The organism is Eubacterium aggregans, from assembly GCF_900107815.1.
In the GTDB taxonomy this organism is placed as follows: Bacteria; Bacillota; Clostridia; order Eubacteriales; family Eubacteriaceae; genus Eubacterium_O; species Eubacterium_O aggregans.
Genome location: NZ_FNRK01000021.1, coordinates 1 through 42,944 on the forward strand (window position 1 = coordinate 1; position 42,944 = coordinate 42,944).

General features: G+C 50.1%; 35 protein-coding genes, 4 tRNA genes and 1 pseudogene. 8 read left to right on the forward strand and 32 right to left on the reverse strand.

Features of this window, described 5'->3' with window-relative positions; all coding sequences use genetic code 11:
• The coding region (locus BLW33_RS10730; protein WP_176966703.1) for an integrase core domain-containing protein at positions 1-314 on the forward strand (314 nt) is incomplete at its 5' end.
• Between the two features lie 517 nt (positions 315-831).
• Here the strand turns inward: BLW33_RS10730 and BLW33_RS10735 are convergent.
• On the reverse strand, positions 832-4,080 hold the full coding sequence (locus BLW33_RS10735) for an FtsX-like permease family protein (protein WP_176966704.1): 3,249 nt from the start codon (positions 4,078-4,080) through the stop codon (positions 832-834).
• A gap of 141 nt (positions 4,081-4,221) precedes the next feature.
• Here BLW33_RS10735 and BLW33_RS10740 point away from each other — a divergent pair, with 141 nt between their 5' ends.
• Complete coding sequence (locus tag BLW33_RS10740; RefSeq protein ID WP_090308699.1) at positions 4,222-4,668, forward strand: RrF2 family transcriptional regulator; 447 nt, start codon at positions 4,222-4,224, stop codon at positions 4,666-4,668.
• Positions 4,669-4,859: 191 nt separating this feature from the next.
• On the opposite strand, the gene BLW33_RS10745 is transcribed toward BLW33_RS10740, so the two are convergent.
• The 27 genes and pseudogenes from BLW33_RS10745 to BLW33_RS10875 all read right to left on the reverse strand — a co-directional run.
• Positions 4,860-5,669 carry a hypothetical protein gene (locus BLW33_RS10745; RefSeq protein ID WP_090308702.1) on the reverse strand — a complete coding sequence of 270 codons (810 nt, stop codon included), beginning with the start codon at positions 5,667-5,669 and terminating at the stop codon, positions 4,860-4,862.
• The gene (locus BLW33_RS10750; protein ID WP_090308704.1) at positions 5,663-6,364 is read right to left on the reverse strand and encodes an ABC transporter ATP-binding protein; all 702 of its coding nucleotides are present in this window, start codon (positions 6,362-6,364) and stop codon (positions 5,663-5,665) included. Before BLW33_RS10750 ends, BLW33_RS10745 begins: the two co-directional genes overlap by 7 nt.
• Positions 6,361-6,729, reverse strand: coding sequence for a GntR family transcriptional regulator (locus tag BLW33_RS10755; RefSeq protein WP_090308707.1), 369 nt, complete (start codon positions 6,727-6,729; stop codon positions 6,361-6,363). The genes BLW33_RS10750 and BLW33_RS10755 overlap by 4 nt, the downstream gene beginning before the upstream one ends.
• Positions 6,730-6,836: 107 nt before the next feature.
• Entirely contained in the window at positions 6,837-7,565 is a 729-nt protein-coding gene (locus tag BLW33_RS10760; protein ID WP_090308708.1) for a hypothetical protein, read from the reverse strand.
• Positions 7,558-8,538 (reverse strand): tRNA dihydrouridine synthase DusB, encoded by a 981-nt coding sequence (gene dusB, locus BLW33_RS10765; RefSeq protein WP_090308711.1) that lies wholly within the window; start codon positions 8,536-8,538, stop codon positions 7,558-7,560. The genes BLW33_RS10760 and dusB overlap by 8 nt, the downstream gene beginning before the upstream one ends.
• Positions 8,535-9,320, reverse strand: coding sequence for a type III pantothenate kinase (locus BLW33_RS10770; RefSeq protein ID WP_090308713.1), 786 nt, complete (start codon positions 9,318-9,320; stop codon positions 8,535-8,537). Before BLW33_RS10770 ends, dusB begins: the two co-directional genes overlap by 4 nt.
• A 20-nt stretch (positions 9,321-9,340) precedes the next feature.
• Complete coding sequence (locus tag BLW33_RS10775) at positions 9,341-9,772, reverse strand: thioesterase family protein (protein ID WP_090308715.1); 432 nt, start codon at positions 9,770-9,772, stop codon at positions 9,341-9,343.
• A gap of 21 nt (positions 9,773-9,793) precedes the next feature.
• Positions 9,794-11,647, reverse strand: a complete 1,854-nt coding sequence (gene ftsH, locus BLW33_RS10780; RefSeq protein ID WP_207647829.1) for an ATP-dependent zinc metalloprotease FtsH — start codon at positions 11,645-11,647, stop codon at positions 9,794-9,796.
• Positions 11,648-11,707: 60 nt separating this feature from the next.
• Positions 11,708-12,244, reverse strand: coding sequence for a hypoxanthine phosphoribosyltransferase (gene hpt, locus BLW33_RS10785; RefSeq protein WP_090245923.1), 537 nt, complete (start codon positions 12,242-12,244; stop codon positions 11,708-11,710).
• Positions 12,244-13,638 (reverse strand): tRNA lysidine(34) synthetase TilS, encoded by a 1,395-nt coding sequence (tilS, locus tag BLW33_RS10790; RefSeq protein ID WP_176966705.1) that lies wholly within the window; start codon positions 13,636-13,638, stop codon positions 12,244-12,246. The genes hpt and tilS overlap by 1 nt, the downstream gene beginning before the upstream one ends.
• 101 nt (positions 13,639-13,739) lie before the next feature.
• Positions 13,740-13,814: transfer RNA gene (locus tag BLW33_RS10795), tRNA-Glu, on the reverse strand.
• 13 nt (positions 13,815-13,827) lie between these two features.
• Positions 13,828-13,904: transfer RNA gene (locus BLW33_RS10800), tRNA-Met, on the reverse strand.
• An 11-nt stretch (positions 13,905-13,915) separates the two neighbouring features.
• Positions 13,916-13,992 (reverse strand) — tRNA-Met (locus BLW33_RS10805).
• Between the two features lie 23 nt (positions 13,993-14,015).
• Positions 14,016-14,104: transfer RNA gene (locus BLW33_RS10810), tRNA-Leu, on the reverse strand.
• 155 nt (positions 14,105-14,259) lie between these two features.
• Complete coding sequence (locus BLW33_RS10815; RefSeq protein WP_090308720.1) at positions 14,260-15,210, reverse strand: Ppx/GppA phosphatase family protein; 951 nt, start codon at positions 15,208-15,210, stop codon at positions 14,260-14,262.
• The gene (locus tag BLW33_RS10820; protein ID WP_090308722.1) at positions 15,207-15,581 is read right to left on the reverse strand and encodes an FtsB family cell division protein; all 375 of its coding nucleotides are present in this window, start codon (positions 15,579-15,581) and stop codon (positions 15,207-15,209) included. Before BLW33_RS10820 ends, BLW33_RS10815 begins: the two co-directional genes overlap by 4 nt.
• A 3-nt stretch (positions 15,582-15,584) precedes the next feature.
• Complete coding sequence (locus BLW33_RS10825) at positions 15,585-15,824, reverse strand: RNA-binding S4 domain-containing protein (protein WP_090245915.1); 240 nt, start codon at positions 15,822-15,824, stop codon at positions 15,585-15,587.
• 72 nt (positions 15,825-15,896) lie between these two features.
• Positions 15,897-16,169 carry an HU family DNA-binding protein gene (locus BLW33_RS10830; protein WP_090245914.1) on the reverse strand — a complete coding sequence of 91 codons (273 nt, stop codon included), beginning with the start codon at positions 16,167-16,169 and terminating at the stop codon, positions 15,897-15,899.
• 106 nt (positions 16,170-16,275) lie between these two features.
• The gene (gene yabN, locus BLW33_RS10835; protein ID WP_090308725.1) at positions 16,276-17,724 is read right to left on the reverse strand and encodes a bifunctional methyltransferase/pyrophosphohydrolase YabN; all 1,449 of its coding nucleotides are present in this window, start codon (positions 17,722-17,724) and stop codon (positions 16,276-16,278) included.
• 484 nt (positions 17,725-18,208) lie between these two features.
• Positions 18,209-19,837: a putative polysaccharide biosynthesis protein gene (locus tag BLW33_RS10840; RefSeq protein ID WP_090308727.1), complete on the reverse strand. Its 1,629-nt coding sequence runs from the start codon at positions 19,835-19,837 to the stop codon at positions 18,209-18,211.
• 107 nt (positions 19,838-19,944) lie between these two features.
• Positions 19,945-21,435, reverse strand: a complete 1,491-nt coding sequence (locus BLW33_RS10845; protein WP_090308729.1) for a SurA N-terminal domain-containing protein — start codon at positions 21,433-21,435, stop codon at positions 19,945-19,947.
• A gap of 66 nt (positions 21,436-21,501) precedes the next feature.
• Entirely contained in the window at positions 21,502-24,924 is a 3,423-nt protein-coding gene (gene mfd, locus BLW33_RS10850) for a transcription-repair coupling factor (RefSeq protein ID WP_242911660.1), read from the reverse strand.
• Positions 24,914-25,543, reverse strand: coding sequence for an aminoacyl-tRNA hydrolase (pth, locus tag BLW33_RS10855; RefSeq protein ID WP_090308731.1), 630 nt, complete (start codon positions 25,541-25,543; stop codon positions 24,914-24,916). Before pth ends, mfd begins: the two co-directional genes overlap by 11 nt.
• Positions 25,543-26,505 carry a ribose-phosphate diphosphokinase gene (locus BLW33_RS10860; protein WP_090245906.1) on the reverse strand — a complete coding sequence of 321 codons (963 nt, stop codon included), beginning with the start codon at positions 26,503-26,505 and terminating at the stop codon, positions 25,543-25,545. The genes pth and BLW33_RS10860 overlap by 1 nt, the downstream gene beginning before the upstream one ends.
• Positions 26,506-26,528: 23 nt before the next feature.
• Entirely contained in the window at positions 26,529-27,914 is a 1,386-nt protein-coding gene (glmU, locus tag BLW33_RS10865; protein WP_090308734.1) for a bifunctional UDP-N-acetylglucosamine diphosphorylase/glucosamine-1-phosphate N-acetyltransferase GlmU, read from the reverse strand.
• Positions 27,915-28,063: 149 nt separating this feature from the next.
• Positions 28,064-28,384, reverse strand: coding sequence for a septation regulator SpoVG (gene spoVG / locus BLW33_RS10870; RefSeq protein WP_090308736.1), 321 nt, complete (start codon positions 28,382-28,384; stop codon positions 28,064-28,066).
• Positions 28,385-28,538: 154 nt separating this feature from the next.
• Positions 28,539-29,018 (reverse strand): annotated as a pseudogene (locus BLW33_RS10875) (helix-turn-helix transcriptional regulator); the annotation flags it as partial.
• 10 nt (positions 29,019-29,028) lie between these two features.
• On the opposite strand from BLW33_RS10875, the gene BLW33_RS14515 reads away from it, so the two are divergent.
• From BLW33_RS14515 to BLW33_RS10895, 5 genes are all read left to right on the forward strand, one after another.
• On the forward strand, positions 29,029-29,202 hold the full coding sequence (locus BLW33_RS14515; protein ID WP_176966706.1) for a type 1 glutamine amidotransferase family protein: 174 nt from the start codon (positions 29,029-29,031) through the stop codon (positions 29,200-29,202).
• 474 nt (positions 29,203-29,676) lie between these two features.
• Entirely contained in the window at positions 29,677-31,101 is a 1,425-nt protein-coding gene (gene murC, locus BLW33_RS10880; protein ID WP_090308742.1) for a UDP-N-acetylmuramate--L-alanine ligase, read from the forward strand.
• 28 nt (positions 31,102-31,129) lie between these two features.
• A complete protein-coding gene (locus BLW33_RS10885; RefSeq protein ID WP_090308744.1) occupies positions 31,130-31,615 on the forward strand; it encodes a hypothetical protein in 486 nt (161 codons plus the stop codon).
• 12 nt (positions 31,616-31,627) lie between these two features.
• Positions 31,628-32,515, forward strand: coding sequence for a hypothetical protein (locus BLW33_RS10890; RefSeq protein ID WP_090308747.1), 888 nt, complete (start codon positions 31,628-31,630; stop codon positions 32,513-32,515).
• Positions 32,516-32,526: 11 nt separating this feature from the next.
• Complete coding sequence (locus BLW33_RS10895; protein WP_090308749.1) at positions 32,527-33,867, forward strand: patatin-like phospholipase family protein; 1,341 nt, start codon at positions 32,527-32,529, stop codon at positions 33,865-33,867.
• A 13-nt stretch (positions 33,868-33,880) separates the two neighbouring features.
• Here BLW33_RS10895 and addA read toward each other — a convergent pair whose 3' ends face one another.
• The 3 genes from addA to BLW33_RS10910 form a co-directional block, all read right to left on the reverse strand.
• Positions 33,881-37,423, reverse strand: a complete 3,543-nt coding sequence (gene addA, locus BLW33_RS10900) for a helicase-exonuclease AddAB subunit AddA (protein ID WP_090308752.1) — start codon at positions 37,421-37,423, stop codon at positions 33,881-33,883.
• Positions 37,410-40,739 (reverse strand): PD-(D/E)XK nuclease family protein, encoded by a 3,330-nt coding sequence (locus BLW33_RS10905; protein ID WP_143032627.1) that lies wholly within the window; start codon positions 40,737-40,739, stop codon positions 37,410-37,412. The genes addA and BLW33_RS10905 overlap by 14 nt, the downstream gene beginning before the upstream one ends.
• Before the next feature lie 80 nt (positions 40,740-40,819).
• Positions 40,820-41,554: an HAD family hydrolase gene (locus tag BLW33_RS10910; protein ID WP_242911661.1), complete on the reverse strand. Its 735-nt coding sequence runs from the start codon at positions 41,552-41,554 to the stop codon at positions 40,820-40,822.
• Between the two features lie 211 nt (positions 41,555-41,765).
• Between BLW33_RS10910 and BLW33_RS10915 the strand changes: the two genes are divergently transcribed.
• The gene (locus BLW33_RS10915; protein WP_090308760.1) at positions 41,766-42,515 is read left to right on the forward strand and encodes an MIP/aquaporin family protein; all 750 of its coding nucleotides are present in this window, start codon (positions 41,766-41,768) and stop codon (positions 42,513-42,515) included.
• 246 nt (positions 42,516-42,761) lie between these two features.
• On the opposite strand, the gene BLW33_RS14235 is transcribed toward BLW33_RS10915, so the two are convergent.
• A partial coding sequence (locus tag BLW33_RS14235; RefSeq protein WP_341456140.1) for a hypothetical protein occupies positions 42,762-42,944 on the reverse strand: 183 nt, incomplete at its 5' end.

A 42,944-nucleotide genomic window follows, 5' to 3' on the forward strand; every position in this document is an offset into this window, starting at 1 on the left:
TGATCCTTCACTCGGATCGTGGGTCGCAATTTACAAGCACAGCCTTCCGAACCGCATTGGCTGCAAAGGGCGCAATCCAAAGTATGAGCAGTGTTGGTCGATGCTATGATAACGCCCGGATGGAGAGCTTTTTCGCAACGCTCAAGAAAGAAAAACTTTATCGTATTGATACGATGAAGATGACCCAGGAGATGGTCAAGACGATTATCTTTAGATATATCCAATACTATAATCATCGTCGGATTTACAGCACCAACGATGGTCTCCCGCCGCTCTCTAAGCGGGCACTTTACCACTGTACTGTTGCTGCATAATTCTCCTTGCCGATGGGACTAAACTTTTATTGACAATTCCAATTCGCTTCGGACCCCAGGCGCTGACGAATACAGCGTAACCCCTCAGTCGGCAGGGCGCAAACCCTACGGGTTTGATATGGTTTTGGGCGGGTTGACATAACAGCTCTCTAAGAATTGCAATGTACTGCCCGCAGGGGATCCTCCGCTCACGTATCTAAACTGCTTCCCCTCCCTTAAGTTACCAATCGGACAGCCTGAATTTTCTCGGACGAACGGGGAAGTCTGGTTACTGCCGCGGCGGTACCAACAACCAAAGGGTAGGTGGACATATCCTTTGTGTAAGTCCACATCGGGGCGGACAGGCATGTGTTCGAAAGCGCGTAGCGGTTTCGGTAACACACCCTGTCCGAATTCGCAAGTGGACGGAACAAACGGCATATGTCCGCCTGCCCGCCCCTTACTGAGAGCTTACCCTACCGCCCCCCTCCCTTACACTCAAAAGGACCGGCACTTGCCGGTCCTTTTCCTTTTCCATCTACTCAATACTCTTCAAGGACTCAACCATATCCACCCGACGAATCACCGGTCGCATGACAAAGTTTACGATGAGGGTAAAGCCCATGGTAAACAGACAGGCATAGAGATAGGAGGTGGGGTCGATGCCCCGGGGAAACATCACCACATCAGTTTCCACCGTATTTAAAATATAGCCATTGAGCACCACCCCCAGGCCTAGCCCAAAGATCATCCCAATGAGGGAAAGCACGATATTCTCCCGGAAGATATAATTATCCACCTCTCGATCATAAAAGCCCAGAACCCGAATGGTAGCAATTTCCCGTACCCGTTCGGACACATTGATATTGGTCAGATTATACAGCACCACAAAGGCCAGGGCCCCGGCGGATACCAGCATGACAATGACCACCACATTCAAACTACTCATGGTATCGTTGGAATTTTTTACAATATTCGTCGTGTTGGAAATCGTGGCCACATCCCCCCCTGACAGCCAACGGGATGCAAAGGCTTCCTCATCTGCCGCCTGAGTGGATTTTAAATTAAAGTACGCCGCATTATAGGCCGGCGCTTTCCCAGTGGCTTTTTGGTAGGCCTCTGGCGAAAGATACACATAGTTTTCAATATAATTCTCCACAATATCCGACACCGTCGTCGTATATTCCGTATCATCCGCATAAATTTGGATTTCGTCCCCAGTCTTTATTCCAAGGTCCCCAGCCATTTTTTCTGTAATGACGGCCCCCGTCTCTGGCAGGGATACCGCGGCCTGCCCCTGGCGGTGTCGGAGAACCACAAAGTCCCCTAAAGCCTTGGGATTAGAGGGTACACTCACATAGGCTCCCTTGGAGTATTTTCCTCCAACGGGTTCCATATTCATTTTAGAAACCTTAACCAGCATGGCATCCTGCATATTCGCATCTTTTTTGAGGCGATCCATAAAGGCAGCCTTATCTGCAACCGTCCCTTCCTCCTTCAGCCCAAGGGTCCCATCAAAAATGGAAATCTCCTCAAACTGCCGGGGCACAATGGAAAAGATGGAATCCTGGAGACCAAAACCCGCTAAAATCAGGGCGGTACATCCGGCAATGCCGATAACCGTCATAAGGAAACGGGCCTTATACCGAAAGATATTCCGGGCGGTCACCTTGGAGATAAAACCCATACGAGTCCAAAGGAACTTGATTCGCTCCAGTAATATCCGTTTCCCCACCCGAGGGGCCTTTGGGCGCATCAACTGGGCTGGGGCATGGCGCAGCTCCATGTTGGTCACCAGCTCCGCCGCTCCAACGGTAAAGGCAATGGCCCCCAATATGCTGGCAATAACCATCCCCCAGGGAATATCGATAATCAGATCCGGCACCTGATACAACAGGCTGTAGGCCGACACAATCAGCCGAGGCAACACATTCACCCCAAAGATTGCACCGACGACGCTCCCAATACCCGCCGCTGTAGCCGCATAAATCACGTATTTAAAGGCGATCTGGCTCCGGGAATACCCCAGTCCCTTTAGCGTTCCAATTTCAAGGCGCTGCTCCTCAACCATCCGGGTCATGGTAGTAAAGGAAACCAACACTGCAACCAGTAAGAAGAAGAGGGGGAATACGTTGGCCAGATTATCAATCCGTTTAACATCCTCCCCATAGCTGGTGTATCCCGGATTATCATTCCGGTTAAAGACATACCATTTCCCCAGGGTCAAATCATCCAGCTGTTTTTGGGCATCGTCAATCTTTGTCTGGGCATCGGCCAGCTGCTGCTCCCCTTCGGCCCGCTTGGTTTCAAGCTCAGCCTTGCCCTGGGCCAATTGCTCTTTCCCCTGGGCCAGGGCCGTTTCTCCCGCCTCCAGGGTGGCCGCACCGCTTTGGCGACCCTCCTCAAGCTGGGCCACACCCTGGTTATAAGCTGCCCATCCGGCATCCAACTGAGCACGGCTTGCCTCCAATTGCTTTAGGGCGACGGTTCCCGCATCCAGTGCCTTAATGGCTTTTTGGACATCAGCTAGTTGGGCCGCCAGGGTTTTCTGCTGTTCGCTCAACGCCGTAATCTGGGATTCCAGCTGGATATATTCCGGAGTTCCCGGCGTTAGGGTTTTCAGCTGGGCTTTGAGTCCCTCAAGGGTGGTATCCAAGGTCGTTAAACCATCGGCCAGCTGCTTTTCATTGGCTTTAAGGGACTCGTACTGGGCCATTCCCGCATCGTAGGCCTCCCGGCCGGCTTCAAAGGCCGCCAGACCCTGGGCGTATTGTTCCTCACCAGACTCCAGCTCAGCTTTACTGGCCGCCAGAGTTGCCTCCCCCTCTGCCATTTTTCTGCGATATTGCTCCCACCCCTTTGCCAGCTCCGCCTCACTATCCGCAATTTTAGCTTCTGAACCAGCAATGGTTGCCTGGGCCTTGGCAATTTCGGTATCGAAGGTCTGGCGTGCTTCGGCCAGCTCCCGCTTTCCTTTATTGATTTCCAGGGTGCCATCGTTTTTAATCTGGTCGTAATTATCCTTTAGCCGCTGATCCCCCACCTCTTTTAAGGAATCCTCCAGTGCTTCTACGGCATCGTCGTAGGCCTTGGAATATCCCAGCTCCTGGGAGGCTTTTTGAGATTTAATGTAGACATCCGTAAATCGCTCGGTTTTAAACACCTGGGGCAGCACCATCATATACATGGCAATATCCCCACTTCCAATGGAGGTGCTTCCCCGTTCAATGGAGACATAGAGGGGGCTTTGGACAAAGCCTACAATGGTATAGGTGTTGTGGGACAGGGTATCGGATGACCTTTTGCCCTCCCCTTGATCCTCGGGCATGGTAATGATATCCCCAATGGCGTAATTGGAACCGGTGTACTCACTGTGTTTGCTCTTCTCTACCACACATTCTGAATCCGTCTGGGGCATCCGTCCCTCAATGAGCAGCGGCTGATTTTGCTGCCCCTGTCCAGGGACTGCCATGACCTTGAACACCGGACGTTTTTCTCCCTTATCCACAATGACATCCGTGGAATAGGACGCCGTCACCTGGGATACCGCCGCAGTATCCTCTAACGCCTTAATATCTGCATCTGTAAAGCCCCAGGTGGACACCAGATGGATATCCATCAAGTCCTGATTTTTAAAATACGTATTCGCCGTGGTCAATTCACTGGGACTGGTGGCTTTAATCCCAGAAAAGAAGCAAACCCCCAATGCAATGATAATGGCGATGGACAAAAAGCGGCTTTTAGATTTCCAAATCTCTTTATAGGTATCTTTATATAGAGCTTTCATGACAGTGTTCCTTTTCATTAATATTTTTTAATTATACCATATTCCCAATCTCCCCGGTATCCCCTCTTGACCCTTAAGGAATCTTTCTATATAATAAGTCATAATAAAACATATAATATTACTATGAAATGGAGGATCATTATGCGTATCTCTGCCAAGGGGCGTTATGGTCTTGCTGCCATGATTACCCTCGCCCAGGAATCAACCCAAGACCTTTGTACTCCGGTTATTGTCATTGCAGAAAAGCTAGGCCTCTCTAAAATTTATCTGGAACAAGTTTTTGCCCTCCTTAAACGGGGAAAACTGGTAACCTCTATCAAGGGCGCCCAGGGCGGGTACCGTCTCAGTCGTCCGGCCCCCCAGATTAATGCCTATGAAATTTTAACGGCGGTGGAGCAGGTTCTCTTTGAGCCCACTGAGGACAGTGTTTCAGAAGCGGCTCCCCTGGTGGAAGCCACCATGCGGGAATGTGTTTTTGATTTTCTCGATGACCAATTGCGCAGCGCCCTCGAAAGTGTTACCCTGGCCCAATTGGTTAAATCCTTGGAACAACGTTCCTTAGACGGTCCTTTTATGTTTTTTATCTAAACTTTTTTGGCTGACATATGAAAAACACCATCGGAAACCGATGGTGTTTTTCATAAAATAAGGAAAAGAAATGAAAATTTTTATGGAATCACTTGAATCAAGTGAGATCTTATCAATACTTGTATTTTAACATATTCCCTTTTCCTTGTGAAGCATTTTCTTCGCAAAATCGTGCAGTTTTTACGCTGAATTTATTCCAGGTTGAGACGGTTTTTTAAAATATAATTCGACCCAAAGAAGCAACCTGCTGACAGTGCTGCGCCGATGAAGAAGAGCAACCCCAACACACCAATCATCGCCGGCATAGCATCCACCGGGCTGGAAATTTGCCAGACTAGCCCTTCAATATTAAAGGACATCACAAATACAGCAATCGTTCCAAGAATCTGCAGTACAATATTGATCAGAACATAAGCCCCAATGGCTGCTAAAATTCGATTTTTATTAAACAACTGGCCCAGGGTAATGGCAAAATATAAATGTAAAACTTCTGCTAATATATTCACCACAAAGACCAACAGGAGTTCAAAGCCAAGAAAATAACCGGCAATACCGAATTCAGAGCCTACTGCCTGGAATACCTCCCCGATGGTACTCAGCATAACCATTAGATCATTTCCATTTAAAATCATAATGAAGATGGATAGTGTGAACGCAATGGTGGATGCCACAATCCACATCATTGCAACAAGCATCTTCGATAGAATATGCTGCCAGGTTGACACTGGGAGTGTGAACATTAGATAGCCTTCATCTGTCAGTAAATTTTTATAAAAACGGTAAATAATCAAAATAAAGGTAATGACGAACACGGCGACGGCAGCGATGATGTATAACGTCATCGCCAGACCCAGGGTCAACCCCATTGCCAGGGTATTGGGATCAAGATTAATGGCAATAAATATCCGATTAAGTACAGCCAATACAACAAGCAGACCATAAAGGGGCAGCATATACCGTGCCGTATCCTTTACTTCATATTTTAGTAACTTCTTTAGCATCTGAATTCCTCCCTAAACAATGTATCCACCGAGCACCCACGTTTTTCACGGATATCATCAACGCTTTCCTGCAGCACAAAATTCCCATTGCGAATGAAGATAACTTCGTCCAGCACCTTTTCCACATCTGCAATCAGGTGTGTTGAAATGACCACCGTCGCCTCCGAATTATAATTCCCAATAATGGTATTCAAGATATAATCCCGGGCCGCTGGGTCCACACCACCAATGGGTTCATCCAGTAAATAGAGCTTCGCTCGACGGCTCATTACCATAATCAACTGCACCTTTTCCTTGGTTCCCTTGGACATATTTTTAAGGGCTGCTGTCATGTCAATGCCAAGGTCCTTAACCATTTCCATGGCTCGGGCTGCTTCAAAATCCTGATAAAAATCGGAGAAGAAGGTGATAATCTGAGGCACTGTCATAGATTCATGAAAGTAGGTGCGTTCGGGCAGGTAGGATACCTGGGCCTTTGTCTCCACTGATGGAACCTCCCCGCCGATCAGGATGGTTCCTTCGGTGGGCGTCAGCAGCCCCGTTGCCAACTTGATCAAAGTGGTTTTTCCCGATCCATTGGGCCCCAACAGCCCGACGATTCGCCCCTTTCCGATATTCAGGGTTAAATCATCCAATGCTGTCTGATTGCCGAAGCGCTTGGTCAGACCGATACAACTGAGTAGATTATCATTCATGATTGTACCCCTTCCATTTCCCCGATAAGCTGAACAACATCTTTCTTTGTGAAGCCAAGCTGCGACATCTTTTCTAAAAATTCCTCAATTTCCTTTAAAGCAACCCCGTATTTTACTTCTTTAATCATCCCAATATCCTCCGTAATGAATCGTCCACTGGTTCGCTGGGCATAAACCAGTCCCGTTCCCTCCATCTCTGCTAAAGCCCGCTGCATCGTATTAGGATTAACCGCAGCCTGTCCGGCCAACTCCCTCACTGATGGCAGCTTTTCACCCGGGGCAAATACCCCGGCAATAATGCCTATTTTAATCTGATCAATCAGCTGGCGATAAACCGGCCGATCAGAATCAATGTGCCATTCCATGGGAACCTCCTCTGTATTATTGTATTAATAACTTAATACAATAATACAGCCTTTCCCCTCCCTTGTCAATCCCTTTTTCAAAAAAAGAAAAAACCATCCGAAGATGGTTAATCCCATTGAAGCAGCGACTCAAGGACCTTTAATAAATCCCTCTCACACTGCTCTAAATCATAGGTTTTATCGCGACGCAGATAATCAAAGTACTTTTTAGACCGGGCGATGGTGATGGAGTGGGCCTCCTGGACCAGGGCTTTGAAACACTGATGGTCCCTCCCCAGCTTTAAATTATCAGCCTCCATAAAATAATCCAAATCAATATCCAGAATATAAGGCTGACCCAATACCGCTGTCTCAAAGCCGGCAGACTTAAACATGCCATCGGAAAGATCCCCCACCTTGCCCGGAGGAATCAGATAGTGATGACCGGTGGGGTAAACATGCTTCTCCATCGCGTTTAACATATGATAATCGGATAAATACCCAAGGGCCATGGCAGTGTTGATCTGCTCGTCATTATTCATCCGGGACATGACCGCCTCCAGGGATTCAAGATCCTCCCTTTGAATCCGGGCCAGCATGGCTTCTCCCATGGGGGACACCAACGCGTCCGCCCGTTCTGGATCAATGGCCACTGCTTTTTGATAGGCCATCATCCAGAAGGGTGGGTTGGTGTCGGGGTGATAGTCGATGCTGATTAAAACAAGGGGTTTCCCCAGGTCCAGGGCGGCTGTTCCCCAAAAGAGAATGGCGTATTGGTGTTCGTCCATCACCGCTATGCTTTTTCCCGAGACGTTATAAACATCGATATGCTGTGACGCTTTAATGGTTTCATTCATCACTGTAATTTTCCTGCCAATAGTTCTCTAGCAAGCGGGTAATATCTGCCTGGGATTCCGTTTTAAAGACAGCATTTCGCAGCTCGGTGGCGTGGCGTAATCCCTTGGTATAGGCCACCAGATGCTTGCGCATTTCCTTTACCCCTGCAGGCTCAAAGCCCAATATGGAGAGGCTTTTTGTGTGAGCCAGAGCGGCATTGATCTTTTCTCTTGGTGTGGGTGGCGCCGGCAGGATGCCGGTTTCCAAATACTGATTGATCTCTTTGAAAATAAAGGGATTCCCCACCGCGCCCCGGCCAATCATCAAGCCATCACAGCCCGTAGATTCCAGGGCGATCTTCGCCCCCTCTGCACTTCTGATATCTCCATTTAAAATAATGGGGATTCCCCGACTGTGGCGTTTAACGTCTGCGATGATCTCCCAATTGGCCTTCCCTTGATAAAAGGCTTCCCGAGTACGTCCGTGGATCGTGTGGGCATCGGCACCCGCGGCTTCGATAACCTCCGCCACCTCTCGGATATTGATGGAATCATCATCCCAGCCAATTCGGGTTTTGATAATGACGGGCTTGGTGCTGACCTTCTTCATCCGCTCCACAATGTCACCCAGCAGCTTAGGGTTCTTCATCAGGGCAGACCCATCCCCATTCTTCACAATTTTAGGAGCCGGACATCCGGCGTTGAAATCCAGAAAGGCAAAGGGACTGGGATTGATATACCGCTCAACCACCTCCTCCAGGATTCCGGGGTCTGATCCAAAAATCTGGACACCAGCCGGAGCCTCCTTTGGGTCCGTCGCCATTAAGGAGGCGGTCTTGGGGTCCTTGTAATACAGACCCTTGGCGCTAATCATTTCAGTGAATACCGCTGCTGCCCCATATTCACAGGCAAGCAAACGAAAAGGCAGGTTAGTATAACCTGCCAAGGGTGCTAAACATATTTGGTTTTTAAGGACGATGTCTCCAATTTTCATGACATTCTCCTATGCTTTATGTTTTTATCGTGGATAATTTTAAGTCCCTTCAGGGCCAGCTGGGGATCGAACACGTCAATCCGGCTAACCTCTTCCAAAAACATCCGGCCATAACCGCCCGTAGCGATGACCTTCATATCCGGCTCTCCGGTTTCTTGGATCATCTTACTGATAATATAATCCACCTGGCCGATATAGCCATAGACGAGTCCAGCCTGCATACTGGTCACCGTATCCTTGGCTAAAATACTACCGGGCTTCGTAATGGCAATATTGGGGAGTTGGGCGGCATTCCGAAAGAGAGCCTCCGCTGAAATCTGAATCCCCGGTGAGGTCACTTCTGCCACAAAGGCACCGTTGCGATCTACATAATCGTAGGTCGTAGCGGTTCCAAAATCCAGTATCAGGGAGGGGCCACCGTAGATGGTGTAAGCGGCCACCGCATCCACAATACGGTCAGCCCCCACCTCTGATGGATCACTGGTCAGGATGGACATACCCGTCTTAATGCCGGGGCCCACCATCATGGGGTCAATGCCAAAGACCTTTTTCAGGCCGTTGACCATAGAATACATAACATTCGGCACCACCGATGATACAATGACGCTTTTTACCCTTTTGCAGTCCAATCCATCATTTTGGAAGAACCCACGGAATACCACCGCAAATTCATCGGAGGTCCGTGGTGTCTTCGTCATAAAGCGCCAGGAGCAGAGGACCTTGTCCCCCTGAAAGGCACCGATTTCTGTGTTGGTATTCCCAACGTCAACGACTAAAATCATAGTTCCTTTTCCTTAGCTGATTATTCCTTTGCCGCCTGCTCACGTTTTTTAAGAACCTTCCCCATAAAACGGGTCGTCTCCACAACGAAGCGCTGGTGGCTTCCCTGGCAGACCTTTTGGGTGGTGTCCCAGGCCTCGACCTCGAAAGTCAGCTTTCGGCTGTCAATTTCCTTCAAAAACACCTTCACCCGGACCTTCATTCCCACCGGTGTCGCTGCAATATGATCCACATTGACATTGACGCCGACGGTGGTGGCCTCATCCGGGAGGCAGAGGGAGGCCATTTCATAGGCTGCATTTTCAACCCAGGAAACCAGGATGGGGGTCGCTAAGACCTCCAATCCTCCGCTTCCCACCGTCTTTGCAGTTTCAGAACGGGTTACCGTATAATCTTTTTTTAATTCCATACCGACCTTCAGCCGGCTCGTCACTAAATCATGTGCCTTATCCATCAAATTTATATACCCTTTTCTTTAAACTTCGGGATTGGGTGTGGCAAATGTTGCCGACCCGTCAACGACCCCTTCTAATATCTCTTCAGTTTGGTACATCGCCCGGAATTCGTCTCCGGTGATGGTGTTGACTCTCAATAATTCCTCAGAAATCTGGACAAGTTTGTCTTTTTTCTCAGTCAGGATATCACAAGCGCGATTAAAGGCCGTTTCGACAATGTTTCGGATTTCTTTATCAATGACTGCAGCGACCTCTTCGCTGTAATTACGGCTGCGTCCCAGGTCTCTGCCCAGGAATACCTCACCGCCGTCGTCATGGCCGAAGGTCATGGGTCCTAAGTGATCGCTCATGCCCCATTCAGTGACCATCTTCCTTGCAATGCCTGTGGCCCGTTCAATATCATTGGAGGCCCCAGTACAAATATCATCCAGGGCAACCTTTTCAGCAGCACGGCCGCCTAAAAGCCCTGCAATGCGGTCAAGGAGCATCCCCTTGGACATATGCTGGCTATCATCCATGGGCAAAGAAATGGTATAACCAGCAGCCATTCCCCGGGGAATAATGGAAATTTCATGGACCTCTTCCCCGTTATGGAGATACTCCATCACGATGGCGTGGCCCGCTTCATGGTAAGCCGTAATCTTTTGGTCGGATTCCACCACAACCTTGCTCTTCTTTTCCGGACCGGCAATGACCCGTTTAATGGCCTCTTCCAGCTCCGTCATGGTGATGGTATGCCCCTTCTTCCGGGCGGTCAACAGTGCGGCTTCATTCATCAGGTTTTCCAGGTCTGCCCCGGTAAAACCAGGGGTACCCTTGGCAATGACTTCCAGGTTTACCGTCGAATCCAAAGGTTTATCCTTTTTATGGACATCCAGGATTTCCTTACGGCCCTTGACATCCGGCACTCCCACCATGACCTGACGGTCAAAGCGGCCAGGCCGCAACAGGGCAGGATCTAAGATATCCGGACGATTGGTTGCCGCGATGATAATGATCCCTTCGTTCACGCCGAAGCCATCCATTTCCACCAGCAGCTGGTTCAGGGTCTGCTCCCGTTCATCGTGACCGCCACCCAGGCCGGCACCACGATGGCGGCCTACAGCGTCGATTTCATCAATGAAAATAATACAGGGCGCATTCTTCTTGGCATTTTCAAACAAATCCCGGACCCGGGACGCCCCGACACCAACGAACATTTCAACAAAGTCTGAACCCGAAATGATGAAGAAGGGAACCCCGGCTTCACCGGCGACAGCACGGGCCAGAAGCGTTTTACCGGTCCCCGGAGGGCCCACGAGTAGCACGCCCTTTGGAATACGGGCACCCAAACGGTTATAGCGCTCTGGTGCCTTGAGGAAATCGACAATTTCAGCCAATTCCTCCTTTTCCTCATCAGCCCCTGCCACATTGGCGAAGGTGACCTTCTTGTCAGCATCGGTGTGCATTCGGGCTTTGCTTTTCCCAAAACTCATCACCTTTCCGCCGCCTCCGGTCTGCTGGGACATCATAACCAGGAACACAATCAGCATGATGATGAGGATTCCCGAGGGAATCAGGGATACCCACCAGCTCTGATCTTCCGCAATTTCCACCTTCATACTGGGGTTTTCCAAAATATACTGACTAACCTCGGTATCAATGGTGTATTCCGGAACGATTGCGCTAAACTGTTCTCCAGAGGATAACTTCCCGGTGGCCTTTGAGCCATCGATCTTAATTTCAGCAACCTGTTTGCCCGCCAGCTCATTGAGCAGTTGGCTATAGGTTAAATCCTTCACTTCGGATTTCATGGGGTTCAAAAATGAAACCGCCAAAATGATGATGAGCAGGATCATCAGATAAAATCCAATCATCTTCAGATATTTATTCAATATTCACACTCCTTTCAATTTGCTGTCTTCCTCCTGGCTGCACCAGTAAGAACTCAGCCCTTATTCATACACTTCTCTTTTTAGGATGCCCACATAGGGCAAATTCCGATAGCATTGATTATAATCCAGGCCATAACCCACCACAAATTCATTGGGAATGGTAAACCCGGAATAATCAACCGCCACTGGTATCTCGCGCCGCTCCGGTTTATCGAGCAGGGTACAGATTGTCACACTGGAGGCGCCCTTTTTGTCAAAGGCATCCCGGATGCGGGCCAGAGTATGACCAGAATCCACGATATCCTCGACGATGATGACATCACGGCCATCAATGGGAATCTCCATAATCTCTGTTACCTTCACATCGCCAGAGCTCTCCGCCCCGGCACCGTAGCTGGCGGCACTGATAAAGGCGATTTGTACATCTCCCTCAATCTGACGAATCAGGTCTGAGAAGAAAACCACACTTCCCTTTAAAATACAAATGGCCAAAACGGACCGACCACAGAAGTCCCTGGAAATCTGCTGGCCCATTTCCCGAACGCGCTTGCTTAACGTTTCTTCCGTTAACAGTATTCGTTCAACATCTTTGTTCACTACACTTTCTCCATCTTCATCCATAAAATTTTTGGCAACCCACCCTCCGGGCCTAGATTTCGACTCACCGCATAACCAGGGACCCAGAGAACTTCCTCATCCATGGCTAATAACGGCAGGCGATCCCGTTCTGCCCGGGGAAGCTTTCGATCGATATAAAAGGATTTGATTTTCTTTCTTCCCTGCATTCCGGGCAATGCAATAACATCCCCAGCTTTTCGTGTTCTTAGCACAAGATTATCTTTAATTTTACCATAGTCAATGAAAATTTCACTACTAATTTTCTTTTTTTGCAACATTTTTAAGTCTTGCAAAAGCATCACATCCACTGTAAAGCGATAGCCATTCAATTCATAAACGCCGGGCCTTTCAGTCGAAATGCTCACTTCCTCCATAGAAACGATATCTTCCTGTGCTTCTGGAATCCCCACCAGCACACGTTGATAATCTTTACGAACCACGATACCCCGAGGCAATTGAATCTCACCATTTCCGATTTTCTCAGACAAAAAGGTACAGGCCTTCTGGATATGGACCCGCCCTATATCCATCAGGGTTCCGGTCGCTTCCAGGATGGCCGCCCGCAAAAGCTTGCTCCGTATAAAGGGGGGCTCCCGTAAAAAGCATTCCAGATCGTAATACAGCCAACCATCAGCGCCAATAACAAAGTGCCGGCTTCCCCATAATGCGACCTGATCCTCCACCACAGCCTCATAATCTAACGCCTCCTCCGCAAAGGCAGCCAGGTGCTTAGCCACCTGGGGATTGATGGTCTTTAACTGGGGAATGATGTCATGACGCAGTCGGTTCCGGGTCATGGCGTAGTCATCATTCGTGCAGTCATGACGATAGTCTAAACGATAAACCTTACAATAAGCTTCGATTTCTTCCCGGGTCACACATAGAAAGGGACGAATTTTTTGCCCATCCACTGCGGGAATCCCCGCGGCCCCGACCATACCGGTTCCCCGAATGAGGCGCATCAGGACGGTTTCAGCCTGATCGTCCAAGTGGTGCGCGGTGGCCAATCGGGTAAAACCTTTTTTATCCATGATTTCTCTGAAAAAAGCATACCGTGCCTGGCGCCCGGCAACTTCAACCCCCACCTTGTCCTCCCCGGCCAAGGCCGGGACATCTACAAATCCACCGTAAAAGGGTACATCCAGAGAATGGCACATAGCCTCCACAAAAGCGGCATCGCCATCTGCCACGCTTCCCCGCATACCATGGTGAAGATGGGCCACACCCAGGCGTATCCCTAAATCCTCCCGGCTCTGGGATAAAAAATGCAACAAGGCCAGTGAATCTGCCCCGCCGGAAACTCCGACCAGTACAGAATCACCAGCCTTTATCATCTGATGTTTCTTAATATAAGCGTGTACTTTTTCCTTCATCGTCATACCTTTTCCATTCCTGGTTGGATTCTGCAACGCTGAACGAACGTATAAAAAAACTGGTTGAAAGCAAGCTTCCACCAGTAATTTTAAGAATTCAATGGTGACCCCTGGGGGAATCGAACCCCCGTTACCGCCGTGAAAGGGCGGTGTCTTGACCGCTTGACCAAGGGGCCATTTTAATATTAATGGTAGCGGCGAACGGAGTCGAACCGCTGACACTACGGGTATGAACCGTATGCTCTAGCCAACTGAGCTACGCCGCCATTAAAAAAATTGGTTGCGGGGGCAGGATTTGAACCTACGGCCTCCGGGTTATGAGCCCGACGAGCTACCAAACTGCTCCACCCCGCGATGTTAAAAAGTATTAAATTAAGTGGTGCCGGAGATCGGAATCGAACCGATACGATCGAAAAGGATCGCAGGATTTTAAGTCCTGTGCGTCTGCCAGTTCCGCCACTCCGGCGTTCCGTTGCCGTCCCTCACTCAAAGGACAAGCATTAGTATACACTGTGAAACCTCATCTGTCAACACGTTTTTTAAAAAAATATCATTTTTTTTAATAAATCTATTCAAATTCGTCATTCCTTGTACATACCAACACTTGTCCGCCATACTCAACTATTCTAAAAAAGCACTGTAAGCCGCGCCCTCCAGATTATCATAATCGCATACAATAAACGCATCCTCCTGAGTTGCCGCTAAAATCTGCTCTAAGATGCAGGCCCCTGCGATAATAATATCGGCACGTTTTGCCTCAAGCCCCGCAATCTGCCGGCGCTCTTCTAAGGGTATAGAGGCTAGTCGATTGATAATTCGCCCCAGGGACTCCCGGGTGATCAAACTGCCGTGGACTTTCTGGCTATCGTACACCGTTAAACCCTGCTCGATGGTTGATAGAGTTGTTGCTGTTCCGCCAATTCCAATAAGATGCTTCGGCCGGGCCCCTTTAAAGGCACCCAGGGCATCCATGAGCTTTCCAGACGTATCCTTTTTTAGGGCATCCAGTTCCCCGTCAGTCGGCGGGTCCTGATGGATAAAGGCCTCAGTTCCACGGACACACCCCATATTAAGGCTGACCATCCGGTCCAGGGTTTTCCCTTCTCCATAGATTAACTCCGTACTCCCCCCTCCGATATCAAAGATAAGGATTGGGTCCTCAAAGCATTGGGATGCCCCGATAAATCCGTAGGCTGCCTCCTGTTCACCGGATACCACCACGACATCCAGGCCCAACTTTTCCTTTGCACTGTTGATGAATTGGCCTGTGTTGTCAGCATCCCGCATCGCGCTGGTTCCGAAGATATAATAATCCTTTACCCCATAATCCTCTGCAATAGCCTTGTACTCTGCCAAGGCATCCATATTGCGTTTCATGGCATCGGGGTGAAGACTACCAGTGGCACCGACATCCTGGCCCATTCGGGTGTATCGTACAGATTTATTGACCCGTACCAGGTTCCCCTCTTCATCCTGACGGAAAATGAGCAACCTTGTTGAATTGGTGCCAATATCGATGACCGCTCGATTTCCCCGGTTTTTTGGGGGTATTGCACTACTTCGTTCACTCATTGGGTTTCTCCTTCCTGAGTGGTATTCTCTCCCTTATTTTGCTCTTCTTGGGTATTCTGACCGTCTTTATTTTCGGGTACCGTTACGACGACCTTCTCTTCGGGGTAGTACAGGCGCAAATACTTTCTTGCAATGTACTCCACATAGGATTTGGAACCAATTTGATTATTGGCCTCGTTTAGCTCCGCTGCCCGCTCTTCTTCCTGGGTGATTTGTGACTGAAGGTCCCCCTTTTGCTTCTCTAACTGGTAGATTTTGTAGAAGTTCTGACCGAAAAGAAACAGAAGGACTGCACCAATAACAAAGATTGTCAAGAGTGTCGCCCGCTGCTTATAAATCCATCGACAGAAATGTTGAAATTTGGCTTTCATGGGTTATATCTCCCGGTACATTTCCTCTGCCTTATCCTTGGGGGCATGCTCTAAAAGCTGTAAGACCTCCACCGTCTGCTCCCCGTTGCCGTAGGCAATGGTAAGGATATCCCCCACCTTGAGCTTGCTTCCCGGCTTGGCTTCTTTTCCATTAATGGTGATTCGTCCACCATCGCAGGCTGCCTTTCCCACGGTCCGACGCTTAATGAGTCGGGCGTTTTTTAAAAACTTATCGACGCGCATTGTGTCACCTCCTTGGCTGCACTTTGCTGGTATAAATAGAAAGCCGGAGCAGATGCCCCGGCTTATGTGTTCCTAGTTTAATGAATCTTTGAATGCCTTGCCTGCTTTGAAGGCGGGTGCTTTGGAAGCTTTGATTTCAATGGGTTCTTTTGTTCTCGGATTCAAACCAGTTCTTGCTGCACGTTCCCGTACATCAAAGGTGCCAAATCCTACTAAGGCAACTTTGTCATCCTTCTTTAAGGCTTCCATTACGGAGTCCATAAATGCCGCTAAAGCTTTTTCGGAATCTTTTTTCGATAAACCGGATTTTTCTGACATTGCTGATACTAACTCTGATTTGTTCATTACTATCCCTCCAAATTATCACAGAAATATTATGCTACTAATTATAAGCCCGCCAGAACACAAAAAACAAGCTTTTTCTGGGTTTTTTGGCCATTCTCGCCCTTTTTTATTCCCTTTTTAAGGCTTTTGCCTGTTCCCATAGGGTATCCAGACCAGCCAGATCGTAATTTTCCAAATTCTGACCCTCCGCCATTGCCATTTTCTCCATGTCTTTAAAGCGTTGAATGAATTTTATTCCTGCCGCATTTAAGGCTAATTCGGGCTGAACACCGGCTAAACGGGCGACATTGACCGCAGCAAATAGAAGGTCTCCGATTTCTTCGGTGATGTGAGATTCCTCCCCTGCTGCCAAGGCTTCCTCAACCTCAGCCATCTCCTCGGCCACCTTGGGCAAGGCATCCTGGGGATTTCCCCAATCAAAACCGACTTTTCCAGCCTTAGACTGAATTTTGTAGGCTCTCAACAAGGCGGGAAAAGCCATTGGAATCCCGGACATTTCCTCGGAAAGGCTATCATACCCTTTCTCACGCTGCTTCACCGCAGCCCAAATTTTTTCCACATCTTCGCCGGTTTCTGCCTGGGCATCCCCAAAGATGTGCACATGGCGCCGCACCATCTTTTCATTGATGCCCTCAATGATATCGTTCATGGTGAAGAGTCCCTCTTCCTTCCCTAATTGGGCGTGGAAAACAATCTGGAGCAGCAGGTCCCCCAGCTCCTCTACTAAATTGTCCAAATCATCCGCTTCGATGGCATCAATCACCTCATAGGTCTCTTCTAACAAATACTGCTTGAGGGATTCATGGGTCTGCTCCCGATCCCAGGGACACCCACCAGGGGCACGTAGCGTCTCCATAATGGATAAAAGTTTGGTATAATCCCTTAGACTCTTGGGCTGAGCGGGAATATACAATGTTGTCAGATGATCCACAAACTCCCTATCCATCTGGTAAAGGGGCAGCCAACGGGTGACTTCATCGGGGGTGCCCGCCGACTGGATCAAGGCAACCTCGACATGATCTGCATAGATATCCATTAAGGCCAGCTTGGTTTCCGATGCCATATGGGGGCTGTGAACCTGGGTAATCAGGGCAGCGGAAGAAGGGCCAGGCTTTTGGGTCCCCGCCACCACGGCGTAGGCGTCCAGAATGGCCAGTCCTGCCACCGGATCGTGGACCACTGCGGCCATACAGGCATCGATAAAGCTGACCCCGCTGTACAAGCACGTCTCAACCCCCACTTTCTGGCACTCCTTAAGCAACATCATTACCGTGGACTCGCCACACAGTGGATTGCCGGGTACAGCATAGACAATATCCTCAGTTCCTGCCGCCACTAAGGCGGATACAATGGCCCCATACACAGCCTCAAAGGTCGGCAGGGTATCGTACAAGTCATCAAAGGCGGTGTATGGGATTTGCCGGGCATTGAGCCAGGCCACAGTGGGATGGATGGCCGTGCGCAGATAAACAGGACGGCCGCTGCCTAATAAGTCAATGGTTTCCTTGGTCAATTGGTCCGGATTCCCCGGGCCAAGGCCTGCTATATGTATCATGATGGGTTCCTTTCAAAAAACGCCCCTTGGTAAGGGCTGTGTAGGTGTAAGATGTTCGTCCGCTAAATATGGTGGCAATGGGGCGGCTGTTCGCAGATTGTATAACAGTCATGCTCCCGCTCGTCGTACAGGCTACGCCTGTTCGCCTCAAGGTCGCAGTGACTGGCATACAATCTACGGACACCCTTAGTATACTGGGACGAACGGGGCAGAAGAAGCTATAGCGTCGGCAACACAAACAAACAAAGGGGAGATGGACATATCTTTCACGTAAGTCTGCATCGGGGCGAACAGGTGTATGTTCGAAAGTGCGCAGCAGTTTCGGTAACATACCCTGTCCGAATCCGCAAGCAGACGGAGTGAAAGCATATGTCCAGCTCCCCGCAATTCGCCACTAGCTCCCCTGCCGACCACCATCCGCGAAAAGCCGCCCCATTGCCGCATCGCTCAAGGGACGAACACCTCAGGACGAACTACTCCACACCTACGCCCGCAGCCGTCTTTTCAGTCCCTCTACCTTCTTATAAACAGGCATGATGAATTTCTGACCAGGGAGGGCCGAGAGCTCCTCTGCTCCAATGCCTCCGGTGAGCAGCATCACAAAGGCGTAAACCAAGATAGATGCCACCATGGAAACCAGCAGGCCGGCTACATTGCCAAGGAGGGCACGGATAGCGGTGTAAGTTCCCCAGGTGACCAGCCCCATAATTGCCGAAGACACCAAGGGCTTGATGACCGTTTGTCCCCAGTGGATGCGCACACCGGTAAAACGCTTGACAAAGAGGTAATTGGCCACGGTGAGGAGCACGAAGGTAATAAGGGAGGAAAGACCGATGCCGTAGATATTGATGGCTGGAATGGCCAGGAATATCCAGCAGCTCCCAATGCGGATGACGGCGGCCAGGGCCAGGTTAATGAGGGGTACCCGCATTCGGTTAATGGACTGGAGGATGCTCTGGAAAATATTGGACAGCATCATAAAAATAGTTGCATAGGCAAAAACCTGCATCATCCCGCCACCGTACTCAGAGCCGGGAAACAGCAAATCAAAAATGCCATAGGATAATACCGATAAGCCAATGCAGCAAGGCAAGGCGACCATCACCACCAAACGGATGGCAATATCAATTTTGGCATTCATGGTTTTTTTATCCCCCAGGGCGAAGGATTCAGAAATAGCAGGAATCATGGCCACTGCCAGATTGCCGGAAATGACCAAAGGAACATTAATGAGGGTATCCACATTGGTATAATCCCCAAACATGGTGGTGGCGGTATAGCTATCAATCCCAGCCAGCAGAAGTCTCGGGATATAAATCATAGAATCCACGGTTGCAAAAAGGGATACAATGGAGCTGGTCAGGGTAACGGGAATGGAGATGTACAATAGCCGCTTTAAAATCTCCCCGGTATCCATCCGGGGTTTGACCAGCTGATGGGAGAATTTCTCCTTATTGGCAGCGGTAAAGGTCCAGAAGGTGTACCCTAGGAAGATGGCGGCAAAAAAGCCTCCAACGGTAGCCCCCATAACGGCCCCCCCCACGGCCATACCCACGCCGTAGCCATTATGGATACAGAACCAGGCTAGAAAAACCCCAAGGCCAACCCGGATGATTTGCTCGATGATCTGGGAGATGGCTGTAGGAGTCATAATCTGATACCCCTGGAAGTAGCCTCTAAAGGCTGAGCAGACGGAGATAATAAAAGGAGCCAGGGCGATGGCCATAATGGACGGGTAGCTTTCCTGGGGCCAATGGGACACCCCAATGAGGAAATCTGCCCCAATAAATAAAAACAGTGTTGATACCGCCCCTAAAAGGCAGAGGGCCAGGGTGGACACCCGAAAGATACTTCGGGCCCCCCGAAAATCGCCAATGGCCACGCTCTCAGAAATCATGATGGAGATGGCCACAGGGAGACCCACGGTGGAAACCATCAGCAGGGTATTGTAGATACTGGTAACATTGCCGTAAATCCCGTTGCCATAGCTGCCCACCAGATGATACAGCGGTACTTTATAAAACAACCCCAACATCCGGGATAGGATTCCTGCCGCAGCCAGGATGGTTGCGCCTTTTAAGTAACCGCTGGCTTTACTTTTACTATTACTCACTCAATACCTCCCGTATTAGACACGTCAATTCCCTTAAATCCGTTAAAAGGGGCTGCCGCATCGAAACACAGAATGCGGCAGCCCAATTATTTTCTTTTTTTGTGCCCTTAATCCATAACCTTTTCATTCACTTTTACATTCAGTTCTGATTTTAGGGTGTCCACATAGTCTTCGCTAATGGTTTTAATCTCACCAATATCAACCTTCAGACCATCGGTAAGCTTTTTTTTGTATTTATCAAAGGCTGCTCCACCCTTTTCATCCTTAATGGCCTGGGTGATGGCATCCTTATTGTCCTCCCAGGTGGTGGTGCCGTCCTTCTTGTCGTAAACGAAAATAACATGATAGCCATAATCGGTCTTGACCGGACCTCCCACGGTATTCACATCCATGCTAAAAGCTTTATTGGAGAAGGCCTCCACCATCTTGGCACGGTTAAAGCTGCCTAAATCCGTGTCTTCGGTGACCTCACTGTTGTTTTTATACTCATCCATCACCTTCTGGAATTCTTCCTTGGTTTTGCAGTCCTTGGCCTTCTGATAGATTTCATCGGACAGGTCCTTATTCTTTGTGAGGATATGGCAGGCGGATACCGTGCTGGTATCATAGGTGTTTTTATTCTTTTCGTAATAGCTTTTGATCTGAGCATCGGTAACGGTAATGTCGTCCACCATCTTTTGCTTAATGGCCGCTTCCGCCGCGTTGCCCTTGGCTTCCTGCTTCTGATACTCTTTATACTTAGACACCGTCAGCTCATAGTTTTTTAAGAAATCCGATAAAGAGCTTTCGTCGCTGAAAAACATATCCACCGTTGACTGCAGGGTCTTCTGGGCCGTTTTTATGGCATCGTCACTGATTTCGATGTTGTTTTCTTCACAGTATTTGATCATCCCATTGGCCGTCCCAATATTCTTGAAGATGGTCTCATTGGTTTTCTTCATGGTGGCATCATCCGTTTGCAGGGCTGCTCCGGTGGTATAATAAGCCGTCAAGGTTTGCCCAATGTAATGATAATTGTATTCACCCCGGGTGACATCCGTGCCATCCACCGTTCCCAGAGATGTTTTAAGATAATCATCGGGATTTTTTTCCACGCTGTCGGTGTAGGCGGTCAAACATTTATCTGCGTAAGCACTGGTGACGGCATTATCTTCCATATATGCCGCAAAGGATTCATCATTTGTATTATTATTACTTAAGGTACTGTTGTATTTTTTATCCACTTCTTTTTTAATGCTATCGTAGGAAGACTTCCCAGTTTTCTTCGCGGCGGCTTCATCAACCTTCAGGCCATCTTTTTTGGCCTTGGCTGCCAAAACCTGGGTCTGCACCACCCCGTCAAAGATCTGTTTCTTCATGGTCTTTAAATCCGATCCGGTGGGAAGGCTCGTCCCATTGGCTGCGTAGTACATTTCAGCATAGGCCAATGCATTATTATAATTGGATTTTGTGATATCCGTGCCGTCGATGGTCATCATCGTCTGGGCACTGTCGCGCTCAGGATTAACAGATACCAGGCTGCACCCAGAAAAAAGCATCCCCAGGCCAAGGGTAACGGTCAATCCCAGTGCCATCTTCCGTATTGTTGTTTTTTTCATATTTCTCTCCTGTCATTATCAAATATGGACTATTTTAGCATATATTATGCAAAAATGGGCTCCAATTTACAATTCCTTTAGAAAATTGATGATTTCCTGGAGCTGCTCTGGCCCTGCCTCACTCCTGAGGGTGATACTCCATACATTATCTTTATTGGGAAGTGCCTTGAATTTCACACCATAACGGCTGAATAAAAGGGGAATCCGTTCCGGGTTAGGAATGGGAACCTCCCGCTCCTCGTCAAAGTAAAAGCGGATAACCGTTCCCCTTTGGCGGATTTCCTCCATCCCCAGCCTTTTGGCCAGGTGCTTGATGATGGCGATATGCATGAGGTTTTGTACCCCCTGGGGTACTGGCCCAAAGCGATCTAAGAGCTCTTCAGTCAGATCTGAGTATTCCCTTTCACTTCTTATATAAGAAAGCTTTTTATACACCTCGTACTTCAGCTCCTCGCTGTCAATATAGCTTTCCGGCACATAGCCATCCACATCCAAGTTGATTTTCAGCGGATTTTCCAGCTTGGCCGATTCTTTTCCTTCCAGGCGGCTTTCCATGGTTTCTTCCAATATTCGGCAGTACATTTCATACCCAATATTGAATAGATGTCCGGATTGCTCCGCCCCCAAAAGGTTGCCCGCCCCCCGGATTTCCAAATCCCGCATAGCCACCTTAAAGCCTGATCCAAAGGCCGTAAAATCCTTAATGGCCTTAAGCCGTTTTTGGGCGATTTCACTGAGGACCTGTTTGTGATGGGTCACATAGCAATAGGCCTGAACATCCGATCGACCCACCCGTCCCCTTAGCTGATACAGCTGGGATAATCCGAAGGTATCGCCATTATCCACAATCATGGTGTTGGCATTGCTCACATCCATACCGGATTCTACAATAGTGGTGGTCACTAAAATATCGTACTCCTTATTTTCAAAGGCCAGCATGACATCCTCCAGCTCTGGGCCACTCATTTGCCCGTGGGCCACGATGATCCGCGCGTCCGGGACCATCTGCTGGACTTTTCCCGCCACATCCATAATATCGTGAACCCGGTTGTGGACGAAATAAACCTGTCCTCCCCGGGCCAGTTCCCGCTCCATGGCATCCCCCAGGATTACGGGGTTGTAGCGCATAACATAAGTCTGCACCGGACGTCTGCCCTGGGGCGGCTCCTCGATGACGCTCATATCCCGCACCCCAGTCATGGACATATGAAGGGTTCTGGGAATGGGGGTCGCACTCAGGGTGAGGACATCCACATTTTCCCGGAGGGTTTTGAGTTTCTCCTTGGCCCGGACCCCAAAGCGCTGTTCCTCATCCACAATGAGGAGACCCAAGTCCTTAAATTTAATATCCTTGGACAGCAGCCGGTGGGTACCGATGATGAGGTCGACCTTCCCCTCAGACACGTCCAAAAGGGTTGCTTTTTGCTGCTTTGGCGTCCGGAAACGGCTGATGATATCCACCGCTACCGGGTAATGGGAAAACCGTTTTTTAATGGTGTTATAATGCTGTTGGGCCAGGATGGTGGTGGGCACTAAAATGGCCACCTGCTTTCCCTCCATGATGGCCTTAAAGGCCGCCCGCAGGGCTACCTCGGTCTTACCATAGCCCACATCGCCGCAGAGCAGGCGGTCCATGGGGATGGCCTTTTCCATATCCCCCTTAATCTCCTCGGCACTGCGCAGCTGATCGTCCGTTTCCTCATAGGGAAAGGCATCCTCAAATTCCTGCTGCCAGGTGGTATCCGGGCTATAAGCGTAGCCCTGGATGGACCGGCGCTTGGCATACAGGGCGATGAGCTCCTCAGCCATGTCCTCCACAGCCTTACGGGCTCGGGATTTTGCCCTGGCCCACTCCGGATGCCCCAGCTTATTGAGCTTGGGTACCCGGTCTCCCCCGGTGCCAATATAGGCCTGGACCGCATCCATTTGCTCGATGGATAAATAGAACCGGGCATCGCCCTGGTACTCAATAACCATGAGGTCCTTGGTGAGCCCATCGATGGTCATCTGCTCCACCCCTCGGTAAATCCCGATGCCATGGATATCGTGGACCACATAATCCCCAACCTTCAGCTGGGCAAAGGAATCGATTTTTCGTCCCTTCAGGCGATGCCGACGCTTGGTCCGCCGCCGTTCCTTAAAGAGCTCCGACTCATTGACAAAGGCCAGTCCTGCAGCGGGCAGTTCAAAGCCTTCAATAAGCTCTCCGGTCAGGAGGGTAATACCCGGGTTGTCCCCGGCCAGCTCTCCCTCAAAGCCCTGCTCCACCAAAAAGGCTTTGACATTTTTCTTGGTCTGCTCACTTTTACAGCAGATCCCCAGGGTAAAACCTTCGCTGATCCGGCGACTCAGGTAATCCACAAAAACATCGATGCGGCCAGCAAAGCTTTCCAAATCCTTGGACCCAATGTCAATCACCTTGCCATCGGCTGTTCCATCCGTAAAAAGGGAGGCCCGGAGCTGGGGTCTGCCAGCGGCCTTGGCCATAAAAGCATCCAGGGTCAAAAAAGTGTTTTTTTCCTCTGGTAAGATTTCATTGGCTTCAATGAGTCCCTCTAAATCTGCCCAGGCTCTCCCCAGAAAGATGTCGCAGGTTTCCTGGGCCCGTTCCGGCTCATCCCAAAGGATAGCCCCTTCCCCCAGGTAATCCAATAGAGTTACCCGCTCTGGCATAAAGGCCAAAAGGGTTTCGTCAAAGGAGGACAGGTCTGCCTTCATATCCGCTAACAGATAGGTGCGACCCGCATCCTGGCCATGGACCTTTGCCAAGGTCTTCCAGGCCCCTTCCCGCTCCTCTGGGGTCAGGGTCGTTCGTCTGGCCGGCGCAATAACTGCCATCTCCAAATCCCCCTCGGAGCGCTGGGTCTCGGGATCAAAGGACCGGATGGATTCCACCTCGTCGTCAAAGAAATCCATCCGGCAGGGGGATGTTGCTGTAATGGGGTAAATATCAACAATCCCTCCCCGGAGGGCAAACTGTCCCCGGGCCTCCACGGCATCCTCCCGGACATATCCCCGGTCCACCAGCCTTCCCACTAAATCCATGGGATCCACCGTATCCCCGGGACGGATGGTCAAAAAACGCGCCGCCTGTGTGGCGGCTGGCAGCATTTCCCGCAAAAGGGCATCTGCCGAGGTCACCACCAGGGACCGCTTCCCTGAAAGAAGCCGGGCGATGGTGGTCATTTGGCTTTGGGTAATCTCCTGGCTATGGGCATCGGAAAAATAGGTGTGTACCGGCTCCACCGGGTAACCCACCACCACTTCCCCTAAAAACTGGCGCAGCACCTGCTCCTGACGGGCGGCCTCCCGCTCCGTCGCCGTCACCACCAACAGGTTCCCACTTCCGGACTGCCACATGGCCAACGCCAAAAAACCTTTCAAACCGGTTTTAACGTTTGAAAGGTTGACGATGCCTTCCTGATCCAGTGCCGTCATAGCCTCCTGGATTTGGGCAGCCTTTATCATTTTTTCATACTCATGCTTCACGGGGTGCCTCCACAACATCAGGCTCTTCCACCGGTTTTTCCACCACAAGCTTCTTCGGCTTTCGATTGATGCGGTTCATGGCCACATCAATATCCTGCTTCAGATAAAAATCGACCCCTTGGGCCACCTTGGCGCACATATCCTCCACGCTTTCCATGGCATCATCATCGATCTTTGAAAGGACGAAATCCGCCAAATCCCAATGTGCCGGCTTTTTACCGATACCCATCCGGACCCGGGGAAATCCACCGTCCCCCAGCTCTTCCAAAATGGAGCGCATCCCGTTATGGGTGCCTGCACTTCCTTTTTTCCGAATGCGCAGCTGCCCCAGCTCCAGATCGATATCATCGTAAATCACGAGAATATCCTCCAGGGGAACATCGTAATAATCCGCCAATTCCCGAACGCAGCGACCGCTTAAATTCATGTAGGTTTGGGGCTTGACCAGCATGACCTTCTGGCCATTTTCAAAAAAAGTTCCGGTGAGTCCATGATGTTCATTTTTTGTCAGCTGGACATGCTTTTCTTTTGCAATGGCATCAATGGCCAGAAACCCGACGTTATGCCGGGTTCTGGCGTACTCAATGCCAGGATTGCCAAGTCCAATAATGAGAATCATTAGTTATAAGCAGGGGTATCGAACAACTTGCTCAAGGACCGGCCGAAGTGGATGTAGTCGATGGCCCGTCCGAAGAGATAGCCCGTATTCAGAACCTTAATTTTGTCGATTTGCTTTTCCTCTGGAATCACCAAGGTATCCAAGGTGACCAGCTCGGTTAAGGCAGAATCCTGAAGGCGTTCGATGGCTGGCCCGGAGAGAACCGCATGGGTACAGCCAGCCCGCACCGATTTGGCCCCCAGCTTAATGAGTGCATCCGCACCGCTGGTAATGGTTCCCGCCGTATCAATCATATCGTCGACCATGATACAGTTTTTCCCTTCGATATTCCCAATAACATTCATCACCGCGGTTTCATTGGGACGGGGACGTTCCTTATCAATGAGGGCAAAGGGAACACCCAGGGTGCGGGCAAGCTTTCTGGTTCGTTTCACGCTGCCGGCATCTGGTGCCACGACACACATATCATCAAGCTTCAAACGGGAGAAGTAATCCGCAATGATTCCACCGCCGGTAAGGTGATCCAGAGGGATATCGAAAAAGCCCTGAATCTGGTTGGAATGTAAGTCCATACAGATGACCCGATCCGCTCCAGCCGTTGTCAGCAGATTCGCCACCAGCTTCGCGGTAATGGGATCCCGGGATTTCGCCTTGCGATCCTGACGGGCATAACCATAATAGGGGATGACGGCATTAATCCGCCCCGCCGATGCCCGCTTCATGGCATCGATGATGATGAGCAATTCCATCAGATTATCGTTGCAGGGATAACCCGTGGACTGAATGACATAGACATCCGCACCACGGACTGATTCATACACATTCAAGGCGATTTCACCATCGCTGAAATGTACCACCTCGGCGTTGGCCAAGGGGACCTCTAAATAATCTGCGATATCCTGGGCCAGCTTCCGGTTTGAATTCCCGGCAATAAGCTTGATTCCTCCGAATTTTCCATCCATTTGTGTTGTGAGCCTCCTAAAATCTATTTCTCTTTTTTGCCATGCATCTGCGACATTTTTTCCGCATAACCGACTTTATTGACTTGACGGGCCCTGGCAATGGCCAGGCTATCCTCAGGCACTTCCTGGGTAATGGTGGAGCCGGCTGCCACATAGGAGCCCTCCCGCACCGTCACAGGTGAAATCAAATTGCTGTTACATCCGATAAAGCAATTATCTTCAACCACTGTTTTAAACTTATTGACCCCATCGTAATTGACAAATACCGTGCCGCAGCCCAAATTAACATTGCGGCCAACCTCGGCATCCCCAATATAGGTCAGGTGTGAGGCCTTAGCCCCATCCTTCATGACCGCATTCTTTACCTCGACAAAATCCCCAACCTTCACATCCTTTCCGATGCGGCTGTTGGGCCGCAGGTAAGCGTAGGGCCCAATATGGGAACCGCTATCCACCGTACTGTTTAATATGGTTGAAATCTGAACCTCGACACCATCTGCAATGGTGGAATCCACAATCCGGGAATTCTGGCCGATGATGCAGTCCGCACCAATATCCACACGCCCCTCGGTAATCACCCCGGGGTATACCACGGTATCCTGACCAATGGTGGTATCCGCGCTGATATAGGTGGATGTGGGATCGATGAGAATGACCCCTTCCGCCATCAAGCGCGCGTTGATCCGTCTTCGCATAATGGCTTCAACTTGGGCCAGCTGGCCCTTGGAATTCACTGCAGCAATATCCTCCACATCCGGGGTGGCATATGTTCCCACCTTTTTACCCATGGTACGCAGAATTTCAATGGTATCCGTCAGGTAGTATTCACCCTGGACGTTCTCAGGCACAATCTTTGCCAGGGCTTCCCGCAGACAGGCGGCATCAAAGCAGTACATCCCGGAGTTAATCTCCCGGATGGCTCGTTCCTCTGCCGTGGCATCCTTATGCTCCACAATCTTAATGAGGGCATCCCCCTCTTTGACCATGCGCCCGTACCCCGTGGGATCGTCAAACACCGCTGTGAGCACGGTTGCCGCATAGCTACCGGCTTCGTGGGCGGCAATCATCTCCGTTAAGGTTTCTGGCCGGATCAAGGGAGCATCCCCCACCAGGACCAGTACATTGCCCTCAAAGTCCTCTAAAAAAGCGGACGCCTGCATGACGGCATGACCAGTTCCCAGCTGTTCGGCCTGGAGAAAAGTTTGAACCCCTCCAGGCAGGCTTTTTTTCACTGCCTCCGCCTGGAAACCCACAATAACGGCGATATCCGATACCCCCGCGGCCTGGTTGGCTCGAATGACATGCCCCAGCAGGGTTTCGCCACAGGCCCGATGGAGGACCTTCGGATTCTTAGAAACCATCCGGGTGCCCTGTCCGGCTGCCAGGATGATGGTTTTTGTTGCTTTCATACTGCCTCTTTTCCCAATGGTTTATAAATATTTTTGATTTTTTTCAATCAATATTGATAATACCTTTAATTCGCTCCCCTGTCCATGACAAATTCATTCCTGTAAACGAAAAAAAGGAGAACGCCGTCTCCTTTTTGTAATCTGTATCCTCATTCTTCTTCGAAATCTTCGACGAGTTCGATATGCTGATTTCCCTGGTCTTCCTCTCCTTTTTCAAAAACCGCCTTGTCGTAGGCTTCCAGCACCACCGACTGCATTTCCTTGCGCATGCTGGAGGTTATGGGGTGGCAGATGTCCTTAAACTCGCCGTCCGGCGTCTTCCGGCTGGGCATGGCGATAAAGAATCCGCTTTGCCCCTCGATGACTTTAATATCGTGGATTACGAAGGTGTCATCAAAGGTCACAGAAACAATCCCCCTCATTTTACCGGTCGGGTACAATTTCCTCACTCTTACGTCTGTAATTTCCATGGTTCAGGTCTTCCCCCTTTTGAAAAATAATTATGTAAGCCTGGTTGTTGTATATGTTATCATATTTCCATCAAAAATGAAATACTTTTCAGTGATTTTTTAGGAGTTGACAATTTTTTACTCTCGGTGACTCGATCGCTGTCCAAATCTTGATTTAATTTTCATATAGCGTTGCAAGCGCCTGAATTCGCCCCTTCATTTCTGTACGGATTTCCAGGGGCTCTAAGCACTCACATTTATTACCAAAACTCAACAATATATCGTAGTAGTAGTCATTTTCTATAAAGGGAAATGGCACAATGTACCCCCCATCCCCATCTGGCGTAAAGTCTTCATAAGGGCAAAATTCCAAGACCCTGTCCATCACCGATTGATGTACTCGGAGCTTAATTTTAGTTTGCATGGTTGCCCGGGGTTTGGCAAAGTCCAGGATGGGCTTTTGATAATCCCGGGGGACAAAGACCTCCTCCTGGATTTGTAAGTGCAATACCCGGGATAGTCTGAATAAACGATAATCCTGTCTTTTCTGGCAATACCCCTGTAAATACCAACGACTGCTTTTGAGTACAAGCTGATAGGGCTCCACGGTTCGTTCGGTTTTATTGCCGTGGTGGGCGATGTATTCAAAGGAGAGGTCCTATACAATGGGTGGGCTAACCATTCTGCCGGATTCCTTAATCGATGCAATGGTTGTGAATGCAAAAATCTTATTGCTCTTACCAGCCGCCAACACATGGGAAAACCTCAAGCATGGGGCCATCCTCAAAAAAGCAAGGGAATTTCTTGCTTTGGGGCACCGAGGTGGAGGTTCGCTCTAGGCAAAAAAATTATTGAGCACCTCGGTGTGTTTCAACGGGACACCCTGGGATCCTGGTACGCCTATTTTAGTACCGGTAAACCGGAGCATTTCTTTGCGCTCACGGAAACCTTACTCCCTGGCCATAAAGGCTGATCCATCCTTGTCATCAATCGTACAAAAATGTAAAAAAAATCAGTCTCCCCTGCGAACCATCGGTCACCGGCTGTTATTCGCTCACGCTCATATATCAGCAGCCTACAGCTTTGCCGCGCTGCGCTTGCAAAGCTGGACGCGACATTCGGATGCACAAGTTCAACAGGTTTTCTTATTTTTCCTTCGGAAAAAACCTGTTTCACTTGCGAACCATCGGTCACCGGCTGCTATTCGCTTACGCTCATATATCAGCAGCCTACAGCTTTGCCGCGCTGCGCTTGCAAAGCTGGACGCGATGGCTTATAATTATAGCAATGCTAGAGTAGCAAGGAGTAAGATTTTGAAAAAAGAACTCGAAAAAACATTTCATAAACCCATTAATAAGCTCTTTTTCATCGGAATCGGTGGGAGCAGCATGAGCGGATTGGCGGGCATGGCTTTAGACCAGGGCCTGTCTGTCGAAGGCTCGGATATGGTGGAATCCTCATATACTGGTAAGCTGAAGGAACGGGATGTCATCATTCATATTGGCCATAATTATCAAAACATTCCCGAGGATACAGATTTGGTAGTGTATTCTGCGGCCATCCATGACGATAACCCGGATATGGTGAGAGCCACCGACTTGGGCTTACCAAAGGTGGAGCGTTCAGATTATCTGGGCCTTCTCTCCCACGTCTTTCCCAAGACCATCGGTGTTGCCGGTACCCATGGGAAAACCACAACCTCCTCAATGATGGCCGCCCTGCTCCATTACGATGGACGGGACCCCAGTGTGAGCATCGGCGGGAAGCTGGACGAAATTGGCGGGAACGCCTGTCTGGGCCACAGTGATTATTTAGTCATTGAATCCTGTGAGTATGTGGATTCCTTTTTAAAAACCCAGCATTACCTGGGAATCATCACCAATATTGAGGAGGACCATCTGGATTATTTTAAAGGTGGTTTGTCTCAGATCAAGGAATCCTTTCACCAATTTGGAGCGATTCTGCCAGAGGATGGGCTTATGGTGGCCTACGGGGATTCCCAGGATGTCCTCGACGCCGTAGCAGACCTGCGCTGCCCGGTGGTGACCTATGGCCTTTCCGAGAATAACGACTGGGTAGCAAAGAACATTACCTATAATGAACAGGGAAATCCGTCCTTCGATGCCACCCATCACGGTACCTTTATTGGACATTTTTCCTTAAAGATTCCTGGTGAGCACAATGTTTTAAACGCCATGTCCTGCATTGCTGCTGCCCATTTTCTTGATATTGAAAAGGATGTCCTGACCCGTACCCTTAAAAACTTCGGTGGGGCGAAGCGCCGTTTTGAATTCCGGGGTGAAGTGGAAGGGATTAATGTCTACGAGGACTACGCCCATCATCCCACAGAGCTGAAGGTGGTGGTCCAGGCCTGTTTAAATCATGCCCACAAGCGGTTATGGGTTATTTTCCAGCCCCACACTTATTCCCGCACCTATTATTTGTTTGACGATTTTGTGGATGCCTTCGAGGGTGCGGACAAAATTATCCTCAACGATATCTATTCTGACCGGGAGGACAATGATTGGGATATTTATTCCGAGGATTTAGCCAAGATTATTAAATTAAAACATCAAACCCCGACGGTCGTTATGACTGATTTTGAGGATATTGTCAAATATCTCACGGATAATCTGGAATCCGGTGATTTGGTGCTGGTAGCCGGTTCCCAGACTATTAACAAGGTGGCTTATCTGCTGGTGGATGCCCTGAAAGAGAAATATCCCCAGGGCCAATAAGGCCAATAAAGAACAGGAGGAATACCCCGTGTTCCCATTTTTATCCCCTTCCATCTTTTGGGGAAACCTCGGATTTTTGGGGCTTTCCTTCATTATTTTAGTGGGTATCCTGCCCATGGTATTCTATATTTTTTCATCCATCGGCTACCAGACCATGGCGAAGGCCAGGGGAATTGAATATCCCTGGCTCGCCTGGCTGCCGGTGCTGCGGCTCTATCTTTTGGGTGAAATCGTTGGTGAAAAGATGGTCTTTATCCGGTGGACCATCCATTATGTTCAGGTTATTGCACCCGTTTTGGCGGTGGTCTCATTCCTCTTTCTCGGCCTTTCGTGGATCGGACCGATCCTGGCCGTACTCTATCTTCTGGTATCCTACACCCTAGCTTATCGCCTGCTTCGGCTGTACGATGATGCCCACGCCACTACGTTGCTGCTGCTTTCTATTGTCCTCCCATTCCTGTTGAGCCTGTACCCTTTTATCCTGCGTCATCGGGTATGGACCGAGTATTTATAAGGAGGTCCTTCTATGTATCCTGATTATTTCTTTTCCTCGGGCTATGATCTACTGCCATTCTTCATGATCCTGAGTATTCTAGCCATCTTTTTCTTGTTCTTTTTGCTGTCATTGGCCATACTGTCCTATATTTTTTCCAGCCTTGCCCTTTATACCATGGCCAAGAACCGCCACTTCAAGCATTCCTGGCTGGCCTGGGTCCCAGGGGCAAGCCGCTATATCCACGGTGGCTTGATTGGGGATGGCGTCCTCATCGGCTCCTGGTATATTCCATGGGCCAGTCTATTCCTGCCCCTTTCAGGGTTCGCCCTTATTTTCCTGAATTCTGCTTTAGGAGCCATTCCTTTTATGGGCTGGTTTTTACTTATTCTGGTAAATATCGCGGTGCTGGTATACGGCTATTGCGGGCTGTACCGTTTGTATAAAATCTACGCAGGGCACAATGCCGTACTCTATACCGTTTTGTCCATCGTTCCGGTCACGGCCATTGCTGCCCCCTTCTTCCTCTTTGCCATCCGGAGCAATCCGGCGGATTTTTCCCAGGTGCGTATCGACCCGCCCAAGGCAAAGCTCTGGGGCAGCTACGATATTCTGGCCCTGGCCAGCGGTATTCTCACCTTGTTTACCGCCCCCTATGGCAATGCATTTTGGACTGGTGTCCTAGCCATTCTTTTCGCCATTCTGGCCTTTCAGGAGCTTCGAGTGACCCATCGTTCTTATACCCTGGCACTCCTTGGTTTAATCTTTGGAATCCTGGGTATTCTGCTGAATTTTATTCTTCCAGCACTGATTTCGACTTTTATGGACAGCACTGTTTTTTCACCTTTTTTGAATCAATACGATGATTACACTCCCCATCACCCCGATTTATTCGACATCATGGATGGGCATTATATTTAGGAGGTATCCTTATGGATGAAAAAAAAGAATACGGATTAGTCCTCAGTGGCGGCGGTACTAAGGGTGCCTTTGAAATTGGGGTTTGGAAGGCCCTTCAGGAGATGGATACTCCCATATCCTGTGTTATTGGAACCTCCATCGGGGCCCTGAATGCTGCCCTGATCGCCCAGAATGATTTTGATGCGGCCTACGACTTTTGGACGAATTTAACCATTAACCAGGTGCTGAAACTCAATACCACCATGGTCAATAAATATCTCAATCACTGGTCCGGCGCTAGCTTTGATTTTTTTCGCCTTGCTTTTATTAATGATTTGTTTCGAGGGGGACTGGATATCAGCCCCCTGCGGGAAAATTTGTCTCGACTGATTGATGAAGATAAGATACGAAAATCGCCCATTCGTCTGGGGCTTGTCACGGTGGAATTAAACACACTCAGTCCCACCCAGCTCATGATTGAAGAAATCCCACAGGGAAAGCTTTTGGATTATTTATTAGCCAGTGCTGCTCTCCCGGTTTTTCAACGCCAGGAAATTGACGGAAAAACCTATTTAGATGGGGGGTTTTATGATAATGTCCCCATTAATTTTATGGCCAGCAGCGGCTACAAAAATATTATTTCTGTGGAGTTCCCCGCCATTGGCTTTAAACAACGGGTGGAACACAATGATATCCATTTAACGGTGGTTGAAAATTCTGAATACCTGGGGATGACCCTGGAATTTGACCAGGAAACCATCCGCAATAATATTGAGATGGGGGATTTGGATTGTAAAAAAACCTTCGGACAGCTTTTGGGGAAATACTATTATTTCAATACGGCTTCTGGCACGCAGTTTTACGAAAAGCTGGCGGAGTTTATGGGTTCTCCCTTGGAGGATGTCAATGCCCGCCAGGAGGTCGCCATGCTTCTCGGTATTCCGGAGAATTCTAAAAAGGATACCATCGTGATGGCCATTGCGAATGTTCTGCGGCGGACAAACTACCCCAAGGATGAACCGCCCTTGCTGGTCCTTTTGGAGATGGCTGGCCGCAGCCTTGGGGTGGAGCGGATGGCAGCTTACACCCCGGACCGGTTTTTACTGGCGATTCTTACTGCTCTGGAGACCCTTACCCGGAGCAACCTCGCCTTTATCAAACGGGATGATACCATCAAAAAGGCCTTCGATGCCGATAATAATTATCGCCCCGGAAGCCTCTTCGATTTTATTTCTTTTTATGTCCTGTTTGTGGGTTCCTCCAAAGACTTGCCCATTCCCACCATAAGGACCCTGATTAAAAAGTTTACTCCGGAGTTTACACTCTCCATTTTGCTCCTAATTTATCTGCACCAGTTGTTGCGCAAAAAGTGAGCAGCCACCGGCCTTACACATTTTCCATTAAAAAGCATAGCCGTTGTTCCTTCACAGGAATGCCGGTAAGGGCGGCCAGTGCCTCGGCGTACAGACCCAGTTGGGTCTGGTACCGGGCCACTAGCCGCTCTTTTTCTTTGGCACCAAAGAAACGGTCGGTTTTATAATCTAACAGAACCCAGGCACCATCCTCTAAAAAGCAGCAGTCAATCATCCCTTGGATGGTGATGGTTTGTCGTTGCCCGGCCCACTCGGGCCGGATGCGGGCGGCCTCCACCTGATAGTTAAAGGGCAATTCCCGCTGGAGGGTTTTTGCAGCCAGGAGGCGCCGTCCTGTTTCTGTTGTGAAAAAACGCTGGATGGGCTCTAAGTTGAGGGCCGCCAAAAGCTCCGGGGCAATGCGTTCCTGGGCGGCCATATTGGCGGCCTGCTTTTCAATGGTATCCGCCAGGTCATCCGGGTCTTGTCCGCAGTCTCGAATTTTCTGGAGGTCCAACCCCTGGAGGATGGTGTGGATGCCGGTACCCAACTCTGCCGGAGCGAAGCCTGCTGCGCTTTGTTGTAAAAAGGCTGGCCGTATCACCAACTCTGGCGCCTCCACTCCGTTTTCCAGGTTTCCCGCTCGGACCTTTGCAATTTCGGTAACGGTCATTTTCTCGGGAGGCTCTCTCTCCCCTGGGGAGGGGTAACGCCAGGCCAGACGCCGGCGGACCTCTTCCGCCAGTCCAATATCCCCCAAATTTTCCAAGGTCAGGGGTGCTGTCGCTTTCCCCAGGACGGCACTTTCCCCACTTCCCTGGGAATGAAGGGTAATATCATAACAGCCCATGGGTGTTATGGCCTTCCCCCCATCCTCTGGCAGAGCAGGCATCACCGAGCCGCCATCCACAGCAGACAGCATGACCCAATCTAAAAAGCATTGGGCTTTCTTTAAATAAAATAGGCTGGCAGGACGCTGCCACCGGACCATGCTCCCTTTAAGATCCTTCACGCCCCCTACCAAAATCAGAGACTCCATGGCCCGGGTCATGGCCACATAAAGAAGCCGCATTTCCTCAGATAAGGACTCCACCCGTACCCGTTCCCCACAGAGGGCCTTGGCAATGGTGGGCTCAACGAGCCGGCTTTCCGGGTCCACCTTGTCCGGGCAAATCCCCAGATCCTTGTGAAAGAGAACCCGTCCACTATTACTTTTGGTGTTAAAGCGCCGGCCCATCCCCGCCACAAAAACGACAGGGAATTCCAGTCCCTTGCTTTTATGGATGCTCATAATCCGCACCACATCGGCGTTTTCCCCCAGGGTAACTGGCGGGGATGTATCAAATTTATGCTTCTTCATCTGTTCAATAAAGGCAATGAAGTGAAAAACCCCCTTGAGGGTCGAGCGCTTATAATCCCCGGCTCGCTTTAACAGTACCCGCAGGTTACTCTGGCGCTGGGCCCCTCCGGGTAAGGCTCCCACAAAAGCGTAATAGCCAGTGTCCTGGTAGAGCTTCCACAAAAAATCCTCTACGCTGAGGGTCTGGGCATCCAGGGCCCATTCCCGCAGCTTCTCCAGGAAGGCCCCTGCCTTACGGGCCAGATCATCCTCCTGGTTTTGGACATAGGCCCTGAGGCTCTGATGAAACCAGGGCATCTCTGCCCCCAGGCGGATTTTGGTGCATTCCTCCACGGTAAAGCCCCCCATGGGGGAAAGCATCACCGATACCAGGGGAATGTCCTGATCCCCATTGTCGATGATTTTAAGGAGGTTGAGAATCAGAATAATTTCCAGGGATTCGTAATAGGTCCGTCCCCCTTCAAAATAAACGGGGATGCCGGCTTCTGAAAAAATCCTGGCATAGGTATCCCCGGTGGCTGCCACCGCCCGCATCAGCACCCCAATATCCCGGTAGCGCAGGGTCCGGGTCTCTCCGGACTTGGTGATGTAAATGGGCTTTCCCACCATGCCCTGGATTTCCCGGGCAATAAAGGCGGCCTCACATTCCACCGGTGAGCTGTTAGTGCTGGCGTCTTCCTCATCCCGTCCCGTTTCCAGAATATGGACCACAGTGCGGGTATAGGGCCCGTCTCCGGGCATGCCTTTATACAGCCTGGCCCGGTCATCGTAGTCCACCTCCCCCAGCTCCGGTGTCATAATTTTCTCAAAGACCCCGTTGACACCATCCACCACCCCTTGGCAGCTTCTAAAATTCTGACTCAGGGTGATGAGGGTTTCCTCTGGGGTATCCGACCCTTTAAATCGGTTGTACTTTTCTATAAAAATCCCCGGATCTGCCAACCGAAAGCGATAAATGCTCTGCTTGACATCCCCCACCATAAAATAGTTGTCCCGTCTTAAGATGCACTGGATGATGGCCTCCTGCATACCGTTGGTATCCTGGTATTCATCCAAAAAAACATGCTGATATTTGGCCTGGAGCTCAGCGGCAATGGAGGGGTTTTCCAGGACCTTTAAGGTATACTGCTCCAAATCATTAAAATCCAGCATGGCTTTTTCTTCCTTTCGCTTTCTAAAGGCGCCCCAGAAATCCATGGTCAGGGCCACCAGGGCTTCTATGGGGCCTTTCATTTGGGACAGCGCCTCCAGGGAGGCCTCCAGACCCCCCGCCATTTTTTTCTGAATGGCCTTCACGACCTCCTTGGACATATTGCGCTGATCCTTAATGGCATCGCTGGTCTCTTTGTCCTCCCGGCTGCCCTTGTATCTTGGAAAGGTAATGGCCTTAAGGGCGACACTGTACGCCTCGGGCCCTTCCTCTAAGGCTTCCAGGGCCCGGGTCACACCCTGGGCATCCCCGGCTAGCTGTTCCTGGGTTTTGGCGAAGATTTCGCTGTCCTCCACCATCACCAGGCATTCCTCTAAAATCTCTTGGGCTGCCCCTAAACCCACGGCCATATCCTGGCGCATGGTCTTACCCCAAGGGCTTTCCCAAAAATCCTGGGGGTTCATGTCAAAATTCTGAAGGGCACCTTCACACCAGGCCTGGGCATTGGGGAGGGTCATGAGGAAATTATAGAATTTTTCCACCAGCTCCTTTAATCCCTGGTCATCCCGGTTGCCGGTGTACATTTCCACCAGCTGGGCAAAGGCATCGGTTTCCTCCGGGGGAATGGCCTGGTATTTTTCCTCGAAGAGATTGTCCATGGCCTCCCGGCGCATAATGGTCAGCTCCCCCTCTCCCCCCAGAATGAATTCCGGATCGATGCCTGCCTCCTGGAAATACTCTCTAAGGATTCCCTGGCAAAAGGCATGGAGGGTTGAAATGGAGGCCGTGGGCAGGGCAGACAGGGCCTCTAAAATAGCCGCATGCTCTGCTTGGGGCTCTAAAAGGGCCTCCTGGAGGGTCCGCTTCAGGCGATCCTTCATTTCTGCTGCGGCTGACCGCGTAAAAGTGAGGACCAGAAGCCCAGAAACAGGGACCCCCTCTTCCATAATCATCCGCCGGATACGCTCGATGAGTAGGGCGGTTTTTCCCGATCCGGCGGCTGCTGACACCAGCAGATTTGTGTTCCGGGTGGCAATGGCCCGGAACTGATCCTCAGTCCACTTCATCGCGATCCTCCCTCGCTTCCTCTAAAAGCAGCTCCTTGGTGATTTTCTCCCGAAGCACCCGATAGGCGCAGCGCTCCAGGCTTTCATCAAATTGGCAGATGCTTTTATATTCACAATAATCACAGGCCGTTTGGTTCCCCATTTTATAGGGAGCAATGGTGATGTCCCCCCCCAATATATTAACCAAGCTTTCTTCAATAATAGCTTCAATATATCGGAGTAGGTCCCCAAATTCTTCGATATCGAACCGTGAAAGGGCCGAACCCTTCTCAAAAATGGCCGAGCTTTTGGCATTTTCCACATCCAGGGCAGCAATCACCCGGGGATCGTCCAAAAAGATCCCCTTCATTTTAAACTTCTTATCCAGCTCCCGCTGCAGATCTTCCCCAGTCAGGCCCTCTCCACTGACCATGGGATCGTCCACGTGGAAATAAAAGGTGCCCCCAGGCAGGCATAAAGTCTCCCTCTCTTCCTGGGCGGCCAGGGCCATGCCAGCGTCCATATACACCAAAAGCTGGAGGGAGATGCCGTAATAAACCTCCGCCAGATTAATGGCCTTGGCCCCGGTTTTATAGTCGATCACCTTGATAAAGGTTTCCCCGTCCTTAGTGTAGGTATCAATACGGTCCACCACCCCCCGGACACTGGTTCCCTTGGGGAGAGCCGGAGAGTCCACGGGTTGGGTAAAATGATGCTCACTATACTTAAAGGTGAAATCCCCCTGTCCCAGGTGCTCCGCTAACATCCGTACGGTCTGTATCCCCACACGCTTCAGTTTTTTACCCAGAAACCGGTAAGCCCCGGTACTTTCAAAGACCTGGCCTGCCATTTGGGGAATCTGATTCTCTAATTCTGCCTCCACCCAGTGGTTCCTTGTGTCCCCATCCAGTTCCGACAGGGCCAGCCCCGCACCGGCGGCCCGCTTGAACACCCCATCGATGACACTATGGAGCAGGGTTCCGATATCCGGCGGCGTGACGATATATTCCTCCCGGGGCTGGGGCTTAAGGCCATAATGGATAAAGTGGGCAAAGGGACAGGAGCGGTATTGCTCCAGTCGGGAGATACTGGTTTTAACCGGGGTGCCGTACACTGCCGATACCAGCTCTACCGGCAGGGTATCTCCCACCCCTCGGTATTCTAAAGCCCTCTCCATCTGATGATAGGCGGCATTCCAGTGGGAATCCTCCCGATAATATCCCTGGGCCAGGGCACACAGGGCTGGGGTTCGGCCCTCTGCCAAACGGCGGCCTAATTCCTCCAAGGTTCCCTGGCTGCCTGCCAGCCACTTAAGATCATCCTCCCCCGGGGTCCCGCCCATCACTGAAAGGGATGGAAAGACGCTGCGAAGGCCCCTTACCAGGCTGGAGGGCAATTGGCTCTGTCCCTCTTCATCACACAGGGTGTAGGACAGATACAAGGACTCCGTAGCCCGGGTCAGCTGGGTGTAGATGGCATAATCCTCCCGGCTTCTGCGGTAGCTGGGGTTGTCCTGGAGGGTAATCCCTGCCTCCGCCAGCCGTCTGCGGTCGGACTCCGTCAGAAGGGTATAGTGGTTATCCTCTGCGGGCAAAAGCCCTTCATTGGCCCCCAGGACAAGAAGGGCCTTTACCTTCCCGCCCCGGCTTCTGAAGGCGTCAGTAATGGTGACCACATCCCGCCTGGTGGGCAGCACCCCGATGGTGTAGGTTGAGAGGCCGCTTTCCAGAATTCGGCGGTACTCCTGAAGGTTGCAGGTCTCATCGCCCATGGCCCCTTCGATTTGCTCAAGGACCTCCATCAACACATTCCAGATCTGGTGAAAATGGCTTTGGGCCTCATAGTTTCCCTTTTCTGCCAGGGCTTCCCCCAGGGACGATAAGGTCTGGGGGGCCTGTATTTCCTCTAAAAAAGCGACGGTAGCTGTGAGACGGCTGCGGTAGGTTTCTACTCCATCCATGGCTTCCTGTAGGTTCATGAGGGGTCCCATGAGGGTCTCCCTCCCCCGATTTAGATCCTCCAGATTCCAGGAGTCCCCCCCTTGCGTAAAGGGGACCCGCCATTTTCCACCCTTTATTCCCCAGGCCAGGGCGTAGTTTTCCAGAGGGTTGCACGCCTCCGGATCGACTCCGGCAAAACCGGATTTTGCGTAAGCCATGAGGGCGTCGCCGTAATAACGCCGTTCCACTGCCTCCAGGGCAGACAACAGCCCTTCAATCAAGGGGTTCTCCGAAACCGCCACAGCTTCATCCCGAAAGCTGGGAACGCCATAGGCCGACAATGCCCGGGCAATCATCCCCCCCTGGGTCCCCGGGTCGCCGCAAAGAATAGCGATATCTTTGTAGCTATACCCACCATCCCGGACAAGGGTTAAAATCTCCTGGGCCGCCCCTCGGGCTTCCTCCCAGGGATTGGCTGCCTGGAAGATTTTAATACCCGATACCGGGCCGGTCCAGGGCTTGGGACAATAGGCGTAGAGCTGTCCCTCTAAATAGGACAGCGGTGTTTTCGGCCCTTCCTTTGACAAGGAGATCACCTGGAACTCTTGGCCGCTTCCCTTGGCAATGGCCGCCATGGTCTCACAGGTGGCCCGGCAAATGCTAAAAATGCTAGCATCCGGTGCCAGGGGATCGATATCCCCTACCAGGGACATGGTCAGCCCCTTTACCTGGCCAGCTAAGGCCTCAATAATGGCGAAATCACTGGTGGAAAAGGTGAAAAAACCATCGATCCACACCGTCGCGCCCCGGAGCTGGTCGCTTTGGGGTATCCGCTCACAGAGCATGTCCGCCCGGGTATCTTCATCCCAGCGTTCCGTTCCCAGCTCCCCTTCATAGCTCTCATAAAGGGTGGCCATGTCCTTTAGCTTTTGTCTGAGCAGGCTATTCTCTGCCAATCCCTGGGCCGCCGCCTCCAGAGCTTCTCCATCAATTCGGTTTTGCTTCAGCTCTCCGATAAAGGCTGCCAGCTCCCCTAAAAACCCGGGACGGCTGGCACTTTTTTTATAAAGAGTCAGCCCAGGCCGCACCTTGCCCAGACTTTTAGCCAAAAGCATTCGCCGCCCATGGTCGTCCACCACCGTGCGGGTAATCCCCCCCACCTCCTGGAATACCCGGGTGGCCAGACGGCCTAAGCTCAGCACCTCTATCCCCATGAGGCCCGGCTTGTTCAGATGTGCCATCAGGGCCTGTTCCGCCCCCAGGGTATATTGTTCCGGGACTAACAGAATCAGTCCCTCCTTTCCAGCCAATGTCGCTTCCTTGATTTCCTCGTAAACTTGGGTCCTGGGGGACACACCATCCAGGCCTGGTCGCCCAAGGATGATTCGCATTGTCATTTTGTGCCTCCTTTTTAAAAAGCAATCCATCTCCACCTCTGGATAAAACAAAGAACCTGTGATGCCACAGGTTCTTTGTTTTATCCGTTGAGCTCGTCGTCTTTACACTCTCCAAAGATTGAATACATGTCAAAGCCATATTTGAAGGCATCGATGGCGCGATGGGGTTTTTTAATCCAGATAGCATCCTTAAAAGCTTCTAACTCCTTAGGTGCCGTAAATCCCCAGGTACACAGCACAGGCAGCATCCCGGCGTTTTTGGCCGTTTCATAATCCACCTTGCTGTCACCCATATAGATACAGCGCTTTGGAGCCACACCCATTTTTTCTGCTAAAGCCAGGGTTTGGGTGGGATCGGGTTTTCGGGGCTGTCCCGCCTGCTGGCCAATAACGTCCACAAACTCCTTAATATCGAAGAGCCCATCCACGATTTCCCGGGCAGCCTCTATGGGCTTATTGGTACAAATTCCAAAGGGAATTCGCTTGACATGGAGGTATCGAATCAATTCCTTTATCCCATCATAGGGCCGGGTTTTACGGGTGTATCGGGTGGCATAATCCGCTTTCATGAAGGCCTCCGCCTCATCCAAAAGACTTTCATCCTTCCCCATTTCCTCTGGCAAAGCCCGTTTAACCAGATTCCGTATCCCTCGGCCAATGAGACCCTTGCCCTCTTCATAACTCTTTGGCGGCAATCCATAATGTCCAAGCATGCTATTGCATGCGTCAATCAGGTCCTCCAGGGAATCGATAAGGGTCCCATCCAAATCAAAAATGATGCCATCGTACTTTGGTGTATAGAATTCTTCCGCCATCCTCAGACCTCCTGTTACTCATTTTAATGATAATATTATAGCATAAAAAGCAACGCTAAACATCTATTTTCAGATATAACCTCTGGTTATTGCCCTATCACAATTTTTCAATTTACAAAGGCTTCCTTGAGCTGTAAACTATTAACTGTGGAAGGAATCGCAATCTAAATGCAATTCTACTTAATATTATTCATTCAAAGGGGGATGAAAAATGTTTACTGCTTATATTGCCGAATTTATCGGCACCATGCTGCTCGTTCTTTTAGGGGATGGCGTTTGCGCCAGTTTATCTTTGGATGGTTCCTTATTTAAAGGTGCTGGTCCAATCTACACAATGCTTGGATGGGGTTTGGCAGTTATGCTGCCGGCTATGGCATTCGGTACTCAATCCGCTGCCCACTTTAATCCTGCTCTGACCATTTCCTTAGCCGTTATCGGTGCTTTCCCATGGTCTGGCGTCCTTGGTTACATCGTCGCTCAGATGCTGGGTGGTTTCGTTGGTGCAATCTTAGTTTATGTAGTTTTCCACGATCAGTTCAAACTGACCTTGGACAATGGCGCAGCCAAAGAAGACCTTCGCGGTATCTTCTGTACTGGTCCTGCCATTCGTAACCTGCCCATGAACGTTGTTGGTGAAGCTTTTGCAACCTTCGCTCTGGTTTTCTTCATCGTCAGCATCGGTACTGGTGCTAAATTAGTCGGTGATGTTGGACTCAACTACTTCTTTGTTTATGGGATCATCATGAGCTGCGGTTTCTCCTTAGGTTCAACCACAGGCTTCGCCATGAACCCAGCCCGTGATACTTCTCCCCGTCTGGCTTATGCTGTGTTATTCCATGGCGATGCTGACTGGGGTTATGCTTGGGTGCCAATCGTTGGTTCTTTAATCGGTGGGATCGTGGGTGCATTACTGGCATCTTACACCACTGCTCTTCCTGCTTTAGCAACTTTACTTGGATAGAGATTCAACTTTTATAATTATTTAAAACCGCGACCTTCCATCCTTAAGCCGTTGTCCTATGGACAACGGCTTTTTTATCTTTTGATCTGCTTGAGTTTCCGTAAAATGTAATTTTTAAAAAATATAACTTCTCCTAAAGTACCAATCTGTCTTTTTTTTGAAAAATAAAAGGACAATACTTCGAATAGAGTCACCGAAACAAGCCCCGTGGGAACCGGACTTTAAGAGAAATATTATGTTATCTATTTATGCAATCAGCTTAAAGCAAAGTTGACGGTATGCAGGACGTTTTGTTCTGAACCAAAGCCTGACACCTTCTTTTGCATACGACAGTATACCAGAGATACCTTTCGCTAATCGGTAATAGCAGAATTGAACTTTTTCCTTTATAGGAGCTGCTGTCTGTATGATTGAAACTTTTAGGGCATT

Excerpts from the sequence above, each read along its gene's own strand:
- tilS (WP_176966705.1), bottom strand. The coding sequence starts at position 13,638 with ATGAAGGAAAAAGTACACGCTTATATTAAGAAACATCAGATGATAAAG.
- BLW33_RS10890 (WP_090308747.1), top strand. The coding sequence starts at position 31,628 with ATGTATCCTGATTATTTCTTTTCCTCGGGCTATGATCTACTGCCATTC.
- BLW33_RS10755 (WP_090308707.1), bottom strand. The coding sequence starts at position 6,729 with ATGGAATGGCACATTGATTCTGATCGGCCGGTTTATCGCCAGCTGATT.
- addA (WP_090308752.1), bottom strand. The coding sequence starts at position 37,423 with ATGAAGTGGACTGAGGATCAGTTCCGGGCCATTGCCACCCGGAACACA.
- BLW33_RS10860 (WP_090245906.1), bottom strand. The coding sequence starts at position 26,505 with ATGGATGGAAAATTCGGAGGAATCAAGCTTATTGCCGGGAATTCAAAC.
- BLW33_RS10825 (WP_090245915.1), bottom strand. The coding sequence starts at position 15,824 with ATGCGCGTCGATAAGTTTTTAAAAAACGCCCGACTCATTAAGCGTCGG.
- BLW33_RS10910 (WP_242911661.1), bottom strand. The coding sequence starts at position 41,554 with ATGGCGGAAGAATTCTATACACCAAAGTACGATGGCATCATTTTTGAT.
- BLW33_RS10845 (WP_090308729.1), bottom strand. The coding sequence starts at position 21,435 with ATGAAAAAAACAACAATACGGAAGATGGCACTGGGATTGACCGTTACC.
- BLW33_RS10895 (WP_090308749.1), top strand. The coding sequence starts at position 32,527 with ATGGATGAAAAAAAAGAATACGGATTAGTCCTCAGTGGCGGCGGTACT.
- BLW33_RS10830 (WP_090245914.1), bottom strand. The coding sequence starts at position 16,169 with ATGAACAAATCAGAGTTAGTATCAGCAATGTCAGAAAAATCCGGTTTA.
- BLW33_RS10775 (WP_090308715.1), bottom strand. The coding sequence starts at position 9,772 with ATGGATAAGGCACATGATTTAGTGACGAGCCGGCTGAAGGTCGGTATG.
- BLW33_RS10770 (WP_090308713.1), bottom strand. The coding sequence starts at position 9,320 with ATGATTTTAGTCGTTGACGTTGGGAATACCAACACAGAAATCGGTGCC.
- BLW33_RS10760 (WP_090308708.1), bottom strand. The coding sequence starts at position 7,565 with ATGAATGAAACCATTAAAGCGTCACAGCATATCGATGTTTATAACGTC.
- BLW33_RS14515 (WP_176966706.1), top strand. The coding sequence starts at position 29,029 with ATGGGTGGGCTAACCATTCTGCCGGATTCCTTAATCGATGCAATGGTT.
- BLW33_RS10740 (WP_090308699.1), top strand. The coding sequence starts at position 4,222 with ATGCGTATCTCTGCCAAGGGGCGTTATGGTCTTGCTGCCATGATTACC.
- pth (WP_090308731.1), bottom strand. The coding sequence starts at position 25,543 with ATGATTCTCATTATTGGACTTGGCAATCCTGGCATTGAGTACGCCAGA.
- BLW33_RS10815 (WP_090308720.1), bottom strand. The coding sequence starts at position 15,210 with ATGAGTGAACGAAGTAGTGCAATACCCCCAAAAAACCGGGGAAATCGA.
- BLW33_RS10820 (WP_090308722.1), bottom strand. The coding sequence starts at position 15,581 with ATGAAAGCCAAATTTCAACATTTCTGTCGATGGATTTATAAGCAGCGG.
- BLW33_RS10745 (WP_090308702.1), bottom strand. The coding sequence starts at position 5,669 with ATGCTAAAGAAGTTACTAAAATATGAAGTAAAGGATACGGCACGGTAT.
- BLW33_RS10915 (WP_090308760.1), top strand. The coding sequence starts at position 41,766 with ATGTTTACTGCTTATATTGCCGAATTTATCGGCACCATGCTGCTCGTT.
- spoVG (WP_090308736.1), bottom strand. The coding sequence starts at position 28,384 with ATGGAAATTACAGACGTAAGAGTGAGGAAATTGTACCCGACCGGTAAA.
- yabN (WP_090308725.1), bottom strand. The coding sequence starts at position 17,724 with ATGATACATATAGCAGGCCTTGGCCCGGGGAATCCGGACCAATTGACC.
- BLW33_RS10905 (WP_143032627.1), bottom strand. The coding sequence starts at position 40,739 with ATGACAATGCGAATCATCCTTGGGCGACCAGGCCTGGATGGTGTGTCC.
- BLW33_RS10735 (WP_176966704.1), bottom strand. The coding sequence starts at position 4,080 with ATGAAAGCTCTATATAAAGATACCTATAAAGAGATTTGGAAATCTAAA.
- dusB (WP_090308711.1), bottom strand. The coding sequence starts at position 8,538 with ATGAAAATTGGAGACATCGTCCTTAAAAACCAAATATGTTTAGCACCC.
- BLW33_RS10750 (WP_090308704.1), bottom strand. The coding sequence starts at position 6,364 with ATGAATGATAATCTACTCAGTTGTATCGGTCTGACCAAGCGCTTCGGC.
- glmU (WP_090308734.1), bottom strand. The coding sequence starts at position 27,914 with ATGAAAGCAACAAAAACCATCATCCTGGCAGCCGGACAGGGCACCCGG.